At 69.7% G+C, this 55,640-nt stretch carries 56 protein-coding genes (2 of these 56 running past the window's edge); 25 read left to right on the top strand and 31 right to left on the bottom strand.

What is annotated here, in order from left to right; translation table 11 throughout:
- From BJY18_RS18510 to BJY18_RS18500, 3 genes are all read left to right on the top strand, one after another.
- Positions 1–416, top strand: partial view of a carbohydrate ABC transporter permease gene (locus tag BJY18_RS18510; protein ID WP_184781165.1) — the 3' portion only. The gene continues 517 nt to the left of window position 1, outside the view; the window shows 416 of its 933 coding nt (coding positions 518–933); its start codon lies beyond the left edge, outside the window; the stop codon is at positions 414–416.
- An 83-nt stretch (positions 417–499) separates the two neighbouring features.
- Positions 500–1,288 carry a carbohydrate ABC transporter permease gene (locus tag BJY18_RS18505; protein WP_184784700.1) on the top strand — a complete coding sequence of 263 codons (789 nt, stop codon included), beginning with the start codon at positions 500–502 and terminating at the stop codon, positions 1,286–1,288.
- 13 nt (positions 1,289–1,301) lie between these two features.
- Positions 1,302–2,390 (top strand): ABC transporter ATP-binding protein, encoded by a 1,089-nt coding sequence (locus BJY18_RS18500; protein WP_184781164.1) that lies wholly within the window; start codon positions 1,302–1,304, stop codon positions 2,388–2,390.
- A 57-nt stretch (positions 2,391–2,447) separates the two neighbouring features.
- Here BJY18_RS18500 and BJY18_RS18495 read toward each other — a convergent pair whose 3' ends face one another.
- Positions 2,448–3,038, bottom strand: a complete 591-nt coding sequence (locus tag BJY18_RS18495) for a TetR/AcrR family transcriptional regulator (protein WP_184781163.1) — start codon at positions 3,036–3,038, stop codon at positions 2,448–2,450.
- Between the two features lie 119 nt (positions 3,039–3,157).
- On the opposite strand from BJY18_RS18495, the gene BJY18_RS18490 reads away from it, so the two are divergent.
- Entirely contained in the window at positions 3,158–3,934 is a 777-nt protein-coding gene (locus BJY18_RS18490) for a class I SAM-dependent methyltransferase (protein WP_221459534.1), read from the top strand.
- A 26-nt stretch (positions 3,935–3,960) separates the two neighbouring features.
- Here BJY18_RS18490 and BJY18_RS18485 read toward each other — a convergent pair whose 3' ends face one another.
- Genes BJY18_RS18485 through BJY18_RS18460 form a run of 6 tightly spaced genes read right to left on the bottom strand, consistent with a single transcriptional unit; the run spans position 3,961 to position 10,477 of the window.
- Positions 3,961–4,155 (bottom strand): ferredoxin, encoded by a 195-nt coding sequence (locus tag BJY18_RS18485; protein ID WP_184781161.1) that lies wholly within the window; start codon positions 4,153–4,155, stop codon positions 3,961–3,963.
- A gap of 40 nt (positions 4,156–4,195) precedes the next feature.
- Positions 4,196–5,398, bottom strand: a complete 1,203-nt coding sequence (locus BJY18_RS18480) for a cytochrome P450 (RefSeq protein WP_184781160.1) — start codon at positions 5,396–5,398, stop codon at positions 4,196–4,198.
- A 10-nt stretch (positions 5,399–5,408) separates the two neighbouring features.
- The gene (locus tag BJY18_RS18475; RefSeq protein WP_184781159.1) at positions 5,409–6,611 is read right to left on the bottom strand and encodes a cytochrome P450; all 1,203 of its coding nucleotides are present in this window, start codon (positions 6,609–6,611) and stop codon (positions 5,409–5,411) included.
- Between the two features lie 11 nt (positions 6,612–6,622).
- Entirely contained in the window at positions 6,623–7,825 is a 1,203-nt protein-coding gene (locus BJY18_RS18470) for a cytochrome P450 (RefSeq protein WP_184781158.1), read from the bottom strand.
- Between the two features lie 11 nt (positions 7,826–7,836).
- Positions 7,837–9,018, bottom strand: a complete 1,182-nt coding sequence (locus tag BJY18_RS18465; RefSeq protein WP_184781157.1) for a cytochrome P450 — start codon at positions 9,016–9,018, stop codon at positions 7,837–7,839.
- Positions 9,019–9,028: 10 nt separating this feature from the next.
- Complete coding sequence (locus BJY18_RS18460) at positions 9,029–10,477, bottom strand: cytochrome P450 (RefSeq protein WP_246458911.1); 1,449 nt, start codon at positions 10,475–10,477, stop codon at positions 9,029–9,031.
- A gap of 200 nt (positions 10,478–10,677) precedes the next feature.
- On the opposite strand from BJY18_RS18460, the gene BJY18_RS18455 reads away from it, so the two are divergent.
- The gene (locus BJY18_RS18455; RefSeq protein WP_184781156.1) at positions 10,678–11,310 is read left to right on the top strand and encodes a TetR/AcrR family transcriptional regulator; all 633 of its coding nucleotides are present in this window, start codon (positions 10,678–10,680) and stop codon (positions 11,308–11,310) included.
- Positions 11,311–11,570: 260 nt separating this feature from the next.
- On the top strand, positions 11,571–12,131 hold the full coding sequence (locus tag BJY18_RS18450; RefSeq protein WP_184781155.1) for a DUF4232 domain-containing protein: 561 nt from the start codon (positions 11,571–11,573) through the stop codon (positions 12,129–12,131).
- 210 nt (positions 12,132–12,341) lie between these two features.
- On the opposite strand, the gene BJY18_RS18445 is transcribed toward BJY18_RS18450, so the two are convergent.
- The 5 genes from BJY18_RS18445 to BJY18_RS18425 form a co-directional block, all read right to left on the bottom strand.
- Positions 12,342–13,208: an aldehyde dehydrogenase family protein gene (locus BJY18_RS18445; RefSeq protein ID WP_184784698.1), complete on the bottom strand. Its 867-nt coding sequence runs from the start codon at positions 13,206–13,208 to the stop codon at positions 12,342–12,344.
- A gap of 37 nt (positions 13,209–13,245) precedes the next feature.
- Positions 13,246–14,679, bottom strand: a complete 1,434-nt coding sequence (locus BJY18_RS18440) for an aldehyde dehydrogenase family protein (protein WP_184781154.1) — start codon at positions 14,677–14,679, stop codon at positions 13,246–13,248.
- 1 nt (position 14,680) lies between these two features.
- Positions 14,681–15,655: a deoxyribose-phosphate aldolase gene (deoC, locus tag BJY18_RS18435; protein WP_184781153.1), complete on the bottom strand. Its 975-nt coding sequence runs from the start codon at positions 15,653–15,655 to the stop codon at positions 14,681–14,683.
- Positions 15,656–15,794: 139 nt separating this feature from the next.
- On the bottom strand, positions 15,795–16,976 hold the full coding sequence (locus BJY18_RS18430) for a serine hydrolase domain-containing protein (protein ID WP_184781152.1): 1,182 nt from the start codon (positions 16,974–16,976) through the stop codon (positions 15,795–15,797).
- A gap of 105 nt (positions 16,977–17,081) precedes the next feature.
- The gene (locus BJY18_RS18425; RefSeq protein ID WP_184784697.1) at positions 17,082–17,705 is read right to left on the bottom strand and encodes a DUF1707 SHOCT-like domain-containing protein; all 624 of its coding nucleotides are present in this window, start codon (positions 17,703–17,705) and stop codon (positions 17,082–17,084) included.
- A gap of 107 nt (positions 17,706–17,812) precedes the next feature.
- On the opposite strand from BJY18_RS18425, the gene BJY18_RS18420 reads away from it, so the two are divergent.
- The gene (locus BJY18_RS18420) at positions 17,813–18,265 is read left to right on the top strand and encodes a protein-tyrosine phosphatase family protein (RefSeq protein ID WP_184781151.1); all 453 of its coding nucleotides are present in this window, start codon (positions 17,813–17,815) and stop codon (positions 18,263–18,265) included.
- 136 nt (positions 18,266–18,401) lie between these two features.
- Positions 18,402–19,025, top strand: a complete 624-nt coding sequence (upp, locus tag BJY18_RS18415) for a uracil phosphoribosyltransferase (RefSeq protein ID WP_184781150.1) — start codon at positions 18,402–18,404, stop codon at positions 19,023–19,025.
- A gap of 111 nt (positions 19,026–19,136) precedes the next feature.
- On the opposite strand, the gene BJY18_RS18410 is transcribed toward upp, so the two are convergent.
- Complete coding sequence (locus BJY18_RS18410; protein WP_184781149.1) at positions 19,137–19,763, bottom strand: TetR/AcrR family transcriptional regulator; 627 nt, start codon at positions 19,761–19,763, stop codon at positions 19,137–19,139.
- A gap of 125 nt (positions 19,764–19,888) precedes the next feature.
- Here BJY18_RS18410 and BJY18_RS18405 point away from each other — a divergent pair, with 125 nt between their 5' ends.
- Entirely contained in the window at positions 19,889–20,290 is a 402-nt protein-coding gene (locus tag BJY18_RS18405; RefSeq protein ID WP_184781148.1) for a MerR family transcriptional regulator, read from the top strand.
- Positions 20,287–21,267: an aldo/keto reductase gene (locus BJY18_RS18400; protein ID WP_184781147.1), complete on the top strand. Its 981-nt coding sequence runs from the start codon at positions 20,287–20,289 to the stop codon at positions 21,265–21,267. Before BJY18_RS18405 ends, BJY18_RS18400 begins: the two co-directional genes overlap by 4 nt.
- A gap of 515 nt (positions 21,268–21,782) precedes the next feature.
- Here the strand turns inward: BJY18_RS18400 and BJY18_RS18395 are convergent.
- Genes BJY18_RS18395 through BJY18_RS18350 form a run of 10 tightly spaced genes read right to left on the bottom strand, consistent with a single transcriptional unit; the run spans position 21,783 to position 26,712 of the window.
- Positions 21,783–22,097, bottom strand: a complete 315-nt coding sequence (locus tag BJY18_RS18395; protein WP_184781146.1) for a gas vesicle protein K — start codon at positions 22,095–22,097, stop codon at positions 21,783–21,785.
- A 10-nt stretch (positions 22,098–22,107) separates the two neighbouring features.
- The gene (locus BJY18_RS18390) at positions 22,108–22,296 is read right to left on the bottom strand and encodes a gas vesicle protein (RefSeq protein WP_312873887.1); all 189 of its coding nucleotides are present in this window, start codon (positions 22,294–22,296) and stop codon (positions 22,108–22,110) included.
- Positions 22,293–23,042, bottom strand: coding sequence for a GvpL/GvpF family gas vesicle protein (locus BJY18_RS18385; protein WP_184781145.1), 750 nt, complete (start codon positions 23,040–23,042; stop codon positions 22,293–22,295). Before BJY18_RS18385 ends, BJY18_RS18390 begins: the two co-directional genes overlap by 4 nt.
- Positions 23,039–23,380 carry a gas vesicle protein GvpJ gene (gene gvpJ, locus BJY18_RS18380; protein WP_184781144.1) on the bottom strand — a complete coding sequence of 114 codons (342 nt, stop codon included), beginning with the start codon at positions 23,378–23,380 and terminating at the stop codon, positions 23,039–23,041. Before gvpJ ends, BJY18_RS18385 begins: the two co-directional genes overlap by 4 nt.
- A 4-nt stretch (positions 23,381–23,384) precedes the next feature.
- Positions 23,385–24,464, bottom strand: coding sequence for an SRPBCC family protein (locus BJY18_RS18375; protein ID WP_184781143.1), 1,080 nt, complete (start codon positions 24,462–24,464; stop codon positions 23,385–23,387).
- On the bottom strand, positions 24,457–24,987 hold the full coding sequence (locus BJY18_RS18370) for a hypothetical protein (protein ID WP_184781142.1): 531 nt from the start codon (positions 24,985–24,987) through the stop codon (positions 24,457–24,459). Before BJY18_RS18370 ends, BJY18_RS18375 begins: the two co-directional genes overlap by 8 nt.
- Positions 24,988–25,000: 13 nt before the next feature.
- Entirely contained in the window at positions 25,001–25,237 is a 237-nt protein-coding gene (locus BJY18_RS18365) for a gas vesicle protein GvpG (protein ID WP_184781141.1), read from the bottom strand.
- Positions 25,237–25,965: a GvpL/GvpF family gas vesicle protein gene (locus BJY18_RS18360; protein ID WP_184781140.1), complete on the bottom strand. Its 729-nt coding sequence runs from the start codon at positions 25,963–25,965 to the stop codon at positions 25,237–25,239. The genes BJY18_RS18365 and BJY18_RS18360 overlap by 1 nt, the downstream gene beginning before the upstream one ends.
- Positions 25,962–26,405: a gas vesicle structural protein GvpA gene (locus tag BJY18_RS18355; protein ID WP_184781139.1), complete on the bottom strand. Its 444-nt coding sequence runs from the start codon at positions 26,403–26,405 to the stop codon at positions 25,962–25,964. The genes BJY18_RS18360 and BJY18_RS18355 overlap by 4 nt, the downstream gene beginning before the upstream one ends.
- Before the next feature lie 19 nt (positions 26,406–26,424).
- A complete protein-coding gene (locus tag BJY18_RS18350; protein ID WP_184781138.1) occupies positions 26,425–26,712 on the bottom strand; it encodes a gas vesicle protein GvpO in 288 nt (95 codons plus the stop codon).
- Positions 26,713–26,976: 264 nt separating this feature from the next.
- Here BJY18_RS18350 and BJY18_RS18345 point away from each other — a divergent pair, with 264 nt between their 5' ends.
- The 8 genes from BJY18_RS18345 (at position 26,977) to hisS (ending at position 35,927) form a co-directional block, all read left to right on the top strand.
- Complete coding sequence (locus tag BJY18_RS18345) at positions 26,977–28,539, top strand: NAD(P)-binding domain-containing protein (RefSeq protein ID WP_312873886.1); 1,563 nt, start codon at positions 26,977–26,979, stop codon at positions 28,537–28,539.
- 1 nt (position 28,540) lies between these two features.
- Positions 28,541–29,584 (top strand): alpha-hydroxy acid oxidase, encoded by a 1,044-nt coding sequence (locus BJY18_RS18340; protein ID WP_184781137.1) that lies wholly within the window; start codon positions 28,541–28,543, stop codon positions 29,582–29,584.
- Positions 29,581–30,924 (top strand): cytochrome P450, encoded by a 1,344-nt coding sequence (locus tag BJY18_RS18335; protein WP_184781136.1) that lies wholly within the window; start codon positions 29,581–29,583, stop codon positions 30,922–30,924. Before BJY18_RS18340 ends, BJY18_RS18335 begins: the two co-directional genes overlap by 4 nt.
- Positions 30,921–32,192, top strand: coding sequence for a cation:proton antiporter (locus tag BJY18_RS18330; RefSeq protein ID WP_184781135.1), 1,272 nt, complete (start codon positions 30,921–30,923; stop codon positions 32,190–32,192). Before BJY18_RS18335 ends, BJY18_RS18330 begins: the two co-directional genes overlap by 4 nt.
- A 93-nt stretch (positions 32,193–32,285) precedes the next feature.
- Positions 32,286–32,933 (top strand): response regulator transcription factor, encoded by a 648-nt coding sequence (locus BJY18_RS18325; protein ID WP_184784694.1) that lies wholly within the window; start codon positions 32,286–32,288, stop codon positions 32,931–32,933.
- Entirely contained in the window at positions 32,930–34,111 is a 1,182-nt protein-coding gene (locus BJY18_RS18320) for a sensor histidine kinase (protein WP_184781134.1), read from the top strand. Before BJY18_RS18325 ends, BJY18_RS18320 begins: the two co-directional genes overlap by 4 nt.
- Before the next feature lie 100 nt (positions 34,112–34,211).
- Positions 34,212–34,595, top strand: coding sequence for a hypothetical protein (locus BJY18_RS18315; RefSeq protein WP_184781133.1), 384 nt, complete (start codon positions 34,212–34,214; stop codon positions 34,593–34,595).
- 36 nt (positions 34,596–34,631) lie between these two features.
- Positions 34,632–35,927 carry a histidine--tRNA ligase gene (hisS, locus tag BJY18_RS18310; RefSeq protein ID WP_184781132.1) on the top strand — a complete coding sequence of 432 codons (1,296 nt, stop codon included), beginning with the start codon at positions 34,632–34,634 and terminating at the stop codon, positions 35,925–35,927.
- On the opposite strand, the gene BJY18_RS18305 is transcribed toward hisS, so the two are convergent.
- From BJY18_RS18305 to BJY18_RS18285, 5 genes are all read right to left on the bottom strand, one after another.
- Positions 35,914–36,663 carry an alpha/beta fold hydrolase gene (locus BJY18_RS18305; protein ID WP_312873885.1) on the bottom strand — a complete coding sequence of 250 codons (750 nt, stop codon included), beginning with the start codon at positions 36,661–36,663 and terminating at the stop codon, positions 35,914–35,916. The two genes, hisS and BJY18_RS18305, sit on opposite strands and share 14 nt — an antisense overlap.
- The gene (locus BJY18_RS18300) at positions 36,660–38,318 is read right to left on the bottom strand and encodes an FAD-binding dehydrogenase (RefSeq protein ID WP_184781131.1); all 1,659 of its coding nucleotides are present in this window, start codon (positions 38,316–38,318) and stop codon (positions 36,660–36,662) included. Before BJY18_RS18300 ends, BJY18_RS18305 begins: the two co-directional genes overlap by 4 nt.
- Positions 38,315–38,938 (bottom strand): TetR/AcrR family transcriptional regulator, encoded by a 624-nt coding sequence (locus tag BJY18_RS18295; RefSeq protein WP_184781130.1) that lies wholly within the window; start codon positions 38,936–38,938, stop codon positions 38,315–38,317. The genes BJY18_RS18300 and BJY18_RS18295 overlap by 4 nt, the downstream gene beginning before the upstream one ends.
- A 340-nt stretch (positions 38,939–39,278) precedes the next feature.
- Positions 39,279–39,728 carry a flavodoxin family protein gene (locus tag BJY18_RS18290; protein WP_184781129.1) on the bottom strand — a complete coding sequence of 150 codons (450 nt, stop codon included), beginning with the start codon at positions 39,726–39,728 and terminating at the stop codon, positions 39,279–39,281.
- Positions 39,729–39,767: 39 nt separating this feature from the next.
- Entirely contained in the window at positions 39,768–41,399 is a 1,632-nt protein-coding gene (locus BJY18_RS18285) for a phospho-sugar mutase (protein ID WP_184781128.1), read from the bottom strand.
- 72 nt (positions 41,400–41,471) lie between these two features.
- On the opposite strand from BJY18_RS18285, the gene BJY18_RS18280 reads away from it, so the two are divergent.
- A complete protein-coding gene (locus BJY18_RS18280; RefSeq protein WP_312873884.1) occupies positions 41,472–42,626 on the top strand; it encodes a glycosyltransferase in 1,155 nt (384 codons plus the stop codon).
- A 329-nt stretch (positions 42,627–42,955) separates the two neighbouring features.
- On the opposite strand, the gene BJY18_RS18275 is transcribed toward BJY18_RS18280, so the two are convergent.
- Both BJY18_RS18275 and BJY18_RS18270 read right to left on the bottom strand, forming a co-directional pair.
- The gene (locus tag BJY18_RS18275; protein ID WP_184781126.1) at positions 42,956–43,741 is read right to left on the bottom strand and encodes a purine-nucleoside phosphorylase; all 786 of its coding nucleotides are present in this window, start codon (positions 43,739–43,741) and stop codon (positions 42,956–42,958) included.
- A gap of 31 nt (positions 43,742–43,772) precedes the next feature.
- On the bottom strand, positions 43,773–45,581 hold the full coding sequence (locus BJY18_RS18270; RefSeq protein WP_184784692.1) for a serine/threonine-protein kinase: 1,809 nt from the start codon (positions 45,579–45,581) through the stop codon (positions 43,773–43,775).
- A 178-nt stretch (positions 45,582–45,759) separates the two neighbouring features.
- Here BJY18_RS18270 and BJY18_RS18265 point away from each other — a divergent pair, with 178 nt between their 5' ends.
- The 5 genes from BJY18_RS18265 (at position 45,760) to BJY18_RS18245 (ending at position 53,215) form a co-directional block, all read left to right on the top strand.
- Positions 45,760–47,625, top strand: a complete 1,866-nt coding sequence (locus tag BJY18_RS18265) for a methylmalonyl-CoA mutase family protein (protein WP_184781125.1) — start codon at positions 45,760–45,762, stop codon at positions 47,623–47,625.
- 82 nt (positions 47,626–47,707) lie between these two features.
- Positions 47,708–49,876, top strand: coding sequence for a methylmalonyl-CoA mutase (scpA, locus tag BJY18_RS18260; RefSeq protein WP_184781124.1), 2,169 nt, complete (start codon positions 47,708–47,710; stop codon positions 49,874–49,876).
- 3 nt (positions 49,877–49,879) lie between these two features.
- Complete coding sequence (gene meaB, locus BJY18_RS18255; RefSeq protein ID WP_184781123.1) at positions 49,880–50,869, top strand: methylmalonyl Co-A mutase-associated GTPase MeaB; 990 nt, start codon at positions 49,880–49,882, stop codon at positions 50,867–50,869.
- A 233-nt stretch (positions 50,870–51,102) separates the two neighbouring features.
- Positions 51,103–51,402 (top strand): hypothetical protein, encoded by a 300-nt coding sequence (locus tag BJY18_RS18250; RefSeq protein WP_184781122.1) that lies wholly within the window; start codon positions 51,103–51,105, stop codon positions 51,400–51,402.
- A 511-nt stretch (positions 51,403–51,913) separates the two neighbouring features.
- Complete coding sequence (locus BJY18_RS18245; RefSeq protein WP_184781121.1) at positions 51,914–53,215, top strand: amidohydrolase; 1,302 nt, start codon at positions 51,914–51,916, stop codon at positions 53,213–53,215.
- Positions 53,216–53,989: 774 nt separating this feature from the next.
- Here BJY18_RS18245 and BJY18_RS18240 read toward each other — a convergent pair.
- Entirely contained in the window at positions 53,990–54,442 is a 453-nt protein-coding gene (locus BJY18_RS18240) for a gamma-glutamylcyclotransferase family protein (RefSeq protein WP_184781120.1), read from the bottom strand.
- Between the two features lie 130 nt (positions 54,443–54,572).
- Here BJY18_RS18240 and BJY18_RS18235 point away from each other — a divergent pair, with 130 nt between their 5' ends.
- A protein-coding gene (locus tag BJY18_RS18235) for an NAD(P)H-quinone dehydrogenase (protein WP_184781119.1) crosses the window boundary here: on the top strand, positions 54,573–55,640 show its 5' portion. Its footprint extends 336 nt past the window's final position; the window shows 1,068 of its 1,404 coding nt (coding positions 1–1,068); it begins with the start codon at positions 54,573–54,575; its stop codon lies off the right edge, out of view.

The raw sequence follows: 55,640 nt of genomic DNA, 5'->3' as shown, positions 1-55,640 counted from the left end.
TGATGGCGCAGATCGTGTGGCAGTGGACGCCGTTCATGATGCTGCTGACCCTGGCCGGCCTGCAGAGCCAGTCGAAGGAGGTGCTGGAGGCCGCCTCGGTGGACGGGGCGAACCGCTGGCGCACCTTCTTCTCGATCACGCTGCCGCACCTGTCGCGGTTCCTGCAGCTGGCCACGCTGCTGGGCGCGATCTACATCGTGAACAGCTTCGACGCGATCTTCCTGATGACCCAGGGCGGTCCGGGCACGGCCAGCACGAACCTGCCGTTCTACATCTACCAGCGCGCGTTCGAGGGCTTCGACATCGGCCAGTCCTCGGCGATGGGTGTCGTGGTGGTCATCCTGACCATGATCGTCGCGACCTTCGCCCTGCGGCTGATGTTCCGCGCGTTCTCCGTGGACGGAGGTACGAAGTGACTACCGCAACCGCCACCCGGCCGGCCACGGCCACGCCGGAGACACCGCGCCGCAACACCAAGCGGCGCTACGGCCCGGGCACGCTGACCGTCGCCACGTGGGTGCTGGCGATCCTGTTCGTGTTCCCGCTGCTGTGGATGATCCTCACCGCGTTCAAGCAGGAGTCGGACGCCTACACCGATCCGCCGAAGCTGTTCTTCAAGCCGACCTTCGACCAGATCTCCGGGGTGCTGAAGGGCGACTTCCTGCCCTACCTCGGCAACTCGGCGTTCGTCACGATCATCTCGACGCTGCTGGTGCTGCTGCTGGGCATCCCGGCCGCGTACGCGCTGTCGCTGGCCCCGGTCAAGGGTACGAAGAACGCGTTGAGCTTCTTCCTCTCCACGAAGATGCTGCCGATCGTCGCGGCGATCATCCCGCTGTACGTGATCTCCCAGAACACCAACCTGCTGGACACGGTGTGGGCGCTGATCATCCTGTACACCGCGATGAACCTGCCGCTGGCGATCTGGATGATGCGGTCGTTCTTCATGGAGGTGCCCGGCGAGATGATCGAGGCGGCGCGGATCGACGGGGCGAACCTGCCGACGCTGCTGCGCAAGATCATCATGCCGGTGGTCGCGCCGGGTGTCGCCGCGACCGCGTTGATCTGCGTGATCTTCTCCTGGACGGAGTTCTTCTACGCGGTCAACCTCACCGCCGCCAGGGCCGGCACCGTGCCGGTGTTCCTGGTCGGCTTCATCACCAGCGAGGGCCTGTACTGGGCTCAGCTGTCCGCTGCCGCGCTGCTGGCCTCGTTGCCGGTGATGATCGTGGGCTGGTTCGCGCAGAACCACCTCGTGCGTGGTCTGTCCATGGGCGCCGTGAAGTAAAGGAAGAGCGCAGATGTCCGCAGAAGTGATCTACGACCAGGCGTCGCGTGTCTACCCCGGCAACCCGGGCGTGCGCGCGGTCGACAAGCTGAGCCTCGACGTGCCCGACGGCGAGTTCCTGGTGCTGGTGGGGCCTTCCGGTTCCGGGAAGTCCACCGCGCTGCGCATGCTCGCCGGGCTCGAGGAGGTCAACGAGGGCGCCATCCGGATCGGCGACCGCGACGTGACCGACCTGCCGCCGAAGGACCGGGACATCGCCATGGTGTTCCAGTCCTACGCGCTGTACCCGCACATGACGGTGGCCGACAACATGGGCTTCGCGCTGAAGCTGCGCGGAGTGTCCAAATCGGACATCGACGCGAAGGTGGCCGAGGCCGCCGCGATGCTGGACCTGACCAAGTACCTCGAGCGCAAGCCGAAGGCGCTCTCCGGTGGTCAGCGGCAGCGGGTGGCGATGGGCCGCGCGATCGTGCGCGAGCCCAGCGTGTTCCTGATGGACGAACCACTGTCCAACCTGGACGCGAAGCTGCGGGTGGAGACGCGCGCCAACATCGCGAAGCTCCAGCAGCGGCTCGGCACCACCACCATCTACGTGACCCACGACCAGGTCGAGGCCATGACGATGGGGGACCGGGTGGCGGTGCTCAAGGACGGCCACCTGCAGCAGTGCGATTCGCCGCGCGAGCTGTACGAGAACCCGTCGAACGCGTTCGTGGCCGGTTTCATCGGCTCGCCGGCGATGAACCTGGCCACGCTGCCGCTCACCGACCGCGGGGTCAAGCTCGGCGAGCTGACCGTGCCGCTGCCGACCGCGGAGCTGACCGCCGCGCGGGAGGACGGGCTGTCGGAGGTCGTGTTCGGCATCCGGCCGGAGTCGCTGCGCCTGGTCGGGGAAGCCGACGACGGCTTCGAGCTGGTGGTGGAGCTGGTCGAGGAGCTGGGTGCGGACGCGTACCTGCACGGCAAGGTCGGTGACGACCGGTTCGTGGTCCGCGTCGACGGCCGCACCCCGCCGCGTATCGGCGACAACGTGCGCGTCGCGCTGCGCGGCGAAGGCGAGACGCACGCCTTCAACCCGGACACCACCTTGCGCCTGCGCTGAGCCAGGTATGCCGTGAAGGCCGCCTTCAGGAATTCCTGAAGGCGGCCTTCACGGCGTTTACCGGAGTGCGGACGCGAGCACGGTGCGCACCATGTGCAGTACGGCGGCGTGGTCCGGCGGTGGGCCGGTGCGGTCGGCGAACTGCAGGTGCCCCGCCCCGACGAGGGTGGGGGCGAGGGCGTCCACGTCGGCGTCCTGGGTGAGCCGGCCGAGGTCGCGTTCGGCGGCGAGGTAGCCGGCGAGCATGCGGGCCGCGTCGGTTGCCAGCGGGATGCCGTTGCCGGGCCGGGCCGCGCGGAGGCGGGCGCGCAGCTCGTCGCGGAAGGTGATCAGCGCGACGATCGACACCGCGACCGACTCGAACAGCTCGGTGAGCACCTCGGCGACGGTTTCGGCCACGTCGCCGGTCCCGGCCCGGTCGAGCAGTTCGGCCGACCGCGCCTCGAAGCGGTGCAGCCGGTCGAGCACGAGCTCGGCGAGGAACTCGTCGAAATCGCTGAAATGCCGGTGCAGCACGCCCTTCGCGCAGCCGGCCTCGTCCGTCACCGCCCTGCTGGTCAACGCGCTCGGCCCGGCTTGCCGGAGCACGCGCTCCGCGGCGTCGAAGAGCTGCGCGCGCACGTCGCGAAGGTGGATCCCGGTCGGCACAACGGTCCTTTCCTACCACCCTTTCCCGGGGTGGCCTTTTCAAGTGGGCGCTCGCCCACTAGCGTGGGCACATGCCCACTTTACCGGCCGAGCGCCCGGAACCACACCAGCACCGGCAGATGGCGGAGTCCTTCGGCGTGGACGCACGCCGGTACGACCGAGCGCGGCCGCGTTATCCGGTCGAGCTGGTCACGGCCGTCCTCACGGGGAGCCCGGGTGCGGAATTCCTGGACGTCGGCTGTGGCACCGGAATCGAGGCCCGGCAGTTCCAGGCCGCGGGAGCCACCGTGCTCGGCGTCGAGCCGGACGCGCGCATGGCCGAGTTCGCCCGGGAGACCGGCGTGGCGGTGGAGGTGGCGAGGTTCGAAGACTGGGACCCGGCAGGCCGGACCTTCGACGCGGTGGTGTCCGGCCAGGCATGGCACTGGGTGGACCCGGACGCGGGTGCGGCGCAGGCGGCCAGGGTACTGCGCCCTGGCGGCCGGTTCGCCGCGTTCTGGCACGTCTTCCAGCCGCCGGAGGAAGTCCAGGAGGCCTTCGCGGCCGCGTTCCGCCGCGCGGTCCCCGATTCGCCGTTCGCCGCCGGCTCCCTGAAGCAGCCCAGCCTGCCCGCGTACCAGCCGATTCTCACCAAAGCGGCGGACGGACTTCGTGCCTCCGGCGCGTTCGCCGAGCCCGAGCAGTGGGCTTACGACTGGACGCAGAGGTACGACCGCGACGAATGGCTCGACCTGCTCTCCACGCAGGGCGGCCTCACCGGCGTGTCCGCCGCGCAGCGGGACCAGGTGCTGTCCGCGGTCGGCGCCGCGATCGACGAGCTGGGCGGACAGCTCACCACCACCTACACCACCGGGGCAGTCACCGCAGTCCGCCTCGTGAGTGCGCACGCCGGCTAGCACCGGCCCGCGCACTCACGAGTGGCTCACTCCTGCAGCGAAAGGGCCTGGCTCGGGCAGACGTTCACAGCCTCACGGGCCTTCTCGACCAGTTCACCCTCGGGCTTGTCGTTGAGCACGATGACCGTGCCGTCGTCCTCGCTCTGGTCGAACAGCTCCGGTTCGGTCAGCACGCACTGGCCGGCTCCGACGCACTTGCCGGTGTCCGCGATGATCTTCATGATTTCCTCTTCCTTGCTCGTGGTGGGAGCACCCTGATCCTTACCAGGTGACGGGCAGCTGGTACAGGCCGTAGATCGCCGCTTCGTCCTTGAATGCCAGGTCGTCGACCGGTTTCGCGAGCTTCAGGGTCGGGATGCGGCGGAAGAGGGTGTCGAAGACGATCTGCAGTTCGGCGCGGGCGAGGTTCTGGCCGAGGCACTGGTGGGGACCGAAGCCGAAGGCGACGTGGTGGCGTGCTCCGCGCTCGAGATCCAGCCGTTCCGGTGATGCGAAAACATCCGGGTCCCAGTTCGCCGGGTACCCGAGCACGACCACGCCGTCACCGGCCCGGATGGTGGTTCCGCTGATTTCGACGTCTTCGGTCGCCACTCGCGCGGTCACGGCGTCGACGATGGTGAAGTACCGGAGCAGTTCCTCGATCGCGGGAAGCGTGCGGCCGGGGTCGGCCTGGATCTTCGCGAGCTGGTCCGGGTTTTCGAGCAACGCGACAGTGCCGAGCGAGATCATGTTCGCGGTGGTCTCGTGCCCGGCGACCAGCAGCGAGAACGCCAGCGAGACGAGTGCTTCGTGCTCGTACGTGCCCTCGGCCCGCAGCTTCACGATCTGCCGGCCGAGCAGGTCGTCGCCAGGGTCGGCCTCCTTCGCCGTGACGAGGTCGCTGAGATAACTGCGCAGCCGGCCGACCGCGGCATGCCGTTCCTCCTCGACGTTGTCCCGGCTGGCGAACTTCCTGGTGTTTCCCTGGAAGAAGTCGTGGTCTTCGTAGGGGACGCCGAGCAGTTCGCAGATCACCAGCGAGGGCACCGGCAGTGACAGCATGTCGACCAGGTCGACTTCACCGCCGATCGAGAGCATGTCGTCGATCAGGCCGTCGACGATCTCTTGGATGCGTGGCCGTAGCGCGTCGACGCGCTTCACGGTGAACTCGCCGAGCACGGACTTGCGGGCCGCGCTGTGCTCGGCCGCGTCCATCGAGATCATCGGGCGCGCCTGGCTGCCGCGGAACGGGTTACCGCCTTCGACCAGGAACGGGTAGCCCGGATGGAACCGGTTCGAGGAGAACCGCCGGTCGTTCAGCACGCGCCGGGCGTCCTCGTGCCGGGTGACGACCCAGGCGTGCTTGCCGTCCGGAATGCTGACCTGCGTGAGCGCCTGGTCCTCGCGCATCCGGGTGTACTCCTCGGGTGGCGCGAACGGACACGTGCGGGCGACCGGCAAGACCGGCTTTTCGGCTGTGGTCATCGCTTTCCCTTCACCGGGTGACGGGCAGCTCGTACAGGCCGTAGACCGACGCGTCGACCTTGAATGCCAGGTCGTCGACCGGCTTCGCGAGCTTCAGGGTCGGAATGCGGCGGAACAGTGTGTCGAACACGATCTGCAGCTCGGCACGCGCGAGGTTCTGGCCGAGGCACTGGTGCGGGCCGAAGCCGAACGCGACGTGGTGGCGTGCCCCGCGCTCGAAGTCCAGCTGTTCCGGGGACGTGAAAACGTCCGGGTCCCAGTTCGCGGTGTAGCCCAGCACGATCACGCCGTCGCCTGCCGGAATGGTGGTCCCGCCGACCTCGAGATCCTCGGTCGCCACCCGGGAGGTCGCGGTGTCGACGATGGTGAAGTACCGGAGCATTTCCTCGATCGCGGGAAGCGTGCGCCCGGGGTCGGCCTGGATTTTCGCGAGCTGGTTCGGGTTCTCGAGCAATGCGACAGTGCCGAGCGAGATCATGTTCGCGGTGGTCTCGTGCCCGGCGAGCAGCAGCAGGAACGACATGGAAACCAGCGCCGCGTGCCGGTAGGTGCCCTCGGCGCGAAGCTTAACGATCTGGCGGCCGAGCAGGTCGTCGCCCGGGTCGGCCTCCTTCGCCGTGACGAGGTCGCTGAGGTAGGTGCGCAGTTGTTCGAACGCGTTCCGCCGGTCCTCCTGCTCGGTGTCCCGCCTGATCAGCTGTTTCGTGTTCTCCTGGAAGAAGTCGTGGTCTTCGTAGGGGACGCCGAGCAGTTCGCAGATCACCAGCGAGGGCACCGGTAACGACAGCATTTCGACCAGGTCGATTTCGCCGTCGCGGGCGAGGATGTCGTCGATCAGGCCGTCGACGATTTCCTGGATGCGTGGCCGCAGCGCGTCGACCCGCTTCACGGTGAACTCGCCGAGCACGGACTTGCGCGCCGCGCCGTGCTCGGGCGCGTCCATCGAAATGAGCGAGGGCTCCTGGTTCTTGCGAAACACGTTGCCGCCCGCGACCAGGGACGGAAAACCGTCCTTGGACCGGTCGGACGAGAAGCGACGGTCGTTCAGCACGCGCCGGGCGTCCTCGTGCCGGGTGACGACCCAGGCGTGCTTGCCGTCCGGAATGCTGACCCGGGTGACCGCCTGGTTCTCCCGCATCCGGGTGTACTGCTCGGGTGGCGCGAACGGACACGTGCGGGCGACCGGCAGAACCGGGTTCTCGGTGGTGGTCATCGCGTTCTCCTTCACCAGGTGACGGGCAGCTCGTACATGCCGTAGATCGACGTGTCGACCTTGAACTGCAGCTCGTTCACCGGCTTCGCGAGCTTCAGGGTCGGGATGCGGCGGAAGAGGGTGTCGAAGACTATCTGCAGCTCGGCACGCGCGAGGTTCTGGCCGAGGCACTGATGGGGACCGAAGCCGAAGGCGACGTGGTGGCGTGCTCCGCGCTCGAAGTCCAGCTGTTCCGGGGACTCGAAGACCTCCGGGTCCCAGTTCGCCGGGTACCCGAGCACGATCACGCCGTCACCGGCCCGGATGGTGGTTCCGCTGATTTCGACGTCCTCGGTCGCCACCCGTGCGGTCACGGTGTCGACGATGGTGAAGTACCGCAGCAGTTCCTCGATCGCGGGGAGCGTCCGAGCGGGATCGGCCTTGATCTTCGCGAGCTGGTCCGGGTTCTCCAGCAGCGCCATGGTCCCGAGCGAGATCATGTTCGCGGTCGTCTCGTGCCCGGCGATCAGCAGCAGGGAAGCCATCGAGACCAGTGCTTCGTGCCGATAGGTGCCTTCGGCGCGCAGCTTCACGATCTGCCGCCCGAGCAGGTCGTCGCCCGGATCGGCCTCCTTCGCCGTGACGAGATCGTCGAGGTAATCGCGTATCCGGTCGATCGCTTCCCTGCGTTCCTCGAACGGGACCGTGAGCCGCAAGGCCTTCGACGTGTTCTCCTGGAAGGAATCGTGGTCTTCGTAGGGCACGCCGAGCAGTTCGCAGATGACCAGTGAAGGTACCGGCAGGGAAAGCGTCTCCACGAGGTCCGCTGTGCCGTCTCGCGCCAGCAGATCGTCGATCAGGCTGTCCACGATCTCCTGGATCCGCGGCCGCAGGGCGTTGGTCCGCTTCACGGTGAATTCGCCGAGCACGGACCTGCGGGCCGGGCCGTGCTCCGGCGCGTCCATCGAGATGATCGAACGCTCCTGGTTCCCGCGGAACGGGTTGCCGCCGTCCGACAGGAACGGGAAGCCCGGGTTGAACCGATCCGAGGAGAACCGGCTGTCGCCCAGTACGCGCCGGGCGTCCTCGTGCCGGGTCACGACCCAGGCCTGCTTGCCGTTCGCGATCTTCACCTGCGTGAGCGTCTGGTCCTCGCGCATGCGCGTGTACTGCTCCGGCGGCGCGAACGGGCACGTGCGCGACACCGGCATCGCCGGCTTTTCGGTGGTGGTCATCGCGTTCTCCTTCACCAGGTGACGGGCAGCTCGTACAGGCCGTAGATGACCGCGTCGTCCTTGACCGCGAGGTCGTCGAACGACGTGGCGAGCTTGAGGGTGGGGATGCGGCGGAACAGGGTGTCGAAGACGATCTGGAGCTCGGCGCGGGCGAGGTTCTGGCCGAGGCACTGGTGCGGGCCGAAGCCGAAGGCGACGTGGTGGCGTGCCCCGCGTTCGATGTCGAACTCCGTGGGCTCCTCGAAGGCCTCCGGGTCCCAGTTGGCGGCGTAGGTGGTGAGCACCACGCCCTCGCCGGCACGGACTAGCGAGCCACCGATCTCCACGTCCTCCTTGGCGATCCGCGCCGTGGTGTCCACAATGGAGTAGTAGCGGAGCAGCTCCTCGATCGCGTCGAGCGTCTTCTCCGGCGCGGCCTTGATCATGGCGAGCTGGTCCGGGTGGCGCAGGAACGCGACGGTGCCGAGCGAAATCATGTTCGCCGTGGTCTCGTGGCCCGCGGCGAGCAGCAGGAACGAGAGGCTCACCAGCTTGCCGCGGTCGTAGGTGCCCTCCGCGCGGCGCTTCGCGATCTGCCTGCTCAGCAGGTCGTCACCCGGGTCGGCCTCCTTCTCCGCGAGCAGCCGGTCGAAGTAGGCCCGCAGCCGGTCGAGCGCGTCGTCCCGGTCCTCCCGGCTGGTGTTGCGGTTGATCAGCCGGGTCGTGTTGTGCTGGAAGAAGTCGTGGTCGTCGTAGGAGACCCCGAGCATTTCGCAGATCACCAGCGACGGCACCGGCAACGACAGCTTCTCGACCAGGTCGACTTCTCCGCCGGTCGCGAGAATGTCGTCGATCAGGCCGTCCACGATCTGCTGGATCCGCGGCCGCAAGGCGTTGACCCGCTTGACGGTGAACTCGCCGAGCGTCGCCTTGCGCTCCGGGCCGTGCTGCGGCGCGTCCATCGCGAGCATGGTGCGTTCTTCCTCGCGGCGGAGCGTGCTGCCGCCCTTGATCAGCACCGGGAAGTCCGGGCGGAGCCGGTCGGCGGAGAATCGCGGATCGTTCAGCACCTGCCGCACGTCCTCGTGCCGGGAGACCAGCCACGCCTGCTCGCCGCGGGGAAGCCGGACCGGGCGCAGCGCCGCCTGGGTGTGCTGCGCCGGCGGAGCGAACGGGCACGTGCGCAGCGCGGGGAGCTCTTCCATGGTCGTCATCGCGGGCTCCTCACCAGGTGACCGGCAGACAGTGCAGGCCGAAAATGGACGAATCGTGCTTGAACGGCAGCTGCTCGAACGGCACCGCGAGGCGCAGCGTCGGAATCCGGCGGAACAGTGTGTCGAACACGATCTGCAGCTCCATCCGCGCGAGGTTCTGGCCGAGGCACTGGTGCGCGCCGAAGCCGAACGCGACGTGGTGACGTCCGCCGCGGGTGATGTCGATCCGGTCCGGCTCGGGGAAGACGGTCTCGTCGAAGTCGGCCGCGTGGCTGAGCCCGAGCACGCCTTCGCCTTCGCGGATCGTGACGCCCGCGATCTCCACGTCCTCCCTGGCCACCCGCGAAGTGGCGAACTCGGCGATGGTGAAGTACCGCAGCAGCTCCTCGACCGCGTCGAGGGTCTTGCCGGGGTCCTCCTTGATCAGGGCGAGCTGGTCGAGATTCCTCAGCAGCGCGACGGTGCCGAGCGAGATCATGTTGGCTGTGGTCTCGTGTCCGGCGATGAGCAGCAGGAAGGCCAGGCTGACCAGGTCATCGTGGTCGTAGGTGCCCTCCTCGCGCTTCTTCTCGATCTGGCGCCCGAGCAGGTCGTCGGTGGGCGCGGCCTCCTTGGTGGAGACCAGTTCGCTGAGGTAGTCCTGCAACGCCTCGACCGAGTCGGCGCGCTCGTCCGACTTCACGTCCCGGTTGAGGATCATCGAGCTGTGCTGCTGGAAGAAGTCGTGGTCGGCGTAGGGGACACCGAGCTGTTCGCAGATCACCAGCGACGGCACCGGCAGCGACAGCGCGGTGACGAGGTCGGCAGGCTGGTTTCCGGCCAGGATCGCGTCGAGGTGCGTGTCCACGATCTCCTGGATCCGAGGCTGCAGCGCCTTCATCCGCTTCACCGTGAACTCGCCGACGACCTCCCGTCGCGCCGGGCCGTGCACCGGCGGATCGAGGTTGATCAGCGAGGGCGTGAGGTTCGTCCGCCGCCGCTGGGCCCCGTCGCGGAAGAGGATCGGATAGCCGGGGTTGAACCGGTCGGAGCTGAACCGCGGATCGTTCAGCATGGCCCGCACGTCCTCGTACTTGGCCAGCACCCAGGCCCGCTGTCCGCTGGGCAGCTCGACCAGCTTCGCCCGGGCCTGCTCGTACTCCCGGTACTCCGGCGGGGGCGCGAACGGGCAGCTCCGCACCAGCGGGAAGTCGGCAGGCTCCGGCTCGACGGCGTCGCCACCGGACTGTTCCGGCCTGCCGGTTCCGTGCGCGACCGGGCAGGTGGCCGCCGCCGAACCGGCCGCGGCGGTGCCGGCGTCGGTGGTACCCGCGGCGGAGGTGCTGGCGTCGGTGGTACCGGCCTCGGAGGTGCCGACTGCGGTGAGTGTGGCCGCGTCGGTGGTCGGTGAGGTGGGCACTTCGGGCGCGGTTCCGGCCGGTGTGGTTCCGGCGAGCTCGGATGCGGCGACCTCGGTCATGGTGGGACCCCTTTTGGTGGAAATGCACCGTTACGGAACGAATGTGGAGGATTACATTCCGGTTCACTGCCCACGGTACCGAAGTGGACGATCGTCGTCCACTAGCAACGGGGTGACAATTACTGTCCGGAGTGTGCCGTTCGAGGCGTGCGAGAATCCCTGCGCACGCCGCAGGCGTGTGGACTGGGAGGATGATCGGGATGAGTGCGGACCCGCACACGCCACTACGCGCGGATGCTCGGCGAAACCGCGACCAGATCATCGCCGCCGCCCGTGCGATCTTCGCCGAACAGGGCCCCGAGGTCCCGATGGAGGAGATCGCCCGCGCGGCCGGCGTCGGCGTGGGCACGCTGTACCGGCGTTTCCCCGACCGGGACGCCCTGATCAGCGCGGTGGCGGTGGACAACTTCGCCCGTGTCCTGAACGACGCCCACGCGGCCGTGGCGGAGGAGCCGACTGCCTGGAGTGCCCTGGTCCGTCTGCTCTACCAGTCGGTGGAACTGCAGCTGTCGCTCCAGCTGGCGATGCTGTCGCTGCGGGCGCAGGAGATCGTCCGCGAGGACCCCACCATCACCGGGCTGCGCCAGGACCTGCTCACCGAGGTGGAATCCCTGGTCCGCGCCGCCCAGGACGAGGGGCATCTCCGCAAGGACGTCGGTGCCGGCGACGTGGCGCTGCTGTTCGCCGTCCTGCTCCGCCGGCTTCCGTCCCGGCAGAAGGACCTCGCGGAGATGTCCACGGCCCGGTGCGTCGCCATCATGATCGACGGCCTGCAGTCCCAGCCCGGTAGCGAGCTGCCCGGCCGCCCCCTCGGCCGCGACGACCTCCGTTGACCCGATAGCAGTGTCGTCTGCGCTCGGCGCTTCCAGAGCGTGGCGAGTCGAAGGTTTCCTTGCAGTTCCTTGTAGTTCCGTACGTTCGGACGTGTGAAGCCCGAACGGGTTGCTTCACGGGGAGTGATGTCACAGGCGGGCATCCGAGTGCGGCCGTGGGCGTCTTCCCGGTTGAGAGCGATCACGGTGGATGAATCACCGGCCGATCGCCTGTCACCGGAGGAAAGTCCGTCCGGTCATCGAGGAAAAGGGGAGAACCCATGACCATTCGCACGACGGTTCGCCGTACCGCCGCCGCCCTCGCCGTCGCCGGTGTCGCCGCCGGGGCCGGTGCCTGCTTCGCGACCAGCGCCAGCGCCGCACCGGCCGGTGGCGAGCCGACGGTCTTCGCCTGCACGGCGAACCAGTTCACCACCAAGCTGGTGCCCGGCGACGCCGGCGCGGGCAACCGCTACGCCGCCCTGCAGTTCACCGCGAACCAGGGCGAGCGCTGCTACCTTCCTGGCAATCTCGACGTTTCCCTGAGCGGCGCGGACAACGTGCTGATCGACAACCAGGCACGGGCCGACGCGCCCGCCGTGGCCATCTCCAACGGTTCGTCGGCCTACGTGCCGCTGCACTGGACCGCCATCGCGGGCGGCGACGAACAGCAGACCCCGAACGGTGTCACCGTGACCGCGCCGTCGGACTCCAACCAGCACGGTGACTACATCAACCCGAACGTGCTCGTCGACTGGAACCTCGGCGCGGTCGACGCCAACGAGGGCAGCCACACCATCGACGTCGGCGCAATGACTCGGGGCGTCGCCCCGACGGTGTAATCACGGCGCGCGACACCGGGACACGCAACACCGGGACGCGCACGACACCGGGGCGGGTGGTGCCAGGGGGCGCCACCCGCCCTTAACTGTCTACAACAGACTGTTCCCGAGCCGAGCCGAGCCGAGCCGAGCCGAGCCGAGCCGAGCCGAGCCGAGCCGAGCCGAGCCGAGCCGAGCCGAGCCGAGCTGCCAGCTCGATCCGCTGCCGGCTCATACTCCCAGTGGATGCCAGACCGTCTTCGCCTCCAGGTAGCGCCGCAGCCGGCTCAGGTCGGGTTCGGTGGTCCAGTCGGGTTCGGCATCCGGGACGGTGAGGACTCGCTTCACCGTGCCCGCCGCTTCCTGGGCGAGGTGCACGCGCTCGTCCGGTGTGGCGCCGGTGGGGTCGAGTGCGTTCACGTCGCCGTGCGAGGCCAGCCACGACCCCAGTTCCGACGCCCGGCCGGTGAGGATGTTCGCCACCCCGCCCGGAACATCCGACGTCGCCAGCACTTCCGACAGCGTGATCGCCGGCAACGGCCGGTCCGCGCTCGACACGACCACGGCCGTGGATCCGGTGGCCAGCACCGGCGCCAGCACGCTCACCAGCCCCAGCAGTGACGACTCCTGCGGCGCCAGTACCCCGACCACCCCGGTCGGCTCCGGGACGGTGAACGAAAAGTACGGTCCGGCAACGGGATTGGCCGCGCCGAGCACCGAGGCGATCTTGTCCGTCCACCCGGCGTACCAGACCCACCGGTCGATCGCCGTGTCCACCCGCGCTCCGGCCTGCTCGGCCGACAGCCCTTCGGACGCCGCGACCTCCGCGGTGAACTGGTCGCGGCGGCCCTCCAGCACCTCGGCCACCCGGTAGAGCACCTGTCCCCGGTTGTACGCGGTCGCCGACGACCAGCCGGGGAAAGCCTTGCGCGCGGCCACCACGGCTTCCCGCAGATCCTTCCTGGACGCGTGCGCCGCGTTGGCCAGGAACGTGCCCGCCGCGTCGGTCACCGGATAGACCCGGCCGGACTCCGACCGCGGGAACTTGCCACCCACGTAGAGCTTGTAGGTCTTCGCCACGGAAATCCGCGTGGACACCCGGGAACCGGACACTCCCGAATCGGATGCTGTCGAATCAGACACTGAGGTACGCCTCCAAGCCGGTACGTCCGCCTTCCCGGCCGAACCCGGATTCCTGGTAGCCGCCGAACGGTGCGGCGGGATCGAAGCGGTTGAACGTGTTGGCCCAGACGACTCCCGCGCGGAGCTGGTTGGCCATCCACAGGATGCGTGAGCCCTTTTCGGTCCAGATTCCGGCGGACAGCCCGTACGGGGTGTTGTTCGCTTTCGTGACCGCTTCCTCCGGGGTGCGGAAGGTGAGCACCGACAGCACCGGTCCGAAGATCTCCTCGCGTGCGATCCGCATCGACTGGTGTACTTCGGAAAACACCGTGGGCGCGAAGAAGAACCCACGGTCGGGCACCGGGCACGGGCTCGTCCAGCGCTGCGCGCCCTCGGCGTCACCGGACTCCACGAGGCCGTGGATCTTGGCCAGCTGTTCTGCCGAGTTGATCGCGCCGATGTCGGTGTTCTTGTCGAGCGGATCACCCAGCCGCAGCGTGGAAACGCGGTGGCGCAGCTTGTCGAGCACCTCCTCGGCGACCGACTCCTGCACCAGCAGCCGCGATCCGGCGCAGCACACGTGACCCTGGTTGAAGAAGATCCCGTTGACGATCCCCTCCACGGCCTGGTCGAGCGGAGCGTCGTCGAACACCACGTTCGCCGCCTTGCCGCCGAGTTCCAGGGTGAGCTTCTTGCGGGTGCCCGCCACCGTGCGCTGGATCAGCTTGCCGACCTCGGTGGAGCCGGTGAACGCGATCTTGTCCACGTCCGGGTGCTCCACAATGGACGCACCGATGTCGCCCGCGCCGGGCAGGATGTTCACCACGCCCGGCGGCAGCTCGGCCTGCCGGCAGATGTCGGCGAACACCAGCGCGGTCAGTGGCGTGGTCTCCGCCGGCTTGAGCACGACGGTGTTGCCGGTGGCCAGCGCGGGTGCGATCTTCCACGCCAGCATCAGCAGCGGGAAGTTCCACGGGATGACCTGGCCGGCCACTCCGAGCGGCTTCGGATCCGGGCCGTAGCCGGCGTAACCGAGTTTGTCGGCCCATCCGGCGTGGTAGAAGAAGTGCGCGGCGGCGGTGGGAACGTCGGAGTCCCGCGACTCCTTGATCGACTTGCCGTTGTCGAGTGATTCCAGCACGGCCAGCTCGCGGGAGCGTTCCTGGATCAGCCGGGCGATGCGGAAGAGGTACTTCGCCCGTTCCGCGCCCGGCATTTTCGACCAGACTGTGTCGTAGGCGCGGCGGGCCGCCCGTACCGCGGTGTCCACATCGGACGCCGACGCGGTGCCGACCTCCGCGAGGATCTCCTCGGTGGCCGGATTGACCGTCTTGAGCGGTTCCCCCGAGCCGTCCACGAATTCGCCGTCCACGAATGGCTTGTAGTGGTCCTTGAGGTTGGCGATGGCGCGCGATTCGGGTGCGGGCGCGTAGTCGAAGATGCCCATGTCAGTCCACCGTCACGTAGTCAGGGCCACTGTAGTGGCCGTCCACCTGGGTGCGGCGCTGCAGCAGCAGGTCGTTGAGCAGGCTGGAGGCCCCGAACCGGAACAGCTCCGGGGTGAGCCATTGCTCGCCGGCGACCTCGTGCACCGCGACGAGGTACTTGATCGCGTCCTTGGTGGTCCGGATCCCGCCCGCGGGCTTCACCCCGCGCAGCTGCCCGGTCCGCGTGAACCAGTCGCGCACCGCCTGCAGCATCACGTGCGTGACCGGGAGCGTGGCGGCGGGCGACACCTTGCCGGTGGAGGTCTTGATGAAATCGCCTCCGGCGAGGAGCGCGAGCCAGGAAGCCCGGCGCACGTTGTCGTAGGTGGCCAGCTCCCCGGTCTCCAGGATCACCTTGAGATGCGCCTCGCCGCAGGCCGCCTTGACCGCGCGGATCTCCTCGAACACGCCCATGTACCGGCCCTCGAGGAAAGCACCGCGGTCGATCACCATGTCGACCTCGTGGGCGCCGGCCTCGACGGCGAGCCGCGTGTCGGCCAGCTTCACCGCCCGGCTCGTGCGTCCCGACGGGAACCCGGTGGCCACACTCGCCACGTGCACCGCGCTGCCCGCGAGCGCCTCGACGGCTGTCTGCGCCAGATCCGGGTACACGCACACCGCGGCCACCCGCGGGCAGTCCTGCCGTTCCGGGTCCGGCCGCAGCGCCTTGGCCGCGAGCGCACGGACCTTACCGCGGGTGTCGGCGCCTTCGAGCGTGGTCAGGTCGACCATCGAGATGGCGGTGTCGATCGCCCATCGCTTGGCCTCCTTCTTGATGCTCCGGGTGCCGAGCCCCGCCGCGCGCTGCTCGACACCCACCTGGTCGACGCCGGGCAGCCCGTGCAGGAACCGCCGCAAGCTCGCGTCGTCGCGAGTCACGTCCGCCAGCTCCGCCGGGGTGTCCGGCGTCGCTGACGGGCTGGTGGTAGCTGTCATACCGCTGAGTGTATGTGCGCTACGGCCCGTGCCGGGTCACTCACCGGAATCTGTGGATGACTGAGCGAAGACGGCCGAGTTGTCCACAGATTCGGTTCGGGCCTCCCGAGCGGCCCGCCCCGGGTGTAGACCGGAGTCATCAGAGTGTGAGGCGGAACAGCCGCTCCGGGGCCCCGGTGGCCTTCGGACGCGGGGTGAACGCGCAGAACTCGCTGACCATCGGTACCTGCCGGAGGCCCGCCTGTTCGGTGTTCGCCGTCAGATCGAGGGTGGCCAGCGTGGTCACCTGGAGCGGGCCGGACTGTTCCTTGAAGCTCAGGGTGTTGAAGCCCGGCACGTCCCCGCCGTGGCCCCAGACCACGGTCGGCTTTCCGCACAGCGGGGTCAGGTCGACGCGCATCAGCCCGAGTCCGTAGTCGAAGCCTTCGTCGAGGCCGGTGGTGGTGTCGACGCCGGGCACCGTCGTCTTCATCGCGTCGAGGAGCGCGGGCGGCAGCAGCCGTCCGCCGAGAAGGGCACTGAGGAAATGGTTGAGATCGGGGCCGCTGGAGATCAGCTGGCCGGCGCCGAGGTAGCGCGAATAGTTGTAGGTCGTCACGTCCGTGAGCGGGTGCGGCGCTGGGTACGCCTGTTCGTAACCGTGTGCCGCCGGCCGCGGCACGAACGGGAAGTCGCCCGGGAGGAAGGTGCTGTGCAGCCCGAGCGGGCGGGCGATCCGCTCGTAGAGCACGCGGGCCAGCGGCTTGCCGGTCACGTGTTCGACCAGCAGCCCGAGGATGTTGTAACCGGTGTTCGAGTACGCCCAACCGGTGCCCGGCGCGAACAGCAGCGGTTGTGTGGTGCTGAGCCGCACCGCGCGCTCGTCGTCGAAGTGCACGAACCGCTCGGTGTCGAGTTCTTCGGCCGTGGCCCAGCTGTGTTCGAGCGGCAGGTCCCGCGGCACGCCGGCGGTGTGCTGCAACAGCTGGCGCACCGTGATGGGCTCCGGATAGGGGAGCAGGCCGGGCAGCCGCTGCTGGACCACGTCCTCGAGCCCGAGCCGGTGCTCGGCCACGAGCTGCAGAACCACCGTGGCAGTGAACGTCTTCGACACGCTGCCGACCCGGAACTGTCCGCTGGGGTCTGGCGTGCCGCGCCGGTCCAGCACCTGCCGGCCGGCCGAGCCTCGCCAGTCCGGGGCGACCGCGGTCATCCCGGGAATTCCGGCGGCCACCGCGGCGTCGAGTGCCGCCTGGCGGCGGTCCGGCGCCGCGTGCGCCGGGGCCGCGGTGACCAGCGCGGCACCGGTGAGCAGGCACAGCACGACACGAACGAAACGCATGTTCTTCCCCCAAGGGTCCGGCTCCGGCTCCCCTCGCCGGGCTCACCCCGGTGGTACCGGGACCTCGCGCGGTTGGCAAGTCGAGCTGCCCCCGCGCGAGGAAGGTCAGGACTCGATCCGCGGAGCGTCCTTCGGTGCGGCCGGCTTCCGGTACACGACGACGCCGCCCCAGAATCCGAGCCCGTTGATGGTCACGGTCGGCGCGGTCGGTGGGGCGGGCGGCGCATCCGACTTGTCCTCCAGCATGAAGCTGCCCATCAGTCCGATGCCGGTCACGTCCACGTTGATGTCGTCGGGCACGGTGATCTCGATACCGCCCATGATCGCGACGGCCGTGATCGTGCACTGCTTCTCCGCGAAGCGCGCGTTGCGCAGGTCGATTTCGGCCCCGCCCCAGAACGCGAAGCTGGTGTGCTGCGGCGGCAGTACCCAGCTGCCCTTGCGGACGGCCCCGGACATGACGCCGACCGAGACAGCCGACCCTGGGTGCCCGCCCACTCGGTTGTCCGGCAGGCCGAGCGCCCGGCCGGAGGCCGGCTGCAGCGCGGTCGACGGGGCGCCGGCGGTGCCGGGCAGATCGGCGGTCACCGGCTTGAGCTCGCCGAAGGTCTTGGCCGCGTAGACGGTGGAGAGCCGTTCCTCGAGCTCGGTGATGGTGATGCGGCCTTCGGAAAGCGCTTGGTGCAGTACCTGCGCGACCTGTTCGCGGTCGGCGTCCGAAATCCGCATCTGGTCCGGGCCCGGAAGGGCTGGGTCTTCGCTCACCCGCGGCAGCCTAGCTCGGTCGTGGACGGTCTGGGGTCGGTTCGACGACGGTTAGGGGCCATCATGAGCCGATGGCGTCAGGATCGGCAGGAACCCTCGTACTCCCCGACGGTGCCGCGGTGCGTCCGCGCGGGCTCCGGCACCCGCGGCCGCCCGGCCCGGAACCGGTCTTCGGCCTGTACCTCGGTTCGCGGCGCCTCCGGGCGAAACACGAGGCGAGCCTGCACTGGGACCACGAGTGGATTCGCTGGCCGGACTTCCTGCTGCCGCTGGACTGGGCCGCCGCCCGGCGTGACCTCCGGGCGCTGCACGCGCGCGCCGCCGCGGGCGAGGCCGTGGAGCTGGCCTGCCACGGCGGCGTCGGCCGCACCGGCACAGCGCTGGCATGCCTGGCGACGCTCGGCGGCCTCGGTCCGGACGAGGCCGTGACCTGGGTACGTGAGAACTACAACGGACGCGCCGTCGAGACTCCTTGGCAACAGCGCTGGATCCGGTGGTTCGCGAACTCCGGCGTACCGCACTGACGAACCGTCGGTGAGGTGCCTGGCGCGGTGGCGGCGTCGGTGTGGTCCGGCGGCGAGTGGAGGCTCCGAGCCGGCTTCTGCTGCCGGGGTCCGTGCGCGACGGCGGTGGCCCGGCGTGGCAGCTAAATTGTGCGGCATGGATGTGCACGTCGTCGATCACCCGCTGGCCAAGGCCCGCCTTTCCACGATGCGTGACGCGCGGACGGACAGTGCGGCGTTCCGGGCCGCGCTGCACGAACTGACCGTGATGCTCGTGTACGAGGCCACTCGCGAAGCTCCGGTGCGCACCGAGCGCATCCACACGCCGGTCGCTCGCACCGAGGCCTACCGGCTGGCCAGTCCGCCGTTGCTGGTGCCGGTGCTGCGGGCCGGCCTCGGAATGGCCGACCAGGCGCACAAGCTGATCCCGGACGCGCAGATGGGGTTCGTCGGCCTCGCCCGTGACGAGGAGACGCTCAAGCCGACGCCGTACCTGGAGTCGTTGCCCGAGACGCTCGCCGATCGGCCGGTGCTGGTGCTCGATCCGATGCTGGCCACGGGCGGATCCATGGAGTACACCATCCGGCTGCTCACCGACCGTGGCGCCACGGATGTCACCGCGATCTGCGCGCTGGCCGCACCGGAAGGACTCGCGCACCTGGAACAGACCGGGCTGCCGGTACGAGTGGTCACCTCGAGCGTCGACGAGCGGCTCAACGACTCCGGGTTCATCGTGCCCGGCCTGGGCGACGCGGGTGACCGGCAGTACGGCGCGGTCTGAACCGGCTGGGTGCGGTCGCGCGCTGCCGAGCCGGGAAGACAGCCCGGTCCGGTGCTGCGCTGCCTACTGGGGAGGACAGCGGGTGCGGTGGCGTGCTGCCGAGCCGGCCGGTCAGCCCGGGGGAGCGGTGGAGGTTGCCGCGGGCGCGCTGCGGAGCCAGCCGGAAGCGTTGGCGTGCAAGGCTTTCTCATAGGAGCCCGGCGCGCTGAACTCCGGCGGAAGAGTGCCGGCCATCTCCAGGGAGACCAGACCGTGCACGAGGCCCCATGAGCTGACCGTGATCAGCTCGGGTGCGACGTCGGCGAACTGGCCCGACGTCACGCCGTCGCGCGCGATCTGTTCGAGGGGTTCCAGGGTGGCGCGGGCGAGGCGTTCGGCCTCGGTGTTCGGTTCGAAGCCGGGTACCGAGCGGGTGAACATGATCGCGTACAGATGCGGGTCGGCGAGTGCGCTGTCCCGGTAGGCGATGCCGAGGCGGACGAGGTCTGTCACGGCGTCGCCGGTGCGGGTGATGCCGGTCAGCCGTGCGCCGAACCGGCGGAAGCCTTCCACGTACAGCGCGTTGACCAGGTCGGGCTTACTGCCGAAGAGCGAGTAGACCGCGGTGGTGGAAGTACCGGCGTCGGCCGCCAGCTTGCGCAGGGACAGGGCCTTCGGGCCGTCGCGCGAGATCAGCTCGCCTGCCCGGTCGAGCAATTTCAGCCGGAGCGCTTCGTCGTGCGTGCGGGGCCGAGGCATCGGCCGAGCGTAACGCGACGTTGTTATCAAACGCGAGCCCAGCGCCGGGGCACGTCACCCGGTGCGGAGGGACCTGGGAAAGGAGAGTTGACCTGGAGCGCGCTCCAGGTCGTACTGTCGAGCGTATGAGCTACTCGATAGCGGAAGCGGCGCGACGTAGCGGCCTGTCGATCGACACCCTTCGGTACTACGAGCGGATCAAGCTGCTCGATCCGCCCGCCCGGGACTCCGCCGGGCGGCGAGCGTACTCCGACGACGACCTCACCTGGCTCGGGTTCCTCACCAAACTGCGGCTGACCGGGATGCCGATCAAGAGCATGCGGGAATACGCGTCACTGCGCAGCCACGGCGTCGCGAGTGCCGGACGGCGCAAGGCGATCCTCGTGGAGCAGCGTCAGTCGGTGGCGGAGCGGATCACCGAGCTGCAGGGGTGCCTGGACATTCTGGACTACAAGATCAGCAATTACGACCAGATCGAGCGCAAGGCCTTCGGGCAGGCGCCGGCGTTGGAGGAGATCTCTGCGTGATCGGCACGAGAAAAATCGGCGGACTGGAAGTCGGCGCCCAGGGACTGGGTTGCATGGGGATGAGCCAGGCCTACGGCGTCCGGGACAACGACGACGAGTCGATCGCCACCGTGCACCGGGCGCTGGACCTGGGGGTGACGCTGTTCGACACCGCGAACGTGTACGGCGCGGGGGAGAACGAGAAGCTGGTCGGCCGGGCGATCGCGGGCCGGCGGGACGAGCTGGTGCTGGCGACGAAGTTCGGCATCGTCTGGACCGAGGACGGAATGACCGCCCGCGGTGACGCGGCCTATGTGAAGCAGTGTTGTGACGAGTCGCTGCGGCGGCTCGGGGTGGACCACATCGATCTCTACTACCAGCACCGGGTCGACCCGGACGTGCCGATCGAGGAGACCTGGGGCGCGCTCGCCGAACTCGCCGACGCCGGGAAGATCCGGCACGCGGGCATTTCGGAGGCCGGCGCCGCAACGATCCGCCGGGCCCACGCCGTGCACCCGGTCGCCGCGTTGCAGAGTGAGTGGTCGTTGTGGACCAGGGGCATCGAGGACGAAATCCTGGGCACCTGCCGGGAGCTCGGCATCGGAATCGTACCGTTCTCGCCGCTCGGCCGCGGTTTCCTCACTGGCGCGGTCACGTCGCTGAAGGACCTGCCGGACGACGACGTGCGCCGCACCATGCCCCGGTTCGCCGACGGCAATTTCGAGCGGAACCTGGCGATCGTGGACGCGCTCCGGACGCTCGCCGCGGAGAAGAAGGTGACCGCAGGGCAACTGGCGCTGGCCTGGGTGCAGGCGAAGGGACCGGACGTCGTCCCGATCCCGGGTACGAAGCGGCGCAAGTACCTGGAGGAGAACGTCGCGGCCGCGGAGCTCGAACTGTCCGAAAAGGACCTGGCGGCCATCGAACAGGCCGCCCCGTCCGACGCGGTGGCCGGAGCCCGTTACCCGGAACGCCTCGCCCGTGCCGCGGGGAGGTAGTCACCGTACCTGCGGGTCGCGGCGCTGGTGAACCGTAGTGCCGCCGGGAGGCACCACCGCACCTTGGGCCACAGCGCTGGTGGACGGTAGTGGCGGCTGGGTAGTGCCGTTGGCCACCAGCGTTGGCGGGCAGGCGTGTCGTCGGGCGACAGCGTCGCTGGCCAGCGTTGCCGGGTGGCGGTGGCAGCGCCGGCCGGGGGCTCGGGCGTTGCAGGAAGATCCGGTGTGCTGCCGTGGGGACGGTGGCGTATCCGGGCTTCGGCCATGTGCTCGTGCTGGTGCTTCGTCCGGTGCGGAGGTGGGCCGTGCGGCGGCGCTTCGTCTCGGGTGGCATGGGCGCGGGGGTCCGATGGTGGGCGTTGCAGGAGTGGGTCGTCCGGTAGCGGATGGTGCAGGAGTAGGCCGTGCGGCAGTGGTCGATGCGGAGCTGGGCCGTGCGGGAGCGGGCGGCGTGACAGTGGGCCGTCCGGCGGCGGGCGCGGGGCGTTGCCGCCTGGTCGGGTACGGAAACCGGGCTACAGCAGGGTTCCCAGAGGGCCGAGGTCGAGGTTCAGGTCCGCGGCGGAGAGGTCGTAACGCTCGCGCAGTTCCGTCAGGCGTTGGTCCAGCAGCATCAGGGTGAGTCCGAGACGTTCTTCTGCTGATTCGGTCAGCCCGCCTTCCTCGACTCGCCTCAAGGCTTGGCGTTCCATGAGCTGGCGTAGCAGTTCGATGATCGTCAGGACCAGTTTCATCAGATCTCGTTCCACCGAGTCCGGGTCTGTTTCGATGCGGGCGGGCACGGCGCGGGCGACGTCGCGCAGGGTGGCTCCGGGTTCGGGCTCGTGCATCGGCGCTCCTTCACCAGGGGGCTGGTCGGTCTTCGCGGATCGACGTGATCAGTGCGCGCAGCGAGATGTGCACCAGGTCGATCTCGGCGACCGACAGCACGATGTCCCCGGTCAGCACCACTCCACCGGCGAGCAGCCGGTCCAGCAGGTCGACCAGCGCCAGCCGGTCGGCGCCGTCCGCGGACACTTCCACGCTCACCGGACTTCGACTTCCGCGAACGAGTACGGCGCCCAGGGGCCGGTGACCTCGACGTCGAATCCCGGAGCGTCCGGCAGCTGCCGGGCTCGCGCGAGGAAACGGTCTCGGTCCTCGTGTGGTACCAGACAGGCAAGGTTGAGGACGTTGCTGCCGGCGCGGCCGGAGAGGGCGGCGTCCTGGTTCCGATGCCGGTGCAGGTGGACCGCGATGCGGGCGAGTTCTCGCTCGACGCTCTCGGCGACGTCCGCCGCGTCGCGGGTCCGGGTGTCCCGCGCTTGGCGTTGCCGCAACCGCTGCCGCAGATAGGAACGTCCGTCGCTGGGGACCTCGGCAGGCGGTTCCGAGGCGGAATCCGGGTGCGGCGCGAAGACCTTGACGCCCCATTCGGAACTGCCCCTGGTGCGCTGCAGCGCTGCCGACAGCTGCGTGGCGTGCGTGTCGAGCATGTCCCGCACCCGGTCCTCGTCGTGGTAAATCGTTGCCAGCCGTAGTGGCAGGACCGAGGCGCGACGGCTCGCCTCGTTCACGACGTCGTTGTGCGCACGGGCGACTTCTTCCAGCCAGGCGAGGTTTTCCAGCTTGTGCTGCAAAGTCGTTTCGGAGAAATCCTCGTCCGGTACCCGGCTGACGACGACGGTCAGCCCCGCGCCCGACAACGTGCCGACCGGATGACCACGAAGCCCGGTGACGCCGTCGAGCAGACCGTCCGGCGCCAGGTCGGTGACCGCATAGCAGTACCAGCTCACTGCTCCGACCGCCCTCCTCGCGCGAGTTCGAGTTGCTCGCGCAGCCTCGTGTTCTCCTCGACGAGGTCCTGGCGCCGCGAACCCGACGACAGCGACGGATCGTGTTCCCACCAGTCGATCCCCATTTCCTTGGCACGGTCGACCGAGGCGACCAGCAGCCGCACCTTGATGGTCAGCAGCTCGATGTCGAGCAGGTTGACCTGGATGTCCCCGGCGATCACGATGCCCTTGTCCAGCACCCGTTCCAGGATGTCGGCGAGGTTCGCCCCGCCGCCGGAACCCGTCGCCGGCCGGGCGGCGGTCAGTGGCCGGCCGGCGGGCAGAGTGGGCTCACTCATCGTGCTACCTCCTGCTCCCCGGGCGCACGGGCCCGCGTCGTGCCGGCCTGCGTCGCGCCGGCCTGTCAGCCGGCTCCTCTTCGGGCTCGTCCTCGGGTTCCTCGTCAAACTCGTCGCCGGACTCCTCGCCGGACTCGTCGCCGGCGCCCGATCCGTCTTCCGGCAGGTCCTCGTCGTCCTCGGCGGGTTCCTCCTCGTACTCACCGTCCGAGCCGTCCGAGCCGGTCTCGTCGGATTCCTCGTCCTCCCGCACCTGGTCCGGGGTACGTACGACCTCCCCGTCCCGGATCTCGCCGCGCCAGCCGTCGTCCGACGCCTGTCCGGCCATCGTGATGAACCGGCGGAAGTGCTTGAGGTCCAGCCGTGCCCGGCGGCCCTGGGCACGCCAGATGTTCCCGGTCTTCTCGAACAGGCCAGCCGGGTAGTACTCGATGACGAGCAGGACCTTGGTCAGGTTCGCGGTGAGTTCGTGAAAGGTCACCGCGCCCTTGATGGTGCCCTTGGCGCCCTCGGTCGTCCACACGATGCGTTCGTCGGGTATCTGCTCGGTCACGGTCGCCTTCATCGACCGGTTCGACCAGAAGATCTTGAACCGCCACTGCGAGGTGGTTTCGTCGGACCGGTCGGCACTCACGACGCCCTTGCCGAAGTCGCTGAACTTCTGGAAATCAGTCCACTGGTCGTAGGCCTCGCGCACCGGAACACCGACGTCGATGTCCTCGACGATGTTGATGACCTTCTTGCCTCCCGAGCCCCCGCCGCGCTTGCCCAGCAGGCCCGAGAACGACTTCTTCACGGCGTTGCCGCCCGCCTCGGCGACCGCGCGGAGCGGGGACTTCCCTTCGGCGATCTTGTCACCGGCGGTGAAAAGACCTTTCAGGGAACCGTTGTCGGAGGTGTCGGCCAGCCGTCGCGATGCCTCGCCCAGCTTGGTACCTGCTGAGGACATCACCTGTTCGGCCTTGGCCTGCGCGTAGTCCTCGCCGGCCTGCAGCAGCTGCTCAGTAGCGGGATGGCGAGACGCCAGTTCACGCAGCTTCGCCAGAGGGCCGCCGCTTTCGTTGTCATGACGGGATTCAGCCACGGTTCGCCTCCGCACGGTTCGCGGTACGTTTCTGCGGTTTGCGCGCCGTGCCGCTCGACGACGACCGCTTACGCGTGGTGGCGGACGAAGCCGGGGAACCGCCGGACCGCTTCCGCACCGGCTTTCGGTCGTCCTCGGGTGCCTGGTCCTCGGATACCTCGTCCGCGGGTGCCTCGTCGTCGGAGGGCGTGGCTTCCTCGAGGTGGCCGACGGCCTTGTCCCGCAAGCTGTCGGTGTGTCCCTGTAAAGAGTCAGCCAAACGTCCCGCTTGGTGGGTCAGGATTCCGGTCGCCAGGTTCCGCCCCGCGCCCAGCACCTCGTCACGCAGCTGGTCGCGTACCCCCGCCAGTTCGGGGGAAGAACCGAGTTCCCGGGTGAAGTCCGAAAGCAGTTTTTTCGGATCGAGATTGAGTTTCTTCCCGACGAGCCAGGCACCCATGGTGATGGCCACTTTGGCTTTTTTCTTCCTGCCCAGGACGTAGCCACCGACCACGGCGGTGGCGATCTTCATTCCCGGTGTCATCTGTTCGCTCCGTTCATCCGGCTGCCCCCCGGTTGAATTCTTCGAGCAGATCGAGTACTTCGTCTTCCCGGCGGTCGAATTCCTCCTCGTCGAGCTCACCGGCCACGAGCTGCTGCTCCAGCCGGACCAGTTCGCCTTTCAGCTGTGCGGCCTGCTCCTGTTCCGCGGCGTCGATGACCTGGTCCACCGCCCACAGGGCCCCGCGCACCGGGGCCAACGGCAGGAGAACGAGTTCGCCGAGCAGCCCCACTAGTCCTCCCCGGTGAAGCTGTAGGGAGGCAACGGACCCTGCGTGCGAACCTCGGCCACGGCCTCGACGGTGCCGGCCAGCCATTGCGTTGCTTCGCCGAATTCGGCCACCCGGTCCTTCGATACCAGAAACGAGACGTTGAAGAAACATCCGTCGACCGCCGGCCCTGGAGAATGCTCCGATGCCAGCGGAAGAAGGTGTTCGAGAATCGCGTCTGCGTCCGTACGTTCGCGTTCGGCCAGCCGTCCGGCGACCAGTTCGCCGAACCGGATCTGCTCATCCTGCGGTCCGCCCGGGTGCGTACGGATGTTTTCGGCCAGCTGACGCAAGGTGTCATCTCCGGCAAGGAGCTGTCCGAGGACGGCCTCCTCGCGATGCGCCACTTTGACGTTCATCTCGACGTGCCCACGCACCCGCCGCAGGATCGCCGCATACACGTCGGCTTTTTCCGCGACCGCCTGTGCCACGGCCTCGTCGTCGGCGGCCAGGACACCGAAACGCATCGGCAGGGTCGGCCCGCCGTCGCACAGCACCTGCAGGACCTGTTGGTGCGCAAGCAAATCCCGACGTTTGGCGCGAAGTTCGCCCTGGACGTCGCCGACGACCGCGCTGAGCGCTTCTCCGGCCGGCAGCATCCGTGCGGGCGTCGGCGACGGCCCCACCCCGCGCAGGCCGTCGACCTCGCCGGGGTGATCGGCGAACGTGATGCCGTACAGGTAGGTGGTCATTCGGCGGACCTCGTGGTGCTGCGACGACCACGGCTGCGAGGTCGCTCCTCGTCGTCCTCGTTGTCGCCGGACTTGTCGCTGGATTTCTGGAACTGCTCCGCGAAGGTTTCGACCGCACCGGTCAGCGCGCCCTTGGACTTCCCTTTCGCGCCCTTTTCGGTCACCTCGCCCAGCAGCTCCGGCAACGTCGTGGCGTTCGAGGCATGTTCGAGATCCAGGCGGTTGCACGCCTCGGCGAACCGCAGGTAGGTGTCCACACTGGCCACCACGATCCGCGCGTCGACAGTGAGCAGTTCGATGCCCACCAGTGACACCCGCACGAACGCGTCGATCACCAGTCCCTTGTCCAGGATCAGCTCGAGGATGTCGTAGAGGTTGCCGGTACCCGGACCGCGCTGCAGCTGGCTGCTCGCGGCCGACCGGGTGGTCGCCGTGGTCATGGAAATCGCCTTCCCGTCTTCATCGATCGGCTTGACCGCGTGCGTAACGCCGAATCTGCTCGTAGCCGAGGAAGCCACCGTGGGCGTCGATCCGGACGCGGTAGGTGGCCATCAGGCTCGTGGTGTCGGGGACGCGTTCCAGCTCCACCACCTCCACCAGCAGAGCCCATCCGTCACCGTCCTTTGTGAACGCTGACACCGAATCGACGTCCTTTTCGGTCAGCTGCTCGAACAGATCACGCGTCGCGCGCAGCAGATCGGCAGGTGAACCCCGTTCTGCCGCCGGTGCCGCGCCTTCGTCGCCCATTCCTGTTCCCGTCTCTCCGCGTCGATCACGCGCCGCCGAAACGGCGAGTCTGATATCGACCTACCCGGGCTGCCCCCGCCAAAACTGGCTGTCCGATGGCGATCGCGAAGTTCGGCCGAACAGCCCAGCACGCCTGCGTCCGCTCAGGCCACGAGCCGACGGTCGGTAGCGAGCCGAAGCCGGGCAGTGGCGAAATGCCAGTACGTTCTGAGGCTTTTCTGAGATCTCCGGACCAGGCTGAACGCCGTCAACCGAATCGTGGTCGTGCGGGAGGTCTTGGTGATGGCGGACGTGCTGGAGTACCTGGTGGTCGGTGCGGGGCCGGCGGGCTTGCAGCTCGGGCAGCAGCTGGGTGCGGCCGGGCGGGACTACCTGGTGCTCGAAAGCGGGGACGTACCCGCCGCGTTCTTCACGCGGTATCCGCGGCACCGGACGTTGATCTCGGTCAACAAGAAACACACCGGGTGGACCGACCGCGAGCTGAACCTCCGGATGGACTGGAACTCGCTGCTCGACGACGGGCCCGACCCGGTGCTGTTCACCGACTACAGCGACGAGCTGTTCCCGCCGGCCGAAGCGTTCCTCCAATACACCGCGGATTACGCCGCCAAGCACGAGGTTCGCATTCGCTACAACACCCGGGTCATCCGCGTCAGCCGGGACGGTGACATCTTCGTGCTCACCGACGCCGACGGCGCCACCTTCCGGTCCCGGCGGCTGATCATGGCGACCGGCGTGACCAAGCCGTACGTGCCGGATGTGCCCGGGATGGACCTGATCGATCAGTACGCGGACTTCGATCCCGATCCTGCGCAGTTCGACGACCAGCGAGTGCTGATCCTCGGCAAGGGGAATTCCGCGTTCGAGACCGCGGACAGCCTCAACGCGCACGCTGCCGTACTGCACGTCGCCGGGCCGCGGCCGGTGAAGCTCGCGTGGCGCACGCACTTCGTCGGGCACGTGCGTGCCTACAACGCCGGCGTGCTGGACATGTACCAGCTCAAACTGCAGCATGCCATTCTCGACGGGGAAGTTCGCGAGATCACCAAGGACGCCGACGGCTACCACGTCAAGTTCGCGTTCTTCCGGGCTGACGAGGTGATCAAGGAACTGCGCTACGACCGCGTGATCGGCTGCACCGGGTTCCGGTTCGACGCCTCGCTGTTCGACGAGGACTGCCGTCCGGAAATGGTCATCAACGGCCGGTTCCCGGCGCAGACGTCCTCGTGGGAATCGGTGAACGTGCCCGGACTGTACTTCGCCGGAACGATCACGCAGGTCCGTGACTTCAAGAAGGCGACCAGTGCCTTCATCCACGGATACCGGTACGGTGTGAAGGCGCTTTCCAAGGTCCTCGACGAACACCACCACGACACCGAATGGCCGTCCACCGACGTGCCCGCGAAAACCAGTGGTCTGGTCGACGCCGTGATCGCGCGGATCAATCGCACCTCCGCGCTCTACCAGCAGTTCGGCTTCCTCGGCGACGTCCTCACCGTGGACGCGGGCCAAGCCCGGTACTACGAGGAAATGCCGGTGGACCGGTTCGAGGAATCGTCGCTGCGGCAGCGGGAGAACGCCTTCGTGATCACGCTCGACTACGGTCCCGACCACGACAAGGTCGACCCTTTCGACTTCACGGTGAAACGGGCGAGCCAGGACGTGGCGAACGATTCCGGCGAAGGGCACTACCTGCATCCGATCGTCAAGCATTACCGGAACGGCGAGCTGGCCGCCACGCACCACGTCACGGAGAACCTCGAGAACGAGTGGAACCGGGACGTGCACATCGGGGCGCTGACCGCGTTCTTCGAACAGCAGCTTTGACATGCGCACGATCGCGGAGCTCGAAACCGCGGCTCGGAGGCGGCTCGCCCCGGCACATTACGACTTCTACGCGGGCGGCGCCGGAGAGGAAGAAACGCTGCGGGCCAACGAGGAAGCGTTCCGCCGCCGGGTGCTGGTGCCGCGGGTGCTCCGGAACGTCGGCAAGCGCGACCTTGCTGTGGAGCTCGCGGGCTCACCGCTGTCGATGCCGGTTCTCCTTTCCCCGACGGCGTTTCACCGGCTCGCGCACCCTGATGGAGAGCTCGCCACCGCGCGGGCGGCCGCGCGGGCGGGCACGGTCCTGGTGGTCAGCATGGCCGCGACGACGGCGATCGAGGACATCGTCGCCGCGGCAAGGGAAGTCACCGACGATCCGGCGTTGTGGTTTCAGCTCTACCTGCAACCGGACCGGGAATTCACCAAGGCGGTGATTTGCCGGGCGGAACGGGCCGGCGTCAAGGCGCTGGTGGTGACCGTCGATTCCGCGGTTTTCGGAAAGCGGGAACGCGACCACCGCAACGGTTTTCTCGATCTGCCTCCGGAACTGTCGGTCGAGAACATGCGCGATGACACCGGGCGGGTACGGGACATCGAGATGCCCGCGGAGTTGACGTGGACGGACGTCGAATGGCTGCGGACGATCAGCGGGCTGCCGATTCTTTTGAAGGGCATTTTGCATCCCAGCGACGCGCGCCTGGCAGTCGAGGCGGGCGTGTCCGGTCTGGTGGTGTCCAACCATGGTGGCCGGCAGCTCGACTCGGCTGTCTCCACAATGGACGCGCTGCCCGCCGTGGCGTCCGCAGTGGACGGTGCGATTCCGCTGATCCTCGATGGCGGAGTCCGCCGGGGCACCGACGTGGTGAAAGCACTCGCGCTCGGGGCGAGCGCGGTGGGAATCGGCCGTCCCGCGCTGTGGGGGCTCGCCGCGGCAGGCACGGAAGGAGTGACTGAGGTGCTCGAAGGGTTGCGCGAGGAAGTGGATCGCGCGTTCGCGTTGTGCGGGGCGGCCGATCCGGCCGGACTGACCGCGGAGCTGGTCCGATGAGAAGGCTTGTACTGCTGGCGCTGGCCGGCCTCGTGGCGACGCTGCCGAAGTGGCTGCCCGCACGGGTGATCGCGTTGCGCATGAAGATCTTCGCACTCGTCAACGGCGACGAGGGGCTCGTGGTGCCGGTCGAGGATTTCCGCCAGGTCTACGGACACCCGGCCGCGGACGGCCGCAGCAAGGGTGCCGCGCTGTCCGACCTGTTCTGGTACTGGCTCGCTCCGGGGCCGCAGGTGCACCAGGAACACCTGGAGCCCGGCCCGCGCTACGACGAGGTCGCCAAAACCACCCGGAACATCCTCGTGAAGCCGAAGGGGGAGTCCGAGGAGCTGACCCAGCGCGTCGCGACGCGGGTGCTCGGCGAGCTGGACATCGGTTCCGGCAGGCTGATCCGGCTGCGAGACGAGATGATGCCGATCTGGGCCGAGCTGTACTACGAGCTGGTGTTCGGCGAACCGTGCCCGCGTGCGGCACGCGATCTCATCGTCGGGCACGCGGACGACGTGGTGTCCGCGCTGAAATGCGTGCGGCCACGCAACATGCGGCGGCGCGGCCGGCTCACCGCATACCTGCGGCGGCGGCTGGACGACGTGCCGCACCCGCTGCCGTCGCGGCTGACCCGCGAGGAGCAGGCCTACTACCTGCAGGGCACGTTCTTCAACACCGCCGTGGTGCAGATGTCCGAGGCGATGGCGCACCTGCTGATGATCATCGCCGAGCGTCCCGACGTGCAGCGCAGGCTGGCCGAGAACCCGGACGACGACGCGTACCTGGACCGGGTGCTGGACGAGGGCCTGCGCACGTACCCGCTGTTCGGCATCGCCCACCGGATCGCGACCGGCGACATCGAGCTGGCCGACCGGACCATCGACGAGGGCACCGTCCTGTTGTTCAGCTATCCCGACTTCCACCACGCCGGCTTCGACCGGCCGGCGGAGTTCGAGCCGTCCCGGTGGGAGGGCTGCCCGGCACACGCCCGCAAGGAGGCGAACTTCCTGCCCTTCGGGGTGGCGCAGAACCGGCCCTGCCCGGCGCGTGGCCTGGCGCCGGTGACCATGCGCGTGGTGACGCGGGAGTTCCTGCGCCGGTTCTCGCTGTCCACCAGCGCCGCGCACACCCGTTCGATCCCCAACCGGGGCCCGGTGTTCCTCACCCCGCGCGGCTCCGGCCGGGACGACCGCGGCGTACTGGCCTACCTCGCGGTCCGGGACCGCTGGGAAGACGTGTGGCGCAGCCTCGCGCAACTGGTGTTCGGCACGTTCATGGTCCTCGACGCGCGGCGGCTGCGGATGTGCGTCCGCTACTTCCGGACCCACGACCTCGACGGAGGCAGGAAATGAGCCCGACTCAGGCGGCACCCGCGTTCTTTCTCGCGGTGGTGGTGATCCTCGTGGTCTGCCGGCTTGTCTGCGCGCTGGCCGTGCGGCTCGGGCAGCCGCCGGTGGTGGGCGAGATGATCGCCGGCGTCCTGCTCGGTCCGTCGCTGCTCGGGCTGCTGCTGCCCGGGGTGCAGGAAGCGCTCTTCCCCGACGAGGTGCGCACCCTGCTCTACCTCGGCGGCCAGATCGGGCTCGTGATCTACATGTTCGGCGCCGGATACGAGTTCCGGATGGGTGCGTTGCGTGACGGGCGCAAGACCGTGGCCGCGGTGTCCGCGGCCGGCACCGTGGTGCCGCTCGCGCTCGGCGTCGGGGTGGCGATGCTCGGCGGGAGCTGGGTGGGAGTGCTGAAACCGGGGGTCTCGCCGGTGGTGTCGGCCGCGTTCGTGGGCGTCGCGCTCGCGATCACGGCGTTCCCGATGCTTGCCCGCATCATCACCGAACGTGGGCTGGGCAGTACGCGGTTCGGCTCGCTCGCCCTCGCCTGCGGGGCACTCGACGACGTGCTCGCCTGGATCCTGCTGGCCGTGGTGCTCGGCATGCACGCCGGTTCGGCGGGCCCGATCGCTCTCGCGGTCGGTGGGGCGGTGCTGTTCGTGCTGCTGGTCTGGCTGGTGGCACGCCGGATCCTCGTGCACGCGATGCGGAGCCCGCGGCTGTCGGACGACCACCGGCTGCTGGTCACCGCGATGATCCTGTTCGCGGCCGCCTGGTTCACCGACGTGGTGGGGCTGTACGCGGTGTTCGGTGCTTTCGTGATCGGGCTGGCGTTCCCGCGTGGGGAGGCGGCGGACGCGGTGCTCGCCCGGATCATGCCGATCGGGCGAGTCGTGTTCCTGCCCCTGTTCTTCACCTACTCCGGGCTCAACACCCGCTTCGCGCTGCTCGCGGACCCGAAGCTGCTGCTGTTCGCACTGATCTGCGTGGTGGTCGCGGTCGTCGGCAAACTCGGCGCATCGTGGGGTGCCGCGCAGGCGGCGGGGGAGCCGGGGCCGGTCGCGGTCCGCATCGGCGTACTCGTGAACGCGCGCGGGCTGATGCAGCTGATCGCGCTGAACGTCGGGCTCGCCGCGGGCATCGTCTCTCCCGCGTTGTTCACGGTGCTCGTGCTCGTCGCGCTGGTCACCACCGTGATGACCGCTCCGGTGCTCAGCCTGCTCGATCGCCGAGACGCACGCCGGTACGAGGGGCGGGAGTTGCCCGAATTTCTCCTGACTGCCCGGACGTGAGGTCTTACCTACGAAAGTTGAGGTTTCAATCGACCGGATGACTGCCAGTATGGATTCGTGCACGAAGAGGCAGAGATCCCGGTGGCCACCCGGGTGCTCCTGGTCGAGGACGATCGCGACCTCGCCGGAATGCTCGCCGAGCTGCTCGCCGGAGAAGGCTACGAGACCGACCACGCGCCGGACGGCCAGCGCGGTCTGCATCTCGGGCTCACCGGGCGGTACGACGTGCTGATCCTGGATCGGCGGCTGCCGGTGGTGGACGGGCTCTCGCTGCTGACGCAGTTGCGCCGCCGTGCGGTGTCCGCCCGGGTGCTGGTGCTCTCCGCGCTCGGTGAGCTGGCCGACCGGGTGCACGGCCTGGACGCCGGTGCGGACGACTATTTGGTCAAGCCGTTCGAGACCGACGAGCTGCTCGCCCGGATGCGGGCGTTGTGCCGCCGGGATCTCGAACAGGCCGAATGCCTGCCGGTCGGGACCGCCGCGCTGGATCTGCACCGGCACGAAGTGGTGCTGCCCCGCGGCGAGCGGGTGACCCTGTCCGGCAGGGAGTTCGAGCTCCTGCGCACGCTCGCGCAGCGGCCGAAGGCGATCCACCCGCGTGCGGCACTGCGAGCGGGGGTGTTCACCGAATCCGCTGGCGAGTCCATTGTGGATACCTACGTGTACTACCTGCGGCGGAAACTGGGCCGGGGCGTGGTGAAGACCGTGCACGGGCTGGGTTACCAGATCGGGACGGTATGACCACGGTCGTCGATGCGGAGACGCGGGCGCTGCGGCGGGCGCGGCGGACCATCGCGGGCCAGATCGCCGTGGCGATCACGTTCGTGGTGCTCGTCGCGGGCGGTATCGCGTACTGGATCCTGGTGCGCGGGCAGGTCGCCGAGGTCGATCGCCAGCTGGAGTACACGATCGGCCAGGGGCCGGCGAAGACGCCGCCCGGTTGCGTGTGGCTGGTCACCCCGCAGGGACACGCGCCGGCCGGGCCACTGCCGTTCACGCTGCCGCCGGCCCCGTCGGTCCCGCACGCCGGCGACGTGGTCACCGAAGAACGCGCCATGGGTGACACCGTCTACACGATCCGCACCGTCAACCGGGACGGTCAGGTCTGGCAGGCCTTCTTCGAGCAGGGCTATCTGATCGCCGACCGGCACCAGCTGCTGCTCGGGCTCGGGGCGGCGGAGCTGGTCGTGCTGGTGGTCGCGGTGGTCAGCGGATACCTGCTGGCGCAGCGGGCGATCCGCCCGCTCGGCGAGGCGCTGCGGCGGCAGCGCACCTTCGTCGCCGACGCTTCGCACGAGCTGCGTGCGCCGCTGACCCGGCTGCACACGCGTACTCAGCTGCTGGCCCACCGCGGCCGCGCGGTTCAGGATGATCTCGACGCCCTGGTAGCCGGCACGCGCGAAATGGGTGAGGTGGTGGACGATCTGCTGCTGTCCGCACAGGCCGGCAAGGAGCGGCCGCGGCTGGTGCCGGTGCAGTTGGCGACCTTGGCCGAACAGGCCGTGGCGGCGGAATCGGTGCGCGCGAGCGACCGCAGGGTGGAGTTGCGGCTGCGCCGCTCGCCCGGGCTGGAGGACGTCGTCTCCGGCGTGCCGACGGCGTTGCGGCGCGTGTTGTCGGCGCTGCTGGACAACGCGCTCGGGCACACCCCGCCGGGCGGTTCGATCGAGGTGAGCCTGGCGAACCCGGACCCGCGGCACGTCGAGCTCCGCGTCCGCGACACCGGCGCGGGTTTCCCCCAGCAGCACGCGGACCGGCTCTTCGAACGCTTCGCGCACGGCTCGAACGGCGAAGGCCGCCGTTTCGGCCTGGGGCTGGCGTTGGTGCAGGAGGTCGTGACCGGCCACGGGGGCACCATCGCGGCCACCGGCAGCCCCGGTGCGGGGGCCACCTTCACCTTGCGGTTCGCCCGGGTCTGACCGCGCAGGGACCGCTTCTCGGACCTTGAGTGCAAAGTTTGGTGACAGCGTTTTAAAACACTGTTACCTTAGGTGGCGTTGATCCGCGAGGAGGAGATCCATGTACGGACCAGAGCAGTTGTTCACCGTCATCGCGCTCGTTTCGCTGCCCACCGTGATGTACGGCGGGTACGCGTTGCGCGGCGTGCAGCGCCGGAACCAGCTCACCGACCAGCAGCGCGGCTTCTTCCGTGCCGGGCACGCGCACGCGGGCGTGCTGATCGTGCTGGTGCTCGTCGCGTTGCAGATTCTCGAACGCACGAATCTGTCCAACGGCGCGCGGTGGCTGGTGTGCTTCCTGCTGCTGTTCGGGGTGCTCGCGCAGTCCGGTGGGTTCTTCCTGGCGATGCTGCGGACCCGGCTCGGCATGGGCGTCACCACCGGTGGCGCGGTGCTGCTGGGGGCGGCGACGCTGATCACCGCCTACGGCGTGGCGTTCCCCTGACGCACCGGCGCCTGCCGGGTCGTTAAGCTTGATGACGTGCCTGAATACCTGTCGACCGCGCCTGTCAAGGGGACCCGAGACTTCCTCCCCGCCGAGATGTCCGTCCGCACGCAGGTGTTCGGCCATCTCTACGACGTGCTCGAGCGCTACGGCTTTCTCCGTTACGACGGTCCGGTGCTCGAACCGGCCGAGATCTACGAGCGCAAGTCCGGGCAGGAGATCGCCGACCAGCAGCTCTACACGCTCACCACGCGGGGCGGCGAACGGCTGGCGCTGCGCCCGGAGATGACGCCGTCGGTGGCCCGGATGATCGCCGGGCACGCGAAATCCCTGTCGTTCCCGGTGCGCTGGTACAGCCACCCCAACTGCCACCGCTACGAGCGTCCCCAGCGGGGCCGGGTGCGCGAGCACTGGCAGATCAACGCCGACATCTTCGGTTCGGAGAGCGCGAACTGCGAGATCGAGATGTTCGAACTCGTCCACGATCTGATGGGTGCGCTCGGCGCCTCGCCGGAGGACTTCGCGATCCGGGTCAACGACCGGAACCTGCTGTCGTCTGCGCTGACCGATGTGGCCGGCATTTCCGCGGAGCTGCTGCCGCAGGTCTTCGCGCTGGTCGATCGGTGGGAGAAGACGCCTGCCGACGAACGCGGCGCCGCGGCGGGGGAGATCGGCTTGTCGGACAAGGAGTTCGAGAAGCTGTCCGAGACGCTCGGTGCCGGCGCGGCGCTGCTGGACGAGCTGCCCGCGGAGGTCAAGGCGGAGTCGAACCTGGTGAAGGTGCTCTCCAGCAGTGCCGCGAGCCTCGTCCGCTACGAGCCGCTCATCGTGCGCGGGCTGGCGTACTACACGTCCACCGTGTTCGAGGTCTTCGACACCTCGCCGAAGAACCGCCGCGCGCTGTTCGGCGGCGGCCGCTACAGCGACCTCGCCTCGCTGTTCACCAAGGAGCGGATTCCCGGCATCGGGTTCGGCATGGGAGACGTCACGCTGATGGACTTCCTCGAAACGCACGACCTCGCCCCGCAGCCACGCAGCGAGGTCGACGTGATGGTCATCCCGGTGGACGAGGAGCTCGCCGATCCGGCCCGCCAGGTCGCCGCGTCGCTGCGGAAGGCGGGTCTGCGCACGTCGACGCCGCTCGAACCACGCAAGCTCGGGAAGGAGCTGACGCGCGCGGACAAGGCGGGCGCGGTCGCGGTGGTCATCGTCGGCGAGGAGGACTGGGCGGCGGGCGCGGTGACCATCCGCAGCCTGGCGACGCGGGAACAGCGGCAGGTTTCGCTCGCGGACGTCCCGGCCGAGGTGGCGGGCCTGGTCACTCCGTCCTGACGGCGGCCCACTCCGCCAGCAGTCCGGCCACCCGGGCCGGGTGACTCGCGAACGGCGAGTGCCCGGCCCCGGGAAGCACGTGCACTCGCGCGCCCGCCGCGGCGTAGCGAGTGGCGGTGGCGGCGGAATCGTAGAGCCGGTCCCGGCTGCCCAGGATCACCAAGGTGGGCAGGCCGAGGTCGCGCAGCTGCTCGTCGAGCGGACGCTCGGCGAGCAGCTTCCGCCGTTCGGTGAGCACGACGCGGGCCATCGCGGGGCTGGTGGCCGCGAAATCCGTGCGCAGCCGATGCCACGCGGTGCGGCGCAACGCCCAGGTGGTCACCGGTGCGCCGGCCAGCGACCGCAGCACCGGGCTCACCCCCGGCGCGGCGAGAAGCCCGTGTCCGGGCGGGAAAGTGGCGTGCCGGTAGTCCGGCGCCTGTCCGATGAGGACAGTTCGCGAGACGGCGTCTGTCTGCGCTGCCAGCTCCAGCACCACGTCCGCGCCGAACGAGTGACCCACCGCGGTCACGCCGGAGAGATCGCCGATGGAGTCGGCCAGCGTGCGTGCCTGCGAGCGCGCGTCGAGTCCACTGTGGCCACCGGTCCGGCCGTGCCCGCGCAGATCCGCCCGGACGATCCGGAACCGGTCGGACAGCAGCCGGGCGACCGGATCGAAGGAGCGCAACGAACCGCCGAAACCGTGTACCAGTAGCAGAACCGGCGCGTCCCCGGGGCCTTCGACGAGGACGTTCACCGTTTCGCCATCGCGCGGCCGGCGGCGCGGCCGGAGAAGATGCAGCCGCCGAGGAAGGTCCCTTCCAGCGCGTTGTAGCCGTGCACACCCCCGCCACCGAAGCCGGCCACCTCACCGGCGGCGTACAGGCCGGGCAGCGGTTCGCCGTCCGGGCGCAGGACCCGGGAGTCCAGATCGGTCTGGATGCCGCCGAGTGTCTTGCGGGTCAGGACGTTCAGCCGTACCGCGATGAGCGGACCATGTGCCGGATCGAGGATCCGGTGCGGTTTCGCGACGCGCGCGACGCGGTCGCCGACGAACCGGCGCGCGTTCGCGATGGCCATCAGCTGCAGGTCCTTCGAATACGCGTTGCCCACTTCGAGATCGCGCGCCACGACCTGCCGCTGCAGGTCCGCCGGGTCCAGCGCCGGACCACGGGCGATCTTGTTCATCCCTTCGACCAGTTCGGGAACAGTGCCGGCCACCACGAAATCCACTCCGTGCCGGGTGAAGGCGTCGACCGGCCCGGGCGCACCGGACGCCGCCCGGCTCGCGAGCGTGCGGCGCAGGCTTTTCCCGGTGAGATCGGGATTCTGCTCCGACCCGGACAGCATGAACTCCTTCTCCAGGATGGTCTGGGTGAGCACGAACCACGAATAGTCGTAGCCGCTCGCGAGGATCGCCTTCAGCGTGCGGTTCGTGTCGAATCCCGGGAAGTTCGGCGCGGGCAGCCGAGCGCCGGTGGCGTCGAACCACAGCGAGGACGGGCCGGGAATGATCCGGATCGCGTGGTCCGGCCAGATCGGGTCCCAGTTGTGGATTCCCTCGGTGTAGTGCCACATCCGATCGCGGTTGACCACGCGCGCGCCCGCGGTCTCACTGATGCCGATCATCCGTCCGTCCACATGGGCCGGTACGCCGGGAATCATCGTCGCCGGCACCGGGCCCAGCCGCTCGACCGGCCAGTTGCGCCGCACCAGCTCGTGGTTGTGGCCGATCCCACCCGAGGAGACCAGCACGGACCTCGCGTGGAACTCGAACTCGCCCGCCCGCTTCCGCGACGACCGCACGCCGCGCGGCTCGTCGCCGGCTTCCAGCACGGTGCCGCGGACGCCAGTCGTCACGCCGTCCTCGACCACCAGTTCGTCGACCTGATGCCGGAAGGCGAACCGCACGAGGCCCCGGCGTTCCCCATCGAGCACCGGTTCGGCGAACACCCGCACCACCTCGGGACCGGTGCCCCAGGTGAGGTGGAAACGGGGCACCGAATTGCCGTGCCCGCCGGCGACGCCACCCCCGCGTTCGGCCCAGCCGACCAGCGGCGTCACGCGCAGGCCGAGGTCACGCAGGTACTGGCGCTTCTCGGTGGCCGCGAACCGCACGTAGGCCGCCGCCCACCGTCGTGCCCAGAAGTCCTCGTCCTCGCGGTCGAAGCCCGCAGAATCGAGCCAGTCGCGCAGGGCGAGCTCGTAGGAGTCCCGGATGCCCAGCCGCCGCTGCTCCGGGCTGTCCACGAACAGCAGCCCACCGAGCGACCAGAACGCCTGCCCGCCGAGGTTCGCCCGGTTCTCCTGGTCCAGCACCAGAACCCGGCGGCCGGCCCGGACCAGTTCGTGCGTGGCGACGAGCCCGGCAAGGCCCGCGCCGACCACGATCGCGTCGGGTTCGAACGTCATCGCGGGGCTCCTTCGCTGTAGGCCGTGACCACCCGCACGGCGAGGTCGGTCCGGCGCTGCCACACGCCGGGGTCGTCGGGCGCCATCAGGCATTGCACGGTGGTGCCGTCGTGGACGGCGATGAGTGCCTGGCCGAGCGCGTTCGGATCGGGAACCACCCGGCCGACGCGGGTGAGCAGGTCCTCGAGAAACGGCATCAGCGTCTCGGCGATCGCGGTCTCACGGGCGGTCATCAGCTGCCGCAACGCCGGGTTTCGCAGGGCGTGCGTGGTGAACTCGGCGCTCACCCGGTACCAGACGTCGTCCACCGGGATCGCGGGCAGCAGCTGCCGCACCACGTCGCCGACGTCGTGCACGTCCGTGGCCCCGGCCTGCTCGAACGCGTCGCGCAGCCCGTCGAGCAGCTCGGCCGAACGGCGTTCCCACATGGCGAGGAACAGCTCGTCGAGCGAAGCGAAGTTGGAGTAGAAAGCACCTCGCGTGTACCCCGCCCGCTCGCACACCTGCTCCACTGTGGACCGTCCGAAGCCCTCCTCCGCGAACACCGCGAGCGCGGCGTCGAGCAGACGGCGGCGGGTCTCCGCGCGTCGGCGCGGGACGCGGGCGGCCGGTGCCGGCATGGGGCGACTCCCAGCTCGATACGTCGTTGTACTGGATACACGAGTGTATTGACGACGCGCAAGGCCGGTCACCGGCGAAACCCGGTGTCCTCCCGTGCTTTTCGGATACTCCTGCTCGTCATGATCGACAGTTTGTAGTACGCTGGGGGAAGTCAAGGTCGAACGCCTCGTAGCGATCCCTTGGCCAGGCCTGTTGCCGGAGGTCGACCCCCAGGGCTTCCGGTGACAGGCCCCTTTACTGTCCGGGCTTGCCGGCCCCCTTGTCTGTACCGCTGCGGCTTTTTCCGTGTGTCGCGGGGGTTTCCGCTTGACGCGGGCGCTCATGTGAGCCGGAGCATGCTCACATGAGCGTCGCGGCCACCGTTGCGCCCAATTCCGTGAGAGCCTCCAGCGCGGCCTTGTCCGGTTCGCCGGTCAGGAGAACCGGCTCCGCTACCCGTGACCAGCCCAGTCCGGTGGTGATGGCATCGAGCTGGCGGACGGTGCCCGCGGTGTCGTTGTTGCCGTGCACGTAGGCGCCGAACGGGCGGCCCCTGGTCGCGTCGAGACAGGGGTAGTAGACGGTGTCGAAGAAGTGCTTCAACGCGCCACTCATGCTGCCGAGGTTCGCCGGAGTGCCCAGCAGGTACCCGTCCGCGGCCAGCACGTCGGCCGCGGTGGCGCCCAGCGCAGGCCGCCGCACGACGTCGACCCCTTCGAGGTCCGGATGCTTCGCCCCGGCCAGCGCGGCCTCGAACATCGCCTGCATGGCCGGCGACGGAGTGTGGTGCACGATCAGCAACGTGGGCATGCCCCGCAGCCTGCCATCGGCCGCGAGGCAGCGCATCCGTCACCGCAGGAGCGCCGTGACGTCCTCGTGAATCGCGCTGAGCAGCGTGGCGGCCTGGTCGCGTGCGGCCGTCAGCTCGCCGGTCACCGGGGCGACGACCTGCAGGTACGTCTTGAGCTTCGGCTCGGTGCCGGAAGGCCGGACTACCACGCGCACCCCGTCGCCGTGCAGGCGCAGCACGTCGGCGTCCGGGAGCAGATCCTCCAGCGTCACCGGGACGCCGCCGAGCGTGGCCGGGGGACTGGTGCGCAGCCTGGTCATCAGCCGCCCCCGCACCGCCAGGTCGGTGACCCGCAACGAGACCTGGTCGGTGAGGTACACGCCGTGCCGGCGGGCGATGTCGTCGAGGACGTCCGAGGCGGTGCGGCCCTCGGCCTTGAGTGTGGCGGCGAGGCCGGCGGCGGCGACCGCTGCCGCGATACCGTCCTTGTCCCGGACGAAACCGGGGTTCACGCACAGGCCCAGTGCCTCCTCGTAGGCGAAGACCAGGCCTTCGCCTGCCCGGACCAGCCATTTGAACCCGGTCAACGTTTCCGCGTACCGCGCGCCGCTTTCCTTGGCCAGCTCGCCGAGCAACGAGGCGGAGACGATGGTGGTGGCCACCAGCGGATCGGGATTGTCCGTGGTGGACAGCAGATGCGAGCCGAGCAGCACCCCGGTCTCGTCGCCCCGCAGCATCCGCCACTCGCCACCGGGCGCGCGCACGCCGAGGGCGCAGCGGTCCGCGTCCGGGTCCAGCGCCACCGCCAGATCGGCGTCCACTTCGGACGCCAGAGCCAGCAACAGATCGGTGGCGCCGGGCTCTTCCGGATTCGGGAACGACACGGTGGGGAAGTCGGCGTCCGGCTCCGCCTGCTCGGCGACCAGGTGCACGTCGGTGAAACCGGCTCGGGCCAGCGCCGCGCGCAGCGTTTCGGCACCGACGCCGTGCAACGCAGTCGCGGCGATCCGCAGGTCCCGGGCGCTGCCGCCGGGCAACGCGGCCACTGCGTCGAGGTACGCCTCCCGCGGGTCGGCGACTTCGGCGCCGGCCGCGCGGGACACGTCCACCGCGGCGGGCACGGCCTGGATGGCTTGCTCGATCTCGCCGTCCGACGGCGGCACGATCTGCCCGCCGGTCCCGTCGTAGAGCTTGTACCCGTTGTCCGCGGGCGGATTGTGCGAAGCGGTGATCTGGATACCGGCCGCCGCTCGGTAATGCAGTACGGAATAGGCGAGCAACGGCGTCGGCAACGGCTGCGGAAGGACTTTCACCGCAAAACCGGCAGCGGAAAGCACTTCGGCCGCGGCGGTGGCGAACGCCTCCGAACCGTGCCGCGCGTCGCGGCCGAGCACGACCACTTCGCCGGCGTGCCCGTGCGCGGTGAGCCAGGCCGCGACCCCGGCGGTGGTCCGCGTGACCACCGCGACGTTCATGCCGTTCGGCCCGGCCCGCACGGGACCGCGCAGGCCGGCGGTGCCGAACTCCAGCGGCCCGGCCATCCGGTCGGCGAGTTCGTCGGCCGCGCCGGGCTCCTGTCCGGCGGCACGGGCGAGGACCGTGGCCAGTTCGTCGCGGGAAGCGGGATCGGGGTCGCCGGCGATCCAGCGTTCGGTGGCGGCACGCAGGTGCGTGGTCAGGCTGTTCGGCACCGGATCAGCCTACGCGGGGCCGGTCACGGGAAACGGCAAAAGTGCGTTGCGCATTCTCGATAGGCTGAAACAGTGCGCATGATTTTCACGTCCCTCGCCTCCTACGGCCACCTCTATCCCCTGCTCCCGCTCGCCGTCGCCGCCCGCGACGCGGGCCACGAGGTCGTCTTCGCGACGGCCGCCGACTTCCACCCGACCCTGGACAAGGCGGGCCTCGAACCCGCGGCCGCCGGGATTTCCATCCAGCAGGCGTTCCGGGAGGCTTTCGCCGGCGATCCGCGTGCCAGGGACGAGGTGTCCGAGGAGGAGCTGAACCCGATCATCGGCCGGGCGTTCGGCCGGACCATGCCGGAACGGTTCATGCGCGACCTCGCACCCCTGATCGACCAGCGCCGCCCGGACCTCGTCGTGTACGAGCTGGCCAACCCCGGCGGGCTTTTCGCCGCGCACGCGGCCGGGGTCCCGGCGATGTGCCACGGGTTCGGCAGGGTGACCGTGGGCGGTGAGGCGGGCGCGGTGATCCGGGAACCGGTGGCCGCCTTCGGCGCCGAGCTGGGGATCGCCGGGGACGCTGACTTCGCCTGGGGCCGTCCGTTCGTGGACATGTGCCCGCCGTCGGTACAGGACCCGGAATTCCTGGCCGGCGCACGGCGGGTGCCGGTGCGGCCGGTCGGCTGGAGCGAGCCCGGCGATCTGCCGCCAGGGGTGGCCGGACGCGATCGCGGACGGCCGCTCGTCTACCTCACTCTCGGCACCACGCCGATGAGCCAGGCGCACCTGCTGTCCTCGGCCGTGCAGGGGCTCGCCACGCTGGAGGCCGACGTGCTCGTGGCCACCGGACCGTCCGTCGACGTGGCCGCGCTCGGCGAGGTGCCGCCGAACGTCCGGCTGGCGGCGTGGGTACCGCAGTCGGAGCTGCTGCCGCACGTCGACCTCGTCGTGCACCACGGAGGCAGTGGCACGACCATGGGCGCGTTCGCCGCCGGCGTGCCGCAGCTCGTGCTGCCGCAGGGCGCGGACCAGTTCTCCAATGCCGAAGCCGTGACCGCGGTCGGAGCGGGCAACCAGCTGCTGGGCGACGAGGTGACCACGGAGGCAGTGCGCGACCACGCCCTCCGCCTGCTGACCGACACGGCGGTGCGCGACGTGGTGCGCAAGCTGGCCGACGAGGCCGCGGCGATGCCCTCACCGGCGGACGTCGCGGCAACACTCCCGCAGTACGCCTGACGAACGCGTCCCGCCCCGGCACGCGGTCGGGGCGAAACGGGCGGTTGCGGCTGGGGTTGCTGCGGTTGGGGGGAGCGTGCGGTGCGGCTGGGGTCGCCGCGACCGGAGCGGTGCGTGCGGTGCGGCTGGGGTTGCTGTGGTCGGGGTGGAGCGTGCGGTGCGGCTGCGGTCGCCGCGACCGGAGCGGCACGGGCGGTACCCGCTGGTTTGCTGCGGCCGTAGCGGAACCGCCGGTACCGCGGCTCGGATCGCCTCTACCGGGCGAAATCGGCTGTACCGGCTCGGGTCGCCCTGGGGCGGAACGGGTTCCGGCCCAGGGCGTCGTGCGGTCAGGCCCGGGCGACGAGTTCCCTCAGCAGCGAGCCCATCCGGGTCGCCGACTGGCGGCCTGCTTCCAGGACCTCCTCGTGGTTCAGCGGTTCCCCGGTCATGCCCGCGGCCAGGTTCGTGACCAGCGAGAGGCCGAACACCTCCAGCCCGGCCTCGCGGGCCGCGATCGCCTCCAGCACGGTCGACATGCCGACCAGGTCGGCGCCGAGCGTGCGCAGCATCCGGATTTCGGCGGGCGTCTCGAAGTGCGGGCCGGGCAGCCCCGCGTACACGCCCTCCTCCAGTGACCCGTCCACCTCGCGGGCCAGGTCACGCAGCCGCGTCGAGTACAGGTCGGTGAGGTCGACGAAGTGCGCGCCGACGATCGGCGAACGCGCGGTCAGGTTGAGGTGGTCGGAGATCAGCACCGGCTGGCCCACGCTCATACCCGCGCGCAGCCCGCCGGCCGCATTGGTCAGCAGCACCGTGCGGGCACCCGTGGCGGCTGCCGTGCGCACGTTCTGCACCACCGGGTCGATGCCCTTGCCCTCGTAGAAGTGCGTGCGGCCGAGCAGGACGAGCGCACGCTTGCCGTCGACTCGCAGCGACCGCACCGTACCGCCGTGGCCGACCGCGCCGGGGGTGGTGAAGCCCGGCAGATCGCCGAACGGGATCTCCGCGTCGGCGGTTCCGATCACGTCCGCGGCCGGGCGCCAGCCCGAGCCGAGCACCACGGCGATGTCGTGCTTGTCCACACCGGTGCGCTCGGCGATGACGGCCGCGGCCGCCTCCTCCTGGTTGCTCATGCCGCCGAGCGTATCCGCCGGGCAGGCGCGGTCAGGACGCCCCGGTCAGGCTGAGCGTGGGCCGGATCCGGCCGAACGTGCCCCCCGCGGTGTCCTCCTGCTCGACGGGAACGGTGAGCGACAGCACCCACAGATCGCTGTCGGCCTCTTTCAGCAGCGCGAAGGTCGCCCGGGTGGCGGATCCGCCGCTCGACCGGTGGGGCTCGCCCTGGACCTCCGTGCTTTCCGCCGTGCGGTAAGTGAGGGTGATCCCGTCGGCGGTGCCGGTGGCCGGCTGCGCGATGCTGAACGTCTCCGGGTTCTTGCCAGGGCTCGGGTTCAGCGAGGCCAGGTAGTCGCTGGTCGAGTGCTTGCTGGTGAAGTTCTCGAAGCGTTCGAGCCGCAGCGACTGCCTGCCGTCCGGCGAGATGTACTGCACCACCGCCGACGTGCCGAGTGCCGAGGAGCGGCGCGAGGCGATGAACCGCCGCCAGTCCTCCGGGACCGACAGCCGGTAGGCGCTGTCCCGGGACACGTTCGCGGTGGCGCTCGCGTTGCCCTGCCGGGACACGAGCTTCGCCGGCGTCTGCGGCCTCTCGATCGGCGCGTAGCCGGGCGCCCCGCTGAGCGTCTCCGGCAGCAGTGACTGGCCGCTGAGCACCCGGGCCAGCGCGAACCCGCCCCCGCCCGCGACGAGGAACAGCACCACCGAGGCGAACACGAGCACCGTCGTGCCCAGCGCACTGCGCCGCCGCGGTGGGGGCTCCGGCGCGGCGGGCACCTCGGCGGCCGGCCCGCCGGAGATCGAGGGCACCGGCGGCAGGGAGGGCATCGAGGGCGCCGGTGGCACCGGTGACACGGACGAACCGGTCGAACCGGAGGACTGCAGGAACGGCAGCGGTCCCGGATCGGCCGCCAGCGGAGCCGGCTGCTCTCCCGAGGCCGAGCCGGGCGCGGGCGCGACGGTCTTGACGACCTGCGTGTCCGTGGCGTCCAGGTGTGCCGAGGTCCGCTTCCCGTCCGGCGTGCGGAACAGCTCGGGGCCGAACAGGTCGAGCGCCGATCCGCCCTGGACCGGGTACAGCCGGTGGCGCACCTCGCGCAGCGAGATCCGCTTTTCCGGCTCCTTCTTCATCAGCGCCGTGATCACGCCGGCCAGCGGACCGGGGCGTGGTCGCGGCACCTTGCCGTTCACGACCTTGCCGACGGTCTCCAGCGGATCGCCGTCCGCATCGTAGGGTGGCGCACCCTCGACCGCCGCGAACAGCGTGGCACCCAGCCCCCACAGGTCCGCGCCCGGCGTGACCGGCCCGCCGGAGGCGACTTCCGGCGCGATGTAGGCGGGCGAGCCGAGCATGATCCCGGTACGCGTCATGGTGGCTTCGGAGACGTTGCGGGCGATGCCGAAGTCGGTGAGCTTGATCCGGCCGTCCGCCGCCACCAGCACGTTGCCCGGCTTCACGTCGCGGTGTGTGATGCCCGCGGCGTGCGCCGCCTCCAGCGCCGCGGACACGGCGACGCCGACGACCGCTGCCTGCTCGACGGTGAGCGGCCCGTGGTCGCGCAGGATGTGCGCGAGGCTGCGCGAGGGCAGCAGCTCCATCACCACGAACGGCTGGTCGTGCTCGCGGGCGACGTCGTGCAGGATGATCACGTTCGGATGCGACAGCACGGCGATCGCCCGTGCCTCGCGCAGCGTCCGCTCGCGCAGCTCGGCCGCCTGTGCGGCCGGGATGCCCGGCGGCACCTTCATCTCCTTGACCGCGACCGGCCGGTGGAGGAATTCGTCGTAGGCCGACCAGACCGTGCCCATCGATCCGGAACCGAGCACCGATCGCAGCCGGTAGCGGCCCGCGACCACCCGCGGTTGCTCGTCCGGCGACTCGTTCGGCGGTGCTGCTTGCTCCGAGGACACCCCCTGATTGTGGCCTAAGGCACCGACCGGCCTCGAGCCAGTGCCGCCACCCCAGGTGCCACCCGTAAGGGGGGCGAGCAGAGTCACAGGTGCGCGCACCGGCGTGGCTCTACCATCACTGGGTATGACGAACGTGGCTGGTCCGGAATCGGCGCCGATCCCCGAGCCGGGGCTCGCTCTCGCCGCGGAGTTCCCGGAGGCGGATCGAGCCCGGTGGCAGGAGCTGGTCGCCGGGGTGCTGCGCAAGAGCGGACGGCTGCCCGAGGACTTCGCCGGCGCGCCGGAGAGCAAGCTCGTCAGCCGCACCTACGACGGCATCGAGATCCAGCCGCTGTACACCGCCGAAGACGAACAGGGCCCGCTCGGCTTCCCCGGCCTGCCGCCGTTCGTCCGCGGTGCCCGTCCGGAGGGGGTCATCGGTACCGGCTGGGACGTGCGGGTGCGCCACCTGCGCGCGGACGCCAAGGTCGCGAACGCGGCGATCCTGGCCGACCTCGAGGGCGGTGCTTCCTCGGTGTGGCTGCGCCTGAATGACGGCGCGCTCCCGGTTTCCGCGCTGGCCGAAGCGCTCAACGACGTGTACGTGGACCTCGCGCCGGTTGTTCTCGACGCGGGCGCCGGTTACGAAGCCGCCGCGCAGGCTTTGCTCGACCTTTTCGCCGAGCGGGAGATTCCGGCCAGTGAAGCTGTCGGCACGCTCGGCGCGGACCCGATCGGCACCACCGCGCGTACCGGGGAAACCCTCCCGCTGGTTCCGGCCGCGGAGCTGGCCGCCCGCGTTGCCGCGAAGTACCCGAAGGTACGCACGATCGTCGCGGACGGGTTGCCGTTCCACGAGGCCGGCGGCTCCGACGCGCAGGAGCTGGGCGCCGTGGTCGCGGCCGGCGTCGCGTACCTGCGGGCGCTCACCGAGGCCGGGCTGGAGGTGCCGCAGGCGGCCGCGCAGCTCGAGTTCCGGCTGGCCGCGACGGCCGACCAGTTCCTCACCATCGCCAAGTTCCGTGCCGCCCGACGGCTGTGGGACCGGGTGCTGGAGGTTTCCGGCGCTCCGGCCGAGGCCCGCGGAATGCACCAGCACGCGGTCACCTCGCCGGCCATGCTGACCCAGCGAGACCCGTGGGTGAACATGCTGCGGACCACCGTCGCCTGCTTCGCCGCCGGGGCCGGGGGCGCGGACGCGGTCACGGTGCTGCCGTTCGACGCCGCGATCGGCCTCCCGGACGCGTTCTCCGCACGCATCGCCCGCAACACCGGCACCGTGCTGCTCGAGGAGTCGAAGCTGGGCAACGTGATCGACCCGGCGGGCGGGTCATGGTACGTCGAGAAGCTGACCGACGAGCTGGCCGAAGCCGCGTGGCGGGAGTTCACCGCGATCGAGGCGGCCGGCGGGATCGAGGCCGAGCTCGCCACCGGCACGCTGGCCGGACGGCTCGCGCAGACCTGGGAGAACCGGGCGAAACGCCTGGCCACCCGCAGGGACCCGCTCACCGGCGTCAGCGAATTCCCGAACCTGGCGGAAAAGGCGGTCTCCCGCGAGCCGCTGCCGCCGGTCGCCGAAGGCGGGCTGCCGCGGCACCGGTACGCCGAGGAGTACGAAAAGCTGCGCGACGCGTCCGACGCCTATTTGGCCGAGCACGGCAGGCGGCCGAAGATCTTCCTCGCCACGCTGGGGCCGGTCGCCGCGCACACCACGCGTGCCGGATTCGCCGCGAACCTGTTCCAAGCCGGGGGAATCGAGGCGGTGAACCCCGGTGCCACGGACGACCTGCCCGGCGCCTTCCGGGAGAGCGGGGCCCGGGTCGCCTGCCTGTGCGGCACCGACGCGGCCTACGAGGAGCAGGCCGCCGCGGTCGCGGCTTCGCTCGGCGCGGAGACGGTTCTCCTGGCCGGAAAAGGGAATTACGAAGGTGTCGACGGGAACGTGTACGCCGGGTGCGATGCGCTCGAAGTACTGATCGGACTGCACGAGCAGCTGGGAGTGACGGTATGAGCGCAGCTTGCAAGCGAATCATCGTTGTTCATGCGGGCGCCTCCCGGACGACCGGCGTGCAACTCCTTGTGGAGGCGACGGCATGAGTATCCCGAATTTCGCCGGCATTCCGCTCGGCACGCCCGAGCCGGGGGACCGCGCCGCGTGGGCACAGGCCGTGCAGGACCGCACCGGCAAAGGCCCGGACGCGCTCGCCTGGGAGACCCCCGAGGGCATCGGGGTGAAGCCGGTCTACACCGCCGCCGATCTGTCCGATGTGGACTTCCTGGGTACCTACCCGGGGATCGCGCCGTACCTGCGCGGGCCGTACCCGACGATGTATGTGAACCAGCCGTGGACCATCCGCCAGTACGCCGGATTTTCCACCGCGGAGGAGTCGAACGCCTTCTACCGCCGCAATCTCGCGGCCGGGCAGAAGGGCCTTTCGGTCGCCTTCGACCTGGCGACGCACCGCGGTTACGACTCCGACCACCCCCGGGTGTCCGGTGACGTCGGCATGGCCGGCGTGGCGATCGACTCGATCTACGACATGCGCCAGCTGTTCGACGGCATCCCGCTGGACAAGATGAGTGTGTCGATGACGATGAACGGCGCGGTGCTGCCGGTGCTCGCGCTCTACGTGGTCGCGGCCGAGGAACAGGGGGTGAAACCGGAGCAGCTGGCGGGGACCATCCAGAACGACATCCTCAAGGAATTCATGGTCCGCAACACCTACATCTACCCGCCGAAGCCGTCGATGCGGGTCATCTCCGATATCTTCGCGTTCACCTCGCAGCACATGCCGAAGTACAACTCGATCTCCATTTCCGGCTACCACATGCAGGAGGCCGGGGCGACCGCCGACCTCGAGCTGGCCTACACGCTCGCCGACGGCGTCGAGTACCTCCGCTCGGGCATCGACGCCGGACTGGACGTGGACAAGTTCGCGCCGCGGCTGTCGTTCTTCTGGGCCATCGGCATGAACTTCTTCATGGAGGTCGCGAAGCTGCGTGCGGCGCGGCTGCTGTGGGCGAAGCTGGTCAAGCAGTTCGATCCGAAATCGCCGAAGTCGCTGTCCCTGCGCACGCATTCGCAGACGTCCGGCTGGTCGCTCACCGCGCAGGACGTGTTCAACAACGTCACGCGCACCTGCGTCGAGGCGATGGCGGCCACCCAGGGGCACACGCAGTCGTTGCACACCAACGCGCTCGACGAGGCGCTGGCGCTGCCCACGGACTTCTCCGCCCGGATCGCACGCAACACCCAGCTGCTGCTGCAACAGGAATCGGGGACCACGCGGGTGATCGACCCGTGGGGCGGCAGTGCGTTCGTCGAGAAACTGACCTACGACCTGGCGCGCCAGGCCTGGGCGAACATCACCGAGGTCGAGAGTGCCGGCGGAATGGCGCAAGCGATCGACAAGGGTATTCCGAAGCTGCGTATCGAGGAGGCGGCCGCGCGCACGCAGGCGCGGATCGACTCCGGTCGCCAGCCGGTCATCGGCGTCAACAAGTACCAGGTCACCGACGACGAGCAGATCGACGTGCTCAAGGTCGACAACGCGGGCGTGCGCACCCAGCAGCTGGAGAAGCTGCGGCGGCTGCGGGAGGAACGGGATCCGCAGGTCACCGAGGACGCGCTGCGGCGGCTCGCCGAGGGCGCCCAGAACGACGGCAACCTGCTCGCGCTCGCCATCGACGCGGCGCGGGCGAAGGCCACGGTCGGCGAGATCTCCGACGCGCTGGAGAAGATCTGGGGACGGCACTCCGGCCAGATCCGCACGATCTCCGGCGTGTACCGGGAAGAGGTGGGGAAGTCGGACAACGTCGAGAAGGCCCGCGGGCTGGTCGAGCGGTTCGCCGAGGCGGAGGGGCGGCGCCCGCGTCTGCTCGTCGCCAAGATGGGCCAGGACGGGCACGACCGGGGCCAGAAGGTGATCGCCACCGGATTCGCCGACCTGGGCTTCGACGTCGACGTCGGCCCGCTGTTCTCCACTCCGGCCGAGGTCGCCCGCCAGGCCTCGGAGGCGGACGTGCACGTGGTCGGGGTGTCCTCGCTGGCCGCGGGGCACCTGTCGCTGGTGCCCGCGCTGCGCCACGAGCTGGCCGAGCAGGGCCGGGAGGACATCATGGTGGTGGTCGGCGGCGTGATCCCGCCGCAGGACTACGACGAGCTGCGGGCCGCGGGCGCGGCGGCGATCTTCGGTCCGGGCACGGTGCTCGCGGACGCCGCGATCGGCCTGCTCGAGCAGCTGTCCGCGCAGGAGTCCTGAGCCTTGCCGCGCCGGATCGACGTCGGCGAGTACGCGAAAGGTGTGCTCGCCGGCGACCGCGGGACCTTGTCCAAGGCGATCACGCTCGTCGAATCCCACCGCGAGGAACACCGCCGGCAGGCCCAGGAGCTGCTCGTGGAGCTGCTGCCGCACGCCGGCGGCGCGAAGCGGGTCGGGATCACCGGCGTACCCGGAGTCGGTAAGTCGACATTCATCGATCAGCTGGGCACCGACCTGACCACGGCCGGGCACCGGGTCGCGGTGCTCGCCGTCGACCCGTCGTCCACCCGCACCGGCGGATCGATCCTGGGCGACAAGACCCGGATGGCGCGGCTGGCGGTGGACCCGGAGGCGTTCATCCGGCCTTCGCCGACCTCGGGCACGCTCGGCGGGGTCGCGCGCGCCACTCGGGAGACGATCGTGCTGATGGAGGCCGCCGGCTTCGACGTGGTGCTGGTGGAGACGGTCGGGGTCGGGCAGTCCGAGGTGACCGTGGCGAACATGGTCGACTGCTTCCTGTTCCTGACCCTGGCTCGCACCGGCGACCAGCTGCAGGGCATCAAGAAGGGCGTGCTGGAGCTGGCCGACGTGATCGCCGTGAACAAGGCGGACGGCCCGCACGAACGCGACGCCAAGCGTGCCGCGCGGGAGCTGCAGGGCGCGCTGCGGATGATCTACGGCAAGGACGCGGCGTGGACGCCACCCGTGCTGACCTGCAGTGCCCTGGAAGGCATCGGCCTGGACGAAGTGTGGGCGACGATCGGGTCGCACCGCGAGACGCTGGAAGCGTCCGGCGAGCTGGCGCAGCGGCGGCGGCAGCAGCAGGTCGACTGGACCTGGGCGATGGTGCGGGAGCAGCTGCTCGACCGGCTCACCGCGCATCCGCAGGTACGTGCCCAAGTGACCGAAGTGGAGCGCGCGGTGCGCGAGGGCGAGCTGACCGCGACGCTGGCGGCGCAGCGCATCCTCGACGCTTTCGCCGAGCCTGCTTGAGGTTCTTGTCTGAGGCGCCTGTTTGAGGTTTCTGCGGGAGGTGCTGCTTGAGGTTCCCGCGGGCGGTGCTGTTTGAGGTTCCCGCGTGAGGTGTCTGCACGAGGTGCCTGCTTGAGGTTTCTGCGCCCGGCGGTCGCCGTCACCCGCCGAACGGATCCGGCTCCTCCGCGTGGCGGCTGACCGAACGCGGGTTCGGCGGGCAGAATGCGGACCGATGCCGTAGAAGGGAAGTCATGGCGAAGGTGCGGGGACTGCTGCTGGCCGGCCTGCTCGGCGTGGTGCTCACGGGCGTACTGCCCGGGCCGTCCGCCGTCGCGGCCACTGGACCGGCGCCGTCGGTCGCGGTCACGCAGGCGAGTGAACTCCACCAGGCGCCTCCCGGCCCGGTACTGGACCCCTCGCAGACGGACAAGGCGAACGCCGAGAAGACCAGGAACAAGCTCATCGCCGGCGGTGCCGCGGTGGTCCTGCTGGCGATCGTGTTCTTCGGCCGCCGTCGCCGCATCAAGCGGCGCAAAGCCCAGGGCAGCTGAGCCCACTCCCGGTAGCGCCCTGCCTTCGCTGTCCGTTCGCGCCGCCTCTGCCCGATTACCGCCTTCAGCTCTCTCGGCCGTGCTCCGGTTGCCGGCCTCAGGGATCGGCTGCCCGCCGCCTCCGGGCTGGGCGCCTTTCAGCGGTCGCCGCTGCCGTTGGGCGGTTCCGCGTGGTTCTTCGCTGGTCCCGCGCGGGCGAACCTTCGGACAGCGGTGGGCGGGCCTGTGCGGACGCGCGGCGGCTTTGCGCAGGTCGGCGGTGGTCACTCCGAGCTTCGGACGGGGTTTTCCGTGCGCACGGCCGGGGCTTGCCTTCCGTTCACCCAGGCCGAAGTTCGGCTCACCGTTCAACGCAGATCCGGTACCGGCCGTCTAGGCCGGATGCCGCGGGCAGGCCGCTTGCCACCTGCATGGTGCACGATCATCTGCAAATGCGTACGACAGATCGAACGGCACGTTGCGTGACCCCCTGCGCTGCTCGGGCCACCCGTGTTGCGGGAGGAGGTGCGGCGTGACAGTGCTGGATTCACGACCGGACGTGCCCGGTGACCCCGATGGTGGGCTCGGCGACCCGATCGAGGCGCCCGGCGCGCTCGTGACCGAAGCCGGGGCCAGCATGGCTCCTGTGGAAGATCTCGGTGCGGGCCGCGGCCCGTTCTGGCTGGACGACTGGCTGCGCGCCAACGGCGAGGACCTGCTGGTCTGGCGCCGGCACATCCATGCCCACCCCGAGCTGTCCCGGCACGAGTTCGCGACGACCGAGCTGATCGTCTCGCTGCTGCGCGCAGTAGGACTGAAGCCGTGGGTGCTGCCCGGCGGCACCGGCGTGGTGTGCGACATCGGCCAGGGCGAGCGTTGCGTGGCACTGCGTGCGGACATCGACGCGCTGCCGCTCACCGAGGCGACCGGCCTGCCCTACGCGTCCACCACGGAGGGTGCCGCGCACATGTGCGGCCACGACGCGCACACGGCCATCCTCCTGGGTGCCGCGCGCGCCCTCGCCGGCGCGCCCGAACTGCCCGGCCGGATCCGGCTGATCTTCCAGCCCGCCGAGGAGGTCATGCCCGGCGGCGCGCTCGACATGATCGCCGCGGGCGCGCTCAAGGGTGTGGACCGGATCTTCGGGTTGCACTGCGACCCGCGGCTGGAGGTCGGCAAGGTCGGTACCCGGGTCGGGGCGGTGACCTCGGCCGCGGACCTGATCGAGCTGAAGCTGACCTCGCCCGGCGGGCACACGTCGCGACCGCATCTGACCGCCGACCTGGTGTACGCGCTCGGCACGGTGATCACCTCGCTGCCCTCGGTCCTGTCGCGGCGGGTCGACCCGCGCTCCGGCACCGTCCTGGTGTGGGGCGCGGTGCATGCGGGACAGGCCGCCAACGCGGTCCCGCAGGACGGTCTGCTGCGCGGCACCCTGCGCACTGCCGACCACGAGGTGTGGAAGTCGCTGGAGCCGCTCGTCGCGTCGTCGGTGGAGTCGCTGCTGGCGCCGACCGGAGTCGGATTCTCCCTCGACTACCGCCGCGGGGTCCCCCCGGTGGTGTCCGACCCGGAGTCGACGGCCCTGATCCGCGCCGGCGTCGAGGCGGCCGTCGGGGAGCCGGGTCTGGCCGGTACGGAGCAGTCCTCCGGCGGCGAGGACTTCGGCTGGTACCTCGAACACGTCGAGGGAGCGTTCGGCCGGCTCGGCGTGTGGCCCGGCCCTCCGGTGACCCAAGCCGACATCCACCGTCCGACGTTCGTCCTGGACGAACGTGCCCTCCTCGTCGGCGTGCGCACCCTGGTGCACACCGCGCTCACCTCGCTGACCTGAGTTGTCCACAGCGCCTCGGCCGCTGTGGACAACTCTCGGGCGGGTGAACACCCCTCGTGCAGGCTCCCTGACGCGGGGGTTCACCCGCTCTTGCAGGACGGTGTTCGGTCGTGGGACACCTGCTCACCGAGAGTGATTCGCAGCGTTTCCCGGCTGGCGGGTTCGCGCTCGGCGGGTACGGTTTTTTGTTGCGCAGCAACATTTTCCCGAGACGTGGTGCTTTACCGGCGAGTTGAGTCAAGCGCTTGCTTCACAGTCCGTCGGTGGACGGCCGCGGTCGGTTGCGTGGCTGCCGGCGAGGTCGTCCGGGGGAGTCGGGCTCGGCCGTCCCGCCCACGTCGTGAGACGAGTTATCCACAGGACTGCCGGGGGTGGGGACACCTGCGGTCCCGCCCTGTGGTAGCGCCCGCGAACGTCCCCGTCGCGCGACGTTCACCCGCCGGTCACGGGCTGGCCACCGGCGATCACCTCGTGATCTGGAAAGCCGGGGCCGGGATCAGACCGGGGCCGGGAATCAACCCGGGGGCCGAGACCAGCCAGAGCTCGGGACCAAACCGAGGGCGAGATCAAGTCGGGGCGAACCAAGCCCAAGGCCCTGACCAGCCCGAGGCCTGCGAGCGACCCGAGGTCTGGGATCGACCCGGGGGTCGTACCAGCCCGAGGTCGTGACCAGCCCGAGGTCGTGACCAGACCGGGGCCGGGAATCAACCCAGGGCCGAGACCAGCCGAGGACCGGAACCAGGCCCCTGACCGGCAGTCAGCCACGCACGGCAGTCAGCCCGTGATCCCCGTGCAGGGGCGGGTACGCAGGTCGTCCACGTAATCTGCCGGGGCGCTCGCGGCTTCCGCCGCGTCAGCGAGGACTCCCAGGTATCTCGCCGAGGGCAGGCCGCCCTCGTAGGCGTCCAGGACGTACAGCCAGGCCAGGGTCGAGCCGTCCATCGTCTGGACCCGGAGGCGGATCTTCGTGTGCATGCCCAGCTCGCCGCCTTCCCAGCGGTCGAGGCGTTCCTCGTCCAGCGAGGTCACGTCGTAGAGCACCACGAACACCCGGGAAGCGGGGTCTTCGACGATGGTGGCCAGTGCACCTTCCCAGCCAAGGTCCTCCCCGCCGAAGGTGAGCCGCCAGCCTTCCAGCCAGCCGGTGCCCGCCATCGGCGAGTGCGGGGCACGCTCCAGCATCTGGGCGGGCTCCATGTTCGATCCGTAAGCGGCATACAACGGCACGCCGGACAGCCTAGCGACCCGGACGCCGCACGACCGGATGCACATGCCGTGTCCGGACACTTCACCTGTCCACCGCACCCGCCGCGTACCGTGAAGCCCACGCCAGTACCGGTATCGAGGAGGAGCTCAGGTGACCAGGATCGTGATCATGGGTGGCGGCCCGGCGGGCTACGAAGCTGCCTTGGTCGCGGCGCAGCACGGCGCCGACGTGACGATCGTCGAGCGGGACGGTCTTGGCGGCGCCTGCGTCCTCTACGACTGCGTCCCGTCGAAGACGTTCATCGCCTCCTCCGGCGCGCTGGCCAAGATGCACGACCTCGGCGAGCTCGGCATCAACACCGACCTCGCGGACACCCGGGTCGACCTGCCCACCGTGCACGGCCGGGTGAAGGGGCTGGCGCTGGCCCAGTCCGCCGACATCCGTGCCCGCGTGCAACGCGAGGGCGTGCGCGTGATCAACGGCCAGGCCCGCTTCTGCGACGACGAGCCGGGCCTGGCCACCCACAAGGTGGCGGTCACGCACGCCGACGGCACCACCGAGGCGCTGAACGCGGACGTCGTGCTCATCGCCACCGGTGCCACGCCCCGCGTGCTGCCCGGCGCGGTGCCGGACGGGGAGCGGATCCTCGACTGGCGTCAGCTCTACGACCTCACCGAGCTGCCCGAGCATCTGGTCGTCATCGGCTCCGGGGTCACCGGCGCCGAGTTCGCGTCCGCGTACACCGAAATGGGCGTCACCGTCACCGTGGTCTCCAGCAGGGACCGGGTGCTGCCGCACGAGGACGCGGACGCCGCGGCGGTGCTCGAGGAGGTCTTCTCGCAGCGCGGTACCACGGTCGCCAAGCAGGCCCGCGCGGAACGCGTGGAGCGCACCGGCAACGGCGTTTCGGTGCATCTGGCCGACGGCCGGGTGATCGAGGCCAGCCACGCGCTGATGACCGTCGGGTCCGTGCCGAACACCGCCGACATCGGGCTCGACCGCGTGGGCATCGAACCGGGTCCCGGCGGATTCATCACGGTGGACCGGGTCTCGCGGACAACTGTGCCGGGCATCTACGCCGCGGGTGACTGCTCCGGGGTGCTGATGCTCGCGTCGGTGGCGAGCATGCAGGGCCGCATCGCGATGTGGCACGCGCTGGGCGAGGGCGTCGCGCCGATCAAGCTCAAGACGGTGGCCGCCAACGTGTTCACCCACCCG

Origin of the sequence: Amycolatopsis jiangsuensis, from assembly GCF_014204865.1 — a bacterium.
Taxonomy (GTDB): domain Bacteria; phylum Actinomycetota; class Actinomycetes; order Mycobacteriales; family Pseudonocardiaceae; genus Amycolatopsis; species Amycolatopsis jiangsuensis.
Note: the sequence above shows the minus strand (reverse complement) of the source record. Positions and strands in the feature narration are given on the sequence as shown.

What these genes read in the sequence shown, in the direction of transcription:
- BJY18_RS18500 (WP_184781164.1), top strand. Translation starts at nt 1,302, where the DNA reads ATGTCCGCAGAAGTGATCTACGACCAGGCGTCGCGTGTCTACCCCGGC.
- BJY18_RS18490 (WP_221459534.1), top strand. Translation starts at nt 3,158, where the DNA reads ATGGCGGAGTCCTTCGGCGTGGACGCACGCCGGTACGACCGAGCGCGG.
- BJY18_RS18485 (WP_184781161.1), bottom strand. Translation starts at nt 4,155, where the DNA reads ATGAAGATCATCGCGGACACCGGCAAGTGCGTCGGAGCCGGCCAGTGC.
- BJY18_RS18480 (WP_184781160.1), bottom strand. Translation starts at nt 5,398, where the DNA reads ATGACCACAGCCGAAAAGCCGGTCTTGCCGGTCGCCCGCACGTGTCCG.
- BJY18_RS18475 (WP_184781159.1), bottom strand. Translation starts at nt 6,611, where the DNA reads ATGACCACCACCGAGAACCCGGTTCTGCCGGTCGCCCGCACGTGTCCG.
- BJY18_RS18470 (WP_184781158.1), bottom strand. Translation starts at nt 7,825, where the DNA reads ATGACCACCACCGAAAAGCCGGCGATGCCGGTGTCGCGCACGTGCCCG.
- BJY18_RS18465 (WP_184781157.1), bottom strand. Translation starts at nt 9,018, where the DNA reads ATGACGACCATGGAAGAGCTCCCCGCGCTGCGCACGTGCCCGTTCGCT.
- BJY18_RS18460 (WP_246458911.1), bottom strand. Translation starts at nt 10,477, where the DNA reads ATGACCGAGGTCGCCGCATCCGAGCTCGCCGGAACCACACCGGCCGGA.
- BJY18_RS18455 (WP_184781156.1), top strand. Translation starts at nt 10,678, where the DNA reads ATGAGTGCGGACCCGCACACGCCACTACGCGCGGATGCTCGGCGAAAC.
- BJY18_RS18450 (WP_184781155.1), top strand. Translation starts at nt 11,571, where the DNA reads ATGACCATTCGCACGACGGTTCGCCGTACCGCCGCCGCCCTCGCCGTC.
- BJY18_RS18440 (WP_184781154.1), bottom strand. Translation starts at nt 14,679, where the DNA reads ATGGGCATCTTCGACTACGCGCCCGCACCCGAATCGCGCGCCATCGCC.
- deoC (WP_184781153.1), bottom strand. Translation starts at nt 15,655, where the DNA reads ATGACAGCTACCACCAGCCCGTCAGCGACGCCGGACACCCCGGCGGAG.
- BJY18_RS18430 (WP_184781152.1), bottom strand. Translation starts at nt 16,976, where the DNA reads ATGCGTTTCGTTCGTGTCGTGCTGTGCCTGCTCACCGGTGCCGCGCTG.
- BJY18_RS18425 (WP_184784697.1), bottom strand. Translation starts at nt 17,705, where the DNA reads ATGCGGATTTCGGACGCCGACCGCGAACAGGTCGCGCAGGTACTGCAC.
- BJY18_RS18420 (WP_184781151.1), top strand. Translation starts at nt 17,813, where the DNA reads ATGGCGTCAGGATCGGCAGGAACCCTCGTACTCCCCGACGGTGCCGCG.
- upp (WP_184781150.1), top strand. Translation starts at nt 18,402, where the DNA reads ATGGATGTGCACGTCGTCGATCACCCGCTGGCCAAGGCCCGCCTTTCC.
- BJY18_RS18410 (WP_184781149.1), bottom strand. Translation starts at nt 19,763, where the DNA reads ATGCCTCGGCCCCGCACGCACGACGAAGCGCTCCGGCTGAAATTGCTC.
- BJY18_RS18405 (WP_184781148.1), top strand. Translation starts at nt 19,889, where the DNA reads ATGAGCTACTCGATAGCGGAAGCGGCGCGACGTAGCGGCCTGTCGATC.
- BJY18_RS18395 (WP_184781146.1), bottom strand. Translation starts at nt 22,097, where the DNA reads ATGCACGAGCCCGAACCCGGAGCCACCCTGCGCGACGTCGCCCGCGCC.
- gvpJ (WP_184781144.1), bottom strand. Translation starts at nt 23,380, where the DNA reads ATGAGTGAGCCCACTCTGCCCGCCGGCCGGCCACTGACCGCCGCCCGG.
- BJY18_RS18370 (WP_184781142.1), bottom strand. Translation starts at nt 24,987, where the DNA reads ATGACACCGGGAATGAAGATCGCCACCGCCGTGGTCGGTGGCTACGTC.
- BJY18_RS18360 (WP_184781140.1), bottom strand. Translation starts at nt 25,965, where the DNA reads ATGACCACCTACCTGTACGGCATCACGTTCGCCGATCACCCCGGCGAG.
- BJY18_RS18355 (WP_184781139.1), bottom strand. Translation starts at nt 26,405, where the DNA reads ATGACCACGGCGACCACCCGGTCGGCCGCGAGCAGCCAGCTGCAGCGC.
- BJY18_RS18350 (WP_184781138.1), bottom strand. Translation starts at nt 26,712, where the DNA reads ATGGGCGACGAAGGCGCGGCACCGGCGGCAGAACGGGGTTCACCTGCC.
- BJY18_RS18340 (WP_184781137.1), top strand. Translation starts at nt 28,541, where the DNA reads ATGCGCACGATCGCGGAGCTCGAAACCGCGGCTCGGAGGCGGCTCGCC.
- BJY18_RS18335 (WP_184781136.1), top strand. Translation starts at nt 29,581, where the DNA reads ATGAGAAGGCTTGTACTGCTGGCGCTGGCCGGCCTCGTGGCGACGCTG.
- BJY18_RS18330 (WP_184781135.1), top strand. Translation starts at nt 30,921, where the DNA reads ATGAGCCCGACTCAGGCGGCACCCGCGTTCTTTCTCGCGGTGGTGGTG.
- BJY18_RS18320 (WP_184781134.1), top strand. Translation starts at nt 32,930, where the DNA reads ATGACCACGGTCGTCGATGCGGAGACGCGGGCGCTGCGGCGGGCGCGG.
- BJY18_RS18315 (WP_184781133.1), top strand. Translation starts at nt 34,212, where the DNA reads ATGTACGGACCAGAGCAGTTGTTCACCGTCATCGCGCTCGTTTCGCTG.
- BJY18_RS18300 (WP_184781131.1), bottom strand. Translation starts at nt 38,318, where the DNA reads ATGACGTTCGAACCCGACGCGATCGTGGTCGGCGCGGGCCTTGCCGGG.
- BJY18_RS18295 (WP_184781130.1), bottom strand. Translation starts at nt 38,938, where the DNA reads ATGCCGGCACCGGCCGCCCGCGTCCCGCGCCGACGCGCGGAGACCCGC.
- BJY18_RS18290 (WP_184781129.1), bottom strand. Translation starts at nt 39,728, where the DNA reads ATGCCCACGTTGCTGATCGTGCACCACACTCCGTCGCCGGCCATGCAG.
- BJY18_RS18275 (WP_184781126.1), bottom strand. Translation starts at nt 43,741, where the DNA reads ATGAGCAACCAGGAGGAGGCGGCCGCGGCCGTCATCGCCGAGCGCACC.
- BJY18_RS18265 (WP_184781125.1), top strand. Translation starts at nt 45,760, where the DNA reads ATGACGAACGTGGCTGGTCCGGAATCGGCGCCGATCCCCGAGCCGGGG.
- scpA (WP_184781124.1), top strand. Translation starts at nt 47,708, where the DNA reads ATGAGTATCCCGAATTTCGCCGGCATTCCGCTCGGCACGCCCGAGCCG.
- BJY18_RS18250 (WP_184781122.1), top strand. Translation starts at nt 51,103, where the DNA reads ATGGCGAAGGTGCGGGGACTGCTGCTGGCCGGCCTGCTCGGCGTGGTG.